This window comes from Amycolatopsis sp. lyj-90, from assembly GCF_046549035.1.
Classification (GTDB): domain Bacteria; phylum Actinomycetota; class Actinomycetes; order Mycobacteriales; family Pseudonocardiaceae; genus Amycolatopsis.
Genome location: NZ_JAJPWP010000005.1, coordinates 56,107 through 111,806 on the forward strand (window position 1 = coordinate 56,107; position 55,700 = coordinate 111,806).

Annotated in this window: 54 protein-coding genes and 1 tRNA gene (2 of these 55 only partly in view); 18 read left to right on the top strand and 37 right to left on the bottom strand. The window is 69.1% G+C overall.

Annotated elements, in window-relative coordinates; genetic code table 11:
• The 3 genes in view from ACLJPX_RS19515 to ACLJPX_RS19525 are tightly spaced (each overlapping or abutting the next) and all read right to left on the bottom strand, a layout consistent with a single transcriptional unit that may run on beyond the window.
• Positions 1–589: the 5' portion of an ATP-binding cassette domain-containing protein gene (locus tag ACLJPX_RS19515; RefSeq protein WP_410601374.1), read on the bottom strand. The gene continues 218 nt to the left of window position 1, outside the view; the window shows 589 of its 807 coding nt (coding positions 1–589); the start codon lies at positions 587–589; the stop codon falls past the left edge of the window.
• The gene (locus ACLJPX_RS19520; RefSeq protein ID WP_101611359.1) at positions 586–1,575 is read right to left on the bottom strand and encodes an ABC transporter permease; all 990 of its coding nucleotides are present in this window, start codon (positions 1,573–1,575) and stop codon (positions 586–588) included. The genes ACLJPX_RS19515 and ACLJPX_RS19520 overlap by 4 nt, the downstream gene beginning before the upstream one ends.
• Complete coding sequence (locus ACLJPX_RS19525; RefSeq protein ID WP_410601375.1) at positions 1,572–2,588, bottom strand: substrate-binding domain-containing protein; 1,017 nt, start codon at positions 2,586–2,588, stop codon at positions 1,572–1,574. The genes ACLJPX_RS19520 and ACLJPX_RS19525 overlap by 4 nt, the downstream gene beginning before the upstream one ends.
• 114 nt (positions 2,589–2,702) lie before the next feature.
• Between ACLJPX_RS19525 and ACLJPX_RS19530 the strand changes: the two genes are divergently transcribed.
• The 3 genes from ACLJPX_RS19530 (at position 2,703) to ACLJPX_RS19540 (ending at position 5,276) form a co-directional block, all read left to right on the top strand.
• On the top strand, positions 2,703–3,737 hold the full coding sequence (locus ACLJPX_RS19530; RefSeq protein WP_410601376.1) for a LacI family DNA-binding transcriptional regulator: 1,035 nt from the start codon (positions 2,703–2,705) through the stop codon (positions 3,735–3,737).
• Between the two features lie 88 nt (positions 3,738–3,825).
• Positions 3,826–4,695, top strand: coding sequence for a LacI family DNA-binding transcriptional regulator (locus ACLJPX_RS19535; RefSeq protein WP_168214444.1), 870 nt, complete (start codon positions 3,826–3,828; stop codon positions 4,693–4,695).
• Between the two features lie 47 nt (positions 4,696–4,742).
• Positions 4,743–5,276: a GNAT family N-acetyltransferase gene (locus tag ACLJPX_RS19540; protein WP_410601377.1), complete on the top strand. Its 534-nt coding sequence runs from the start codon at positions 4,743–4,745 to the stop codon at positions 5,274–5,276.
• Between the two features lie 129 nt (positions 5,277–5,405).
• On the opposite strand, the gene ACLJPX_RS19545 is transcribed toward ACLJPX_RS19540, so the two are convergent.
• The gene (locus tag ACLJPX_RS19545; RefSeq protein WP_410601379.1) at positions 5,406–6,425 is read right to left on the bottom strand and encodes a glycoside hydrolase family 76 protein; all 1,020 of its coding nucleotides are present in this window, start codon (positions 6,423–6,425) and stop codon (positions 5,406–5,408) included.
• Positions 6,426–6,498: 73 nt separating this feature from the next.
• Between ACLJPX_RS19545 and ACLJPX_RS19550 the strand changes: the two genes are divergently transcribed.
• Positions 6,499–8,634, top strand: a complete 2,136-nt coding sequence (locus ACLJPX_RS19550; protein WP_410601380.1) for a molybdopterin oxidoreductase family protein — start codon at positions 6,499–6,501, stop codon at positions 8,632–8,634.
• A 6-nt stretch (positions 8,635–8,640) separates the two neighbouring features.
• Here the strand turns inward: ACLJPX_RS19550 and ACLJPX_RS19555 are convergent, their stop codons facing one another.
• The 7 genes from ACLJPX_RS19555 to ACLJPX_RS19585 form a co-directional block, all read right to left on the bottom strand.
• Positions 8,641–9,294 carry a TrmH family RNA methyltransferase gene (locus tag ACLJPX_RS19555; RefSeq protein WP_410601382.1) on the bottom strand — a complete coding sequence of 218 codons (654 nt, stop codon included), beginning with the start codon at positions 9,292–9,294 and terminating at the stop codon, positions 8,641–8,643.
• A gap of 14 nt (positions 9,295–9,308) precedes the next feature.
• Positions 9,309–9,701, bottom strand: coding sequence for a DUF2784 domain-containing protein (locus ACLJPX_RS19560; RefSeq protein ID WP_410601383.1), 393 nt, complete (start codon positions 9,699–9,701; stop codon positions 9,309–9,311).
• Between the two features lie 119 nt (positions 9,702–9,820).
• Positions 9,821–10,384 carry an orotate phosphoribosyltransferase gene (gene pyrE, locus ACLJPX_RS19565; protein WP_101611368.1) on the bottom strand — a complete coding sequence of 188 codons (564 nt, stop codon included), beginning with the start codon at positions 10,382–10,384 and terminating at the stop codon, positions 9,821–9,823.
• A 58-nt stretch (positions 10,385–10,442) separates the two neighbouring features.
• The gene (locus ACLJPX_RS19570; protein WP_410601384.1) at positions 10,443–12,977 is read right to left on the bottom strand and encodes an FtsX-like permease family protein; all 2,535 of its coding nucleotides are present in this window, start codon (positions 12,975–12,977) and stop codon (positions 10,443–10,445) included.
• Positions 12,977–13,735, bottom strand: a complete 759-nt coding sequence (locus ACLJPX_RS19575; protein ID WP_410601385.1) for an ABC transporter ATP-binding protein — start codon at positions 13,733–13,735, stop codon at positions 12,977–12,979. Before ACLJPX_RS19575 ends, ACLJPX_RS19570 begins: the two co-directional genes overlap by 1 nt.
• A gap of 71 nt (positions 13,736–13,806) precedes the next feature.
• Positions 13,807–14,301 carry a PepSY domain-containing protein gene (locus ACLJPX_RS19580; protein WP_410601386.1) on the bottom strand — a complete coding sequence of 165 codons (495 nt, stop codon included), beginning with the start codon at positions 14,299–14,301 and terminating at the stop codon, positions 13,807–13,809.
• Between the two features lie 277 nt (positions 14,302–14,578).
• Complete coding sequence (locus ACLJPX_RS19585; protein ID WP_101611372.1) at positions 14,579–15,346, bottom strand: SDR family NAD(P)-dependent oxidoreductase; 768 nt, start codon at positions 15,344–15,346, stop codon at positions 14,579–14,581.
• Between the two features lie 105 nt (positions 15,347–15,451).
• On the opposite strand from ACLJPX_RS19585, the gene ACLJPX_RS19590 reads away from it, so the two are divergent.
• Positions 15,452–16,585, top strand: a complete 1,134-nt coding sequence (locus ACLJPX_RS19590; protein WP_410601387.1) for a hypothetical protein — start codon at positions 15,452–15,454, stop codon at positions 16,583–16,585.
• Positions 16,586–16,636: 51 nt separating this feature from the next.
• Here ACLJPX_RS19590 and ACLJPX_RS19595 read toward each other — a convergent pair whose 3' ends face one another.
• From ACLJPX_RS19595 to ACLJPX_RS19610, 4 genes are all read right to left on the bottom strand, one after another.
• Positions 16,637–17,347: a hypothetical protein gene (locus ACLJPX_RS19595; RefSeq protein WP_101611375.1), complete on the bottom strand. Its 711-nt coding sequence runs from the start codon at positions 17,345–17,347 to the stop codon at positions 16,637–16,639.
• Positions 17,348–17,534: 187 nt separating this feature from the next.
• The gene (gene clpB / locus ACLJPX_RS19600; RefSeq protein ID WP_410601388.1) at positions 17,535–20,132 is read right to left on the bottom strand and encodes an ATP-dependent chaperone ClpB; all 2,598 of its coding nucleotides are present in this window, start codon (positions 20,130–20,132) and stop codon (positions 17,535–17,537) included.
• A gap of 74 nt (positions 20,133–20,206) precedes the next feature.
• Positions 20,207–21,406, bottom strand: a complete 1,200-nt coding sequence (locus ACLJPX_RS19605; protein ID WP_410601389.1) for an MFS transporter — start codon at positions 21,404–21,406, stop codon at positions 20,207–20,209.
• A 75-nt stretch (positions 21,407–21,481) separates the two neighbouring features.
• Positions 21,482–21,946, bottom strand: coding sequence for a MarR family winged helix-turn-helix transcriptional regulator (locus ACLJPX_RS19610; RefSeq protein ID WP_101611378.1), 465 nt, complete (start codon positions 21,944–21,946; stop codon positions 21,482–21,484).
• Positions 21,947–22,215: 269 nt separating this feature from the next.
• On the opposite strand from ACLJPX_RS19610, the gene ACLJPX_RS19615 reads away from it, so the two are divergent.
• The 4 genes from ACLJPX_RS19615 to ACLJPX_RS19630 all read left to right on the top strand — a co-directional run bounded on the left by ACLJPX_RS19615 (position 22,216) and on the right by ACLJPX_RS19630 (position 26,508).
• Entirely contained in the window at positions 22,216–23,421 is a 1,206-nt protein-coding gene (locus tag ACLJPX_RS19615; protein WP_410601390.1) for a globin domain-containing protein, read from the top strand.
• Between the two features lie 459 nt (positions 23,422–23,880).
• Positions 23,881–24,981 (top strand): globin domain-containing protein, encoded by a 1,101-nt coding sequence (locus ACLJPX_RS19620; protein WP_410601903.1) that lies wholly within the window; start codon positions 23,881–23,883, stop codon positions 24,979–24,981.
• A 158-nt stretch (positions 24,982–25,139) separates the two neighbouring features.
• Positions 25,140–25,892, top strand: coding sequence for a lytic polysaccharide monooxygenase (locus ACLJPX_RS19625; protein WP_410601391.1), 753 nt, complete (start codon positions 25,140–25,142; stop codon positions 25,890–25,892).
• Between the two features lie 10 nt (positions 25,893–25,902).
• Positions 25,903–26,508 carry a DUF305 domain-containing protein gene (locus tag ACLJPX_RS19630; protein WP_101611380.1) on the top strand — a complete coding sequence of 202 codons (606 nt, stop codon included), beginning with the start codon at positions 25,903–25,905 and terminating at the stop codon, positions 26,506–26,508.
• Between the two features lie 40 nt (positions 26,509–26,548).
• On the opposite strand, the gene ACLJPX_RS19635 is transcribed toward ACLJPX_RS19630, so the two are convergent.
• From ACLJPX_RS19635 to ACLJPX_RS19665, 7 genes are read right to left on the bottom strand one after another with little or no spacing between them, the layout of a single operon-like run.
• Positions 26,549–27,739, bottom strand: a complete 1,191-nt coding sequence (locus ACLJPX_RS19635) for a cytochrome P450 family protein (protein ID WP_410601392.1) — start codon at positions 27,737–27,739, stop codon at positions 26,549–26,551.
• Complete coding sequence (locus tag ACLJPX_RS19640; protein WP_410601393.1) at positions 27,723–28,871, bottom strand: hypothetical protein; 1,149 nt, start codon at positions 28,869–28,871, stop codon at positions 27,723–27,725. Before ACLJPX_RS19640 ends, ACLJPX_RS19635 begins: the two co-directional genes overlap by 17 nt.
• The gene (locus ACLJPX_RS19645; RefSeq protein ID WP_410601394.1) at positions 28,868–29,971 is read right to left on the bottom strand and encodes a hypothetical protein; all 1,104 of its coding nucleotides are present in this window, start codon (positions 29,969–29,971) and stop codon (positions 28,868–28,870) included. The genes ACLJPX_RS19640 and ACLJPX_RS19645 overlap by 4 nt, the downstream gene beginning before the upstream one ends.
• A complete protein-coding gene (locus ACLJPX_RS19650; protein WP_410601395.1) occupies positions 29,968–31,197 on the bottom strand; it encodes an MFS transporter in 1,230 nt (409 codons plus the stop codon). Before ACLJPX_RS19650 ends, ACLJPX_RS19645 begins: the two co-directional genes overlap by 4 nt.
• The gene (locus ACLJPX_RS19655) at positions 31,194–31,889 is read right to left on the bottom strand and encodes a hypothetical protein (protein ID WP_410601396.1); all 696 of its coding nucleotides are present in this window, start codon (positions 31,887–31,889) and stop codon (positions 31,194–31,196) included. The genes ACLJPX_RS19650 and ACLJPX_RS19655 overlap by 4 nt, the downstream gene beginning before the upstream one ends.
• The gene (locus tag ACLJPX_RS19660) at positions 31,886–32,662 is read right to left on the bottom strand and encodes a hypothetical protein (RefSeq protein ID WP_410601397.1); all 777 of its coding nucleotides are present in this window, start codon (positions 32,660–32,662) and stop codon (positions 31,886–31,888) included. Before ACLJPX_RS19660 ends, ACLJPX_RS19655 begins: the two co-directional genes overlap by 4 nt.
• A 39-nt stretch (positions 32,663–32,701) precedes the next feature.
• On the bottom strand, positions 32,702–32,845 hold the full coding sequence (locus tag ACLJPX_RS19665) for a hypothetical protein (protein WP_158255745.1): 144 nt from the start codon (positions 32,843–32,845) through the stop codon (positions 32,702–32,704).
• 174 nt (positions 32,846–33,019) lie between these two features.
• Here ACLJPX_RS19665 and ACLJPX_RS19670 point away from each other — a divergent pair, with 174 nt between their 5' ends.
• Positions 33,020–33,202, top strand: coding sequence for a hypothetical protein (locus ACLJPX_RS19670; RefSeq protein ID WP_410601398.1), 183 nt, complete (start codon positions 33,020–33,022; stop codon positions 33,200–33,202).
• 4 nt (positions 33,203–33,206) lie between these two features.
• Here ACLJPX_RS19670 and ACLJPX_RS19675 read toward each other — a convergent pair whose 3' ends face one another.
• From ACLJPX_RS19675 to ACLJPX_RS19710, 8 genes are all read right to left on the bottom strand, one after another.
• Positions 33,207–36,182, bottom strand: a complete 2,976-nt coding sequence (locus ACLJPX_RS19675; protein ID WP_410601399.1) for an AfsR/SARP family transcriptional regulator — start codon at positions 36,180–36,182, stop codon at positions 33,207–33,209.
• 151 nt (positions 36,183–36,333) lie between these two features.
• Positions 36,334–36,765 carry a heat shock protein transcriptional repressor HspR gene (locus ACLJPX_RS19680; RefSeq protein ID WP_101611386.1) on the bottom strand — a complete coding sequence of 144 codons (432 nt, stop codon included), beginning with the start codon at positions 36,763–36,765 and terminating at the stop codon, positions 36,334–36,336.
• 5 nt (positions 36,766–36,770) lie between these two features.
• Entirely contained in the window at positions 36,771–37,949 is a 1,179-nt protein-coding gene (gene dnaJ, locus ACLJPX_RS19685) for a molecular chaperone DnaJ (RefSeq protein ID WP_101611387.1), read from the bottom strand.
• A gap of 33 nt (positions 37,950–37,982) precedes the next feature.
• Complete coding sequence (gene grpE / locus ACLJPX_RS19690; protein WP_410601400.1) at positions 37,983–38,762, bottom strand: nucleotide exchange factor GrpE; 780 nt, start codon at positions 38,760–38,762, stop codon at positions 37,983–37,985.
• A complete protein-coding gene (gene dnaK / locus ACLJPX_RS19695; RefSeq protein ID WP_101611389.1) occupies positions 38,759–40,636 on the bottom strand; it encodes a molecular chaperone DnaK in 1,878 nt (625 codons plus the stop codon). Before dnaK ends, grpE begins: the two co-directional genes overlap by 4 nt.
• A gap of 165 nt (positions 40,637–40,801) precedes the next feature.
• On the bottom strand, positions 40,802–42,220 hold the full coding sequence (locus tag ACLJPX_RS19700) for an alpha/beta hydrolase (protein WP_410601401.1): 1,419 nt from the start codon (positions 42,218–42,220) through the stop codon (positions 40,802–40,804).
• Positions 42,217–42,903 carry a hypothetical protein gene (locus ACLJPX_RS19705; protein ID WP_410601402.1) on the bottom strand — a complete coding sequence of 229 codons (687 nt, stop codon included), beginning with the start codon at positions 42,901–42,903 and terminating at the stop codon, positions 42,217–42,219. The genes ACLJPX_RS19700 and ACLJPX_RS19705 overlap by 4 nt, the downstream gene beginning before the upstream one ends.
• A gap of 26 nt (positions 42,904–42,929) precedes the next feature.
• Positions 42,930–43,697: a DUF4097 family beta strand repeat-containing protein gene (locus ACLJPX_RS19710; RefSeq protein WP_410601403.1), complete on the bottom strand. Its 768-nt coding sequence runs from the start codon at positions 43,695–43,697 to the stop codon at positions 42,930–42,932.
• A 161-nt stretch (positions 43,698–43,858) separates the two neighbouring features.
• Here ACLJPX_RS19710 and ACLJPX_RS19715 point away from each other — a divergent pair, with 161 nt between their 5' ends.
• Entirely contained in the window at positions 43,859–44,398 is a 540-nt protein-coding gene (locus ACLJPX_RS19715) for a YbhB/YbcL family Raf kinase inhibitor-like protein (RefSeq protein WP_101611392.1), read from the top strand.
• Positions 44,399–44,461: 63 nt separating this feature from the next.
• Positions 44,462–44,908, top strand: coding sequence for a GNAT family N-acetyltransferase (locus ACLJPX_RS19720; protein ID WP_410601404.1), 447 nt, complete (start codon positions 44,462–44,464; stop codon positions 44,906–44,908).
• On the opposite strand, the gene ACLJPX_RS19725 is transcribed toward ACLJPX_RS19720, so the two are convergent.
• Genes ACLJPX_RS19725 through ACLJPX_RS19735 form a run of 3 tightly spaced genes read right to left on the bottom strand, consistent with a single transcriptional unit; the run spans position 44,905 to position 46,249 of the window.
• The gene (locus ACLJPX_RS19725) at positions 44,905–45,339 is read right to left on the bottom strand and encodes a GNAT family N-acetyltransferase (protein ID WP_168214445.1); all 435 of its coding nucleotides are present in this window, start codon (positions 45,337–45,339) and stop codon (positions 44,905–44,907) included. The two genes, ACLJPX_RS19720 and ACLJPX_RS19725, sit on opposite strands and share 4 nt — an antisense overlap.
• A gap of 22 nt (positions 45,340–45,361) precedes the next feature.
• Entirely contained in the window at positions 45,362–45,922 is a 561-nt protein-coding gene (locus ACLJPX_RS19730) for a TetR/AcrR family transcriptional regulator (protein ID WP_020632424.1), read from the bottom strand.
• A complete protein-coding gene (locus ACLJPX_RS19735) occupies positions 45,923–46,249 on the bottom strand; it encodes a DMT family transporter (protein ID WP_410601405.1) in 327 nt (108 codons plus the stop codon).
• A gap of 169 nt (positions 46,250–46,418) precedes the next feature.
• Here ACLJPX_RS19735 and ACLJPX_RS19740 point away from each other — a divergent pair, with 169 nt between their 5' ends.
• The 3 genes from ACLJPX_RS19740 (at position 46,419) to ACLJPX_RS19750 (ending at position 50,445) form a co-directional block, all read left to right on the top strand.
• A complete protein-coding gene (locus ACLJPX_RS19740; protein ID WP_101613607.1) occupies positions 46,419–48,701 on the top strand; it encodes a (Fe-S)-binding protein in 2,283 nt (760 codons plus the stop codon).
• 205 nt (positions 48,702–48,906) lie between these two features.
• Positions 48,907–49,419, top strand: coding sequence for a DUF742 domain-containing protein (locus tag ACLJPX_RS19745; RefSeq protein ID WP_101611395.1), 513 nt, complete (start codon positions 48,907–48,909; stop codon positions 49,417–49,419).
• A 30-nt stretch (positions 49,420–49,449) separates the two neighbouring features.
• Positions 49,450–50,445, top strand: coding sequence for a cation diffusion facilitator family transporter (locus ACLJPX_RS19750; protein WP_410601406.1), 996 nt, complete (start codon positions 49,450–49,452; stop codon positions 50,443–50,445).
• Here the strand turns inward: ACLJPX_RS19750 and ACLJPX_RS19755 are convergent.
• The gene (locus ACLJPX_RS19755) at positions 50,439–51,131 is read right to left on the bottom strand and encodes a CAP domain-containing protein (RefSeq protein WP_101611397.1); all 693 of its coding nucleotides are present in this window, start codon (positions 51,129–51,131) and stop codon (positions 50,439–50,441) included. The two genes, ACLJPX_RS19750 and ACLJPX_RS19755, sit on opposite strands and share 7 nt — an antisense overlap.
• 121 nt (positions 51,132–51,252) lie before the next feature.
• On the bottom strand, positions 51,253–51,735 hold the full coding sequence (locus tag ACLJPX_RS19760) for a MarR family winged helix-turn-helix transcriptional regulator (RefSeq protein ID WP_410601407.1): 483 nt from the start codon (positions 51,733–51,735) through the stop codon (positions 51,253–51,255).
• Positions 51,736–51,808: 73 nt separating this feature from the next.
• Here ACLJPX_RS19760 and ACLJPX_RS19765 point away from each other — a divergent pair, with 73 nt between their 5' ends.
• Positions 51,809–52,993 (top strand): FAD-dependent oxidoreductase, encoded by a 1,185-nt coding sequence (locus tag ACLJPX_RS19765; RefSeq protein ID WP_410601408.1) that lies wholly within the window; start codon positions 51,809–51,811, stop codon positions 52,991–52,993.
• 45 nt (positions 52,994–53,038) lie between these two features.
• On the opposite strand, the gene dcd is transcribed toward ACLJPX_RS19765, so the two are convergent.
• Both dcd and ACLJPX_RS19775 read right to left on the bottom strand, forming a co-directional pair.
• Entirely contained in the window at positions 53,039–53,620 is a 582-nt protein-coding gene (gene dcd, locus ACLJPX_RS19770; protein ID WP_016338162.1) for a dCTP deaminase, read from the bottom strand.
• A 13-nt stretch (positions 53,621–53,633) separates the two neighbouring features.
• Positions 53,634–54,839: an oxygenase MpaB family protein gene (locus tag ACLJPX_RS19775; RefSeq protein WP_410601409.1), complete on the bottom strand. Its 1,206-nt coding sequence runs from the start codon at positions 54,837–54,839 to the stop codon at positions 53,634–53,636.
• Positions 54,840–54,950: 111 nt separating this feature from the next.
• Between ACLJPX_RS19775 and ACLJPX_RS19780 the strand changes: the two genes are divergently transcribed.
• Positions 54,951–55,021 (top strand) — tRNA-Gly (locus ACLJPX_RS19780).
• A 72-nt stretch (positions 55,022–55,093) separates the two neighbouring features.
• A protein-coding gene (locus ACLJPX_RS19785) for a YdcF family protein (protein WP_410601410.1) crosses the window boundary here: on the top strand, positions 55,094–55,700 show its 5' portion. Its footprint extends 47 nt past the window's final position; the window shows 607 of its 654 coding nt (coding positions 1–607); its start codon is at positions 55,094–55,096; the stop codon falls past the right edge of the window.

Sequence of the window (55,700 nt, forward strand, 5' to 3'; positions counted from 1 at the left end):
CACGGATCCGGTTGATCAGGTCGAGCACCTTGCCGGATTCGGCGACGCCGAGCGCGGCGGTGGGCTCGTCCATGATCACCGCCTTGGTGCCGAACGCGGCCGCCCGCGCGACCGCGACACCCTGGCGCTGCCCGCCGGACAGCGTCTCCACCGGCTGCGTGATGGATTTGATGTTGATGCCGAGTTCGTCCAGGATCCGCTGGGCGTCGGCCCGCATGGTCGCGGTGTCCAGCTTCCTGAACAGCTGTCCGAACAGATCCTTGCGCCGCTTTTCCCGGCCCAGGAACATGTTCGACGCGATGTCGAGTGCCGGGGCGACGGCGAGATCCTGGTACACCGTCTCGATCCCGTAGTGGCGGGCGTCCAAAGGGGACTTGAAGTGCACGGCCTGACCGTCCACTTTGATCTCACCGGAGTCCGGGATCACCGCGCCCGAAAGGGCTTTGATGAGGCTCGACTTCCCGGCGCCGTTGTCGCCGACCACGGCAAGCACCTCACCGGGGAACAGTTCGAAGTCGGCGCCGTCGATGGCGGTGACCCGGCCGTAGCGTTTGACGAGTCCCTGAGCGGACAACGTTGGTGTCGTCATGACTGCTGCCTCCTCGCGAAACGGTCGACGCAGACGGCGCCGATGAGCAGGGCACCGGTCGCGACGTCCTGGTAGAGCGCGTCCACCCCGAGCTGGGTCAAACCGGACCGCAGGACCGCGACGACCAGCGCGCCCATCATCGTGCCGAGAACCGAACCCCGGCCGCCGAACAGGCTCGCGCCGCCGAGCACCACCGCGGTGATCGAGTCGAGGTTGCCGAGCTGGAAGGCGTTCGGGTCGGCGTTCGGCACGCGGCCGAGCGCCTGCCAGGCCGCGATCCCGACGATCACCCCGGCGACGATGTACACCGAAAGGATCGTCCGGTTGACCTTGATCCCGGACAGCCGCGCGGATTCCGGCGCGTTGCCGACCGCGTAGACGTGCTTGCCCCACGGCGTCCGCGTGAGCGCGTACCAAAGTGCCAGGTACATCAGCAAAGCCAGCGTCATACCGTAGGTGATCGGGATGCCGCCGAACAGGTAGCGGCGGGTGCCGAGCCACTTGAGCAGCGAGTCGGCGACCGGGACGGCCTGGCCGCTCGCGAACAGTTTCGCGGCCGCGGTGAGCACCGTCAGCAGGCCGAGCGTGACGATGAACGGCGGCAGTTTGATCCGGGTGACCAGCGAACCGGTGACCATCCCGATCACCACCGTCGCCACGATTCCCAGCAGCAGCGCCCAAATCCCGGAAACGCCGCCGACGACGAGCTTCGCCATGATCAGCGTCGCGAGCACCATCGCGGCCGCGTTGGCCAGGTCGATGCCCGCGGTCAGGATGATCAGCGTCTGCCCGAGGGCGAGTGTGCCGACCACCAGGGACTGTTGCACCACAAGGGAAAGGTTGTCGAGATCGAGGAAGGTGTCCGTCGAGAGGGAGAACACCACGATCGCGACGAGCAGGGCCAGCGCGGGCCCGACCGCCGGTGCGCGCAGGAAGAACTCACCGATCGTCGGCCGCTCGTTGCCCTTGAGGGTCAAGGTGCTCATTTCGTCCCCCAGCAGTTCTCGAGGCCCCACTTGGTGTCCTGGCTTTCCACGCCGGGGATCGGCTTGTCCGTGATCACCGCGGATCCGGTGTTGACGAACCCGCTCGGCTTCTTGCCGGTCTTGGCGTATTCGACGGCGGCGAGGACGCCCTGCTCCGCCATCTTCTTGGGGAACTGCATGACCGTGGCGGCGTACTGGCCGTCGCGGACGTTCTTGACACCTTCGCAGCCGCCGTCGATCGAGCCCATCACGAGCTGGTTCACCAGGCCGCGGGCCTGGAGGGCGGCGTAGGTGCCGCGGCCCATCGGCTCGTTCATCGTGTAGACGGCGTTGATGTCGGTGGTGCGCTGCAGCAGGTTCTCCACGCCCTGCTGAGCCAGGCTCTGGTCGCCGTTCGCGGGCGTCTTGCCCTTGATCTCCGGCGAGGCGTCGGTCAGGCCGATGCCTTTGAGGAACCCGGTGTGCCGCTGGGTGTCCACTGTGGACCCGGCGGTGCCGTCCACCATGAACAGCTTCGGCGGCTTGCCCGCGAGAACGGCCTTCACGTACGCGCCCTGCTGACGTCCGGCCTCGAAGTTGTCCGTGGCGAAGGTGGCGTCGACGGCGGTGTCGGGTTCGGTCGCGGTGTCGAGCGCGATGACCAGCACCCCGGCCTTGCGGGCGCGGTCGATGGCGTCGAGGACGCCGGTCGAGGAGCTCGGCGTGATCAGGATGGTGTTCGCACCCTGCTGCATGAGGTTCTCGATGGCCCGGACCTGGCCGTCGTTGTCACCGTCGAACTGGCCGGCGAGCGCGTTGAACTCCGCGCCGTTCGCTTCGGCGGCCGCCTTGGCCGCCGCTCTCAGTTCGACGAAGTAGGGATTGGTGTCGGTCTTGGTGACCAGGCCGACCTTGGCCTTGCCGCCACCGCCGGCGTTCGATCCGCCACCCCAGTGGCGTTCGACCGTGCACCCGGCCGTGGTCGCCGTGAGCACGGCGACCAGGGTGAGCGCGACGAGACTGCGCTGTCTCATGGGGGATGCCCTCCGATTCGAGGCTGTCCTGATGGACCGGAAGGTAGACAGGGTTATGCTCACTCGCAAGCGTTTGCGCAAACGCTTGCTCGCAGACCTGATCGAGGATTGGTAATGCCGCCGTCACGCTCCTCCCGCCCCACCCAACGCGATATCGCCGAGCTGGCGGGAGTCTCGATCACGACGGTCTCACACGTGGTCAACGGGACGAGAGCGGTGGCCGAGGAGACCAAGGCCGCGGTCCTGCGCGCGATCGAGCAGACCGGCTACACCGGGGACGCCATCGCCCGTTCCCTGGTCACCGGCGGCACGCGGTCGATCGGCGTCGCGATCTCCCTGCTGGCGAACCCGTACTTCGCCCTGCTGATCCAGGCGATCGAGCGCGAAGCCGCGTCAGCCGGCTACACGGTCTTGCTCGCGGACACGCACGACACCGTCGACACCGAGCGTGAAACGGTGCGAACCCTGCGCTCACGCCGGGTGGACGGGCTGCTGATCACGCCGTCGCCCGGCGACGGTTCGGTGATCGGGGAGCTCGTCTCGCTGGACGTTCCGACGGTGCTCATCGACCGGCTCTCCACCCGGACCGACGTCGACCAGGTCGGCGCGGAGAACATCCAGTCGACGTCCGCGCTGACGGCGCATCTGGCGTCGCTCGGGCACCAGCGGATCGGCATGATCAGCGGCACGGCGGGGCTGAGCACCAGCGAGGAACGCATCCTCGGCTACCGGCTGGGGCTCGGCCGGTCGGGTTTGACCTGGTCGGAGGACCTGGTCGCGTGCGGACAGTCGTCGCGGGCCGGCGGCGCGCTGGCGCTGAGCACGCTGCTCGCGCTGCCGGAGCCGCCGACCGCGCTGGTGGTCGGCAACGACAGCATGATGGTCGGGGTGCTGCACGAGCTGCGCAAACGCGGGCTGCGCGCCGGAGTCGACCTGCCGGTGGTGGTCTACGACGACGTCGAGTGGGCCGACCTGGTCGATCCGCCACTGACCACGATGGCGCAGCCGATCGAGGAGATCGGCACACAGGCAGTGCGCCTGTTGCTGGCCAGGATCAACGATCCGGCACGCAAGGCCCAGACGATTCGGATTCCGCCTACGCTCCGCCATCGGGCGTCCTGCGGATGCGCGCATGTTCACTCACATTGATGATTGTTGGCCGACTTTCCGGTCTCGCCGCCGAGCGGGGGTCCAACAGCCGTTACCTTCATTCAAGCTCGGATGAAGGCGTGGACCGATGACCGCATTGTCGCCGGCGTTACCCCTGTGGGAGGACACCCCTGTCACCCACCGGTTCGGGGTGGCCATGGCGATGCACGCGAACCCCTATTCGGGTGAGCTCATCCGCGCCATCCGCCGCGCCGGACGACGTCACGGCTGCGAGATCACCCTCGCCGACACCGGGGACAGCGTCGCCGAAGAGGCCGCGGTCATCCGCGCGCTGCGGGCGGACCGCGTCGACGGTGTCCTGCTCGTCCCGGCGGCCGGTGACGAAGCGGTGATCAACGGCCTGGTCCGGATGGGTGTGCCGACCGTGCTCGTCGACCGGATGGCCGGGCGCAACGACGTCGACCAGGTCGGTTCCGAGAACATCCAGGCGGTGTGCGCGCTCGTGCGGCACCTCGCCGGGCTGCGGCACCGCAAGATCGGCTTCATCTCCGGCGAAGAGGACATGGCCACCTTCGAGGAGCGGGCGCTGGGATACCGCCTCGGCCTCGGCCGCTCCGGCATCCGGTGGACGTCGCAGCTGGTCGCGTGCGGGCAGTCGACGCCGGGTGGGGCGGCCGCCGCGACGGCGAAACTGCTCGACAGCTGGCCGTCGCCGACAGCGCTCGTGGTGGCGAGCGAGGCGATGATGATCGGTGTCCAGTACGAGGCGCACCGGCTCGGCATCCGAATCGGGCGCGACCTGGCGATCGTCGGGTACGGCGACATGGAGTGGGCGGGCCAGGTGACCCCGGCGGTGACCACGATGGCGCAGCCGATCGAGGAGATCGGGCGCAAGGCCGTCGAACTCCTGCTGGCCCGGATCACCGACCCTGAGCGACGACCCGAATCCGTACGGCTCGCACCGCGCTTCATACACCGTCAATCGTGCGGCTGCTGAGTCACAAGTCGCTGGTCAGAACGCCGCCGCCGGGTGAAGATGGCGGAATGACCGAGCTGTGGACCGTGCACACCGCCGACCTCGACGCCGCCGTGCTGAAAGCGGCACGCGCCCTGCTCGACGACGCCTTCGACGGTGATTTCAGCGAAGACGACTGGCAGAACGCCCTCGGCGGCATGCATACGCTGATCTGGGAGGGCGGCGAGCTGATCGGGCACGCGTCGCTGGTCCAGCGACGGCTGATGCACGACGGGCGGGCACTGCGGACGGGGTACGTCGAGGCGGTGGCTGTCCGGTCGGACCACCGGCGGCGTGGTCACGGCGCCGCGATGATGGACGCGCTGGAGCTGGTCTTGCGGAAGGCGTACGACCTCGGGGCGCTTTCGGCGTCCGAAGACGCCCTGGAGTTCTATGCGTCGCGCGGCTGGCTGGTGTGGCGCGGGCCTTCGTCGGCCATGACGCCTTCGGGCGTTGAGGCGACGAAGGAGGACGACGGCTCGATCCATGTGCTGCCGGTGGGGGTCACCATGGATCTGGACGGGGAGATCACCGCGGACTGGCGCTCGGGCGACGTCTGGTGACCCCTGACCGCAAGTAGTCCTCTAGTTGCGGTTTTGGGTGTGCGGGGCGTGACATGAAAGGCCCGTTACTTGCAAAATTTGCAAGTAACGGGCCTTTCATAGCGCGCGCGAGGGTCGTGGACAGGCGGCTCAGTGCGGGGCGTGGGTCAGGGTGGCGGCGGCTTCGAGGAGCATCCAAGCGCTGATCTGGACGGACAGGTCGCGTTCGGGAGCGTCGGGGGCGAGGGGGAGCGAAGGCGCCGGAGTCGCCCAGTCGGCGCTGAAGAGCGGCCCGTGCGGTGTCTCGGTAGCGCCGGTCCAGCAGGCGTCGGCCGACCGGATGACCAGATCGCGTGCCACCCCGCTCGGCAGCAGCGGCGCGGCGAGCGCCAGGTAGCGCGCCAGGATCCCGGCGAACAGGCCGCCGTCGCCGTCTCCCTGTCCCCGGATCACCCCGTTCGGCGCGACGTGCTCCGCGACCGCGTGGATCACGTGCTCCACTCTGTCCACTTCGGACAATTCGAGGCAGGCGCCGAGGTAAACCCCTTGGCAGTACGTGAAAATGTGCTTGACCAGTTCGCCGGAGCCGACGCGGAGGCCGTCCCACACCAGTCCGGTCTCCGGATCGACGAGCCGCTCGGTCATCCAGTCGGTCAGGCCCCGCGCGTGCTGTTCGGCCCCTTCGCGCGCGTGGAAGATCGCGGCCGGGCCGTTCGCGGGCGCGTTCTTGAAGTCGTCGCCGACGCGCCACCGGATCCCGCCGCCCGCTTCGTCGGTCCAGCCTTCGCGCAGCCGCGAACTGATCGGCTCCAGCCCGCCGCGGACGTCCAGCCCGAGGTGTCCGACGCGTTGCAGCGCGAGGCCGAGCCAGGCGATGTCGTCGTAATAGTCGTTGATCCACTTGCCGAAGTTGCGCAGTCGCACCGACGCCACGAACCGGTCGATCAGCTTCAGCCTGTCCGGCGAAGGGTCCCGCAGTTGCGCGTCGACGAGGGTGTCCAGCAGATGCGCCTGCCACCAGTAGTTCCAGTGCCAGTGGACACGCTGGCCCGCCGACGGCGGCCAGCCGCTGCGGCCGAGCACGGTCCCGGGCAGTCCCCATACCCGGCGCAGATGCCGGTCGCGGACCGCGCGTTCGGCGGCCGCGGCCCGGTCGGCGAGTGCGGTCATCGCGCCATCATCCCTTGCCCGCTGACATACCGCTCAGTATGTTAAGGCGATACCCGACCCCGCGAGGTGCTTCATGACCACGGCGCACGTGACCTGCCCGCTCTGCGAAGCCACTTGCGGCCTGGAGGTGACGATCGACGAGAAGAGCCTCGTCACCCGGGTCCAGGGCGACCGCGAGGACGTCTTCTCCCAGGGTTACATCTGCCCGAAGGGCGCCTCGCTCGGCGCGCTGCACCACGATCCCGACAGGCTCACCGGGCCGCTGGTCAAACGCGACGGCGAGTTCGTCGAGGTCGGCTGGGACGAGGCCTTCGCCGAGATCGACCGGCGGCTTCGGCCGATCATCGAGGAGCACGGCAAGAACGCCGTCGCCGTCTACTCGGGCAACCCGACGGTGCACAACGCGGCGCTGGTGCTCTACGGCCGCGTGTTCTTCAAAGCCTTGGGCACCAAGAACTTCTACACCGCGACCACGGTCGACCAGATGCCGAAGCACTTCTCGTCCGGCTATCTCTTCGGCGATCCGCAGACCATTCCCGTCGCCGACCTCGACCGCACTGAGCACCTGCTCATTCTGGGCGCGAACCCGTTGGTGTCCAACGGAAGCCTGATGACCGCGGCCGACACCCGCGGCCGGTTGCGCGGGATCCAGAAACGAGGCGGCAAGATCGTCGTCCTCGATCCTCGCCGCACCCGGACCGCCCAGCTCGCCGACGAGCACCACGCGATCCGGCCCGGCACCGACGCGTTGTTCCTGTTCGCGCTGGTCAACGTCCTCTTCGCGGAGAACCGCGTCCGTCCCGGTGAGCACGTCAACGGTGTCGACGAGGTTCGCGCGCTCGCGGAGCCGTTCACGCCGGAGGCGGTCGCGCCCGCGACCGGGATCGACGCCGCCGAGATCCGCCGCATCGCGATCGAACTCTCGGACGCCGAGCGGGCCGCGGTCTACGGCCGGATGGGGACCACGACCCAGTCGTACGGCACGATCGCGAGCTGGCTGGTCGACGTCGTCAACGCGCTCACCGGCAACCTCGATCGCGAAGGCGGCGTCATGTTCCCGCTGCCCGCCGCGTGGAAGCCGCGACGGTCTTCGCCGTTCACCAGCGGCCGCTGGAAGAGCCGGGTGCGCGGTTATCCGGAGGTGCTCGGCGAGCTGCCGGTGGCCACGCTCGCGGACGAGATCGAGACGCCCGGCGAGGGCCGGGTCCGGGCGCTGGTGACCATCAGCGGCAACCCGGCGCTGAGCACGCCCAACTCCGCGCGGCTCACGGAAGCGTTGCGGCAGCTGGACTTCATGGTCTCCCTCGACGTCTATCTCAACGAGACCACCCGGCACGCCGACGTCATCCTGCCCGGACCGTCACCGCTGGAGCGGCCGCACTACGACGTCGCGCTGTACACGCTCGCCGTGCGCAACGTCGCGAACTGGACGCCTCCGACCCTCGACACGGACCTGCCGCAGGAGTGGGTGACCCTGCTGCGGATGGCCGGGATCGCCGCCGGTCAGGGCCCGGACGTCGACGTCGCCGCCTTCGACACGATGGTCGCGGCCGAGACGGCGCGGCGCACCGGCGTCGACCTGTCGCTCGCCGAAGGCCGCACGGGACCGGCGCGGATGATCGACCTGATGCTGCGCGGCGGACCGTACGGGCTGAAACTCGCCGACCTCGAAGCCGCGCCGCACGGCATCGACCTCGGCGCGCTGAAGCCGCGGCTGCCGGAGGTGCTCAGCACCGCGAGCGGGAAGGTCGAGCTGGCCCCGGACGCGATCACGAAGGACGTCCCGCGGCTGCGCGCGGAACTCGGCAAGGCGCCCGACGGCGGCCTGCTGCTCATCGGACGGCGGCATCTGAGCTCGAACAACTCGTGGATGCACAACCTGACGCCCCTGGTGCGCGGCGGAAACCGGTGCACCGTCCAGGTTCACCCGGAAGACGCGTCCCGGCTCGGGCTGACCGACGGCGGGCTCGCGTCGGTGACGTCGAGGGCGGGGAAGCTCGAAGTGCCGGTCGAGGTCACGGCCGACGTCCGGCCCGGCGTGGTGAGCATGCCGCACGGCTGGGGTCACGACGTCGAAGGCATGCGTACGAAGGTCGCGACGGCGCACGCCGGGGTCAACTCGAACCTCGTCGCCGACGAGACCCTGCTCGACGTCCCGTCCGGGAACGCCGTGCTGAACGGGATCCCGGTGGAGGTCGCCCCGGTCTAGCCCGGGTTACCAGGCCGTGGCGAGGTCGGCGTGCTGCCGGACCCAGGCGTGCATGACGATCCCGGCGGCGACGCCGGCGTTGATGGAACGCGTCGTGCCGAACTGCGCGATCGACACGACCAGCGACGCGGTCTTCTGCGCCTCGGCCGACAACCCCGGCCCTTCCTGGCCGAACAGCAGGACACACTCACGCGGCAGTTCCGCGGTCTCGACGGGCTGCGAGCCGGGGGTGTTGTCGACGGCGACCACGGCGAGCCCCTTCTCGGCGGCGAAGGTCAGCAACCCGGAGACGTCCTCGTGGTGGAGAAGGTGCTGGTAGCGGTCGGTCACCATGGCGCCGCGCCGGTTCCAGCGCCGCCGTCCGACGATGTGCACGGCCGCGGCGGCGAACGCGTTCGCCGTCCGGACCACGGTGCCGATGTTGTGATCGTGCTGGAAGTTCTCGATCGCCACGTGGAAGGGGTGCCGCCGGGCGTCCACATCGGACACGATGGCCTCGCGCCGCCAGTAGCGGTACGGGTCGACGACGTTGCGGCGGTCGCCGTTGGCCAGCAGTTCGGGGTCGTACCGCTCGTCCGCGGGCCACTCGCCCTCCCACGGTCCGACGCCGACCTCTTCCCGCGCCACCCATTCGGTGGGGCCGGCTTCTTCCGAGTTCACCCGGTGATTGTCACTCAGCCCATGCTGACGCGGTGCGCCGGTGCGTCCCCGTCGTGGTGGCGGTGACGCCAGCGCTGGACCGTGCCGACGTAGGAGACGATCACCGTCGCCATCGCGATCAGGACCACGACCGGCAGCATCGAGCGCGGGAACACCGTGTCGTAGAGGTAGTAGGCGTTGAAGCCGCCGGGCAGGTCACCGAGGCCCTGCTGGTGGCGGAAGTAGTTCTCGGCCGCCGTCAGCGGGCAGGGCCAGGGGAAGACGTTGACGAGGATCCCCCATGCGGCGAAGAACACATGCACGAAGATCACCTTCGGCCACCGCCACGCGAGAAAACCACCGAATCCGATGAACAACAGCGCGAAAACGTGTACCGCGACTGTCACGTTCGCCAGGAAACCCGCCACCTCAAGCCCCCTTTCACTCCCCTACCTGCGACGTTACCCCTCTCGTATTGAGAATCGCTCACGAAAAAAGGGGCATCCTCCGTTCGCACACGGAGGATGCCCCCTTGGGGAAGCTTTAATCAGGACAGACCGAGATCGTCCTTGTTCAGAATGTAACGGTATTCGAGGCCTTCCTTCTCGATGGCCTCGCGCGCTCCGGTGTCCCTGTCGACGACCGTCGCGACGCCGACCACGTTCGCCCCGGCGTCGCGCAGCGCCTTGACGGCGGTGAGCACGCTGCCGCCGGTGGTCGAGGTGTCCTCGACGGCGAGCACCCGCTGCCCCAGCACCTCGACGCCTTCGATCTGGCGCTGCATGCCGTGCGCCTTCGCGCCCTTGCGGACGACGAACGCGTCGAGCACGACACCGTCGGTGGCCGCGGAGTGCAGCATCGCCAGCGCCACCGGGTCCGCGCCGAGGGTCAGGCCGCCGGCGGCGACGTAGTTCCAGTCGTGCGTGAGCTGGCGGAGCAGCTTCCCGATGAGCGGGGCGGCCGCGTGATGCAGCGTCGCCCGCCGGAGATCGATGTAGTAGTCGGCTTCCTTGCCGGACGACAAGGTCACCTTTCCGTGCACGACGGCGAGTTCGCCGACCAGTCTCGCCAGTTCGAGTTTCGCCGCTTGATCAACCCCGGGGTACGCCACGGCCGAGAGTCTTACACACGGCTCGCGGTGCACCACCGGGGTGTTTGCCGTGGTGTGGTCAATCACTGCCGGTGGTCGCGGCGTCCACGGCCTGACCGCGGGTGGCCGCCCAGGCCGGGACCAGGGTCGCCGTCAGCGCGAGCACCGCGGCGAGGCCGATGATGGACAGGTAGATCAGCGGCGAGCCCATCGGCAGCAGGGAATCGGCCGCCACCAGGCAGAACGGGACGATCGCGCCCGCCGAGACGACGGTGCCGAGCACGATCCCGATCAGCGCGACGAGCCCGCCTTCGAAGCCCGCCATCCGCAGCACCTGCGCCCTGGTCGAACCGGTGAGCCGCTGCAACCCGAACTCACGGCGACGGCGCACGGTCGCCATCACCAGCGTGTTGGCCACCGAAATCACCGTGTAGGCGATGATCATCCCGACCAGCAGGTAGTTCACCCACGCGCCGACGGCCTGGTCCTTCGCGTGCGCCGCGACGAGCGCGTCCCGGTCGCCGACGGACACCGGCAGCCCGGCCGTCACCTCGCGAAGCCGTTCGGTCAGCGCCGCGGGATCGACGTCCGGGGTGGCGCGGACCAGCAGCTGCCCGGCGAGCCCGGCGGTGGTGTGCGGGGCCAGGAGATCGGCCGGGAGCAGCAGGCTCTCGAAGCCGGGCCGCTGGCTGATCACCGCGACGACCTTGACGTCGGCAGGGGCGCCGTCGCCAAGTCTCAGGCTCATTGTGTCGCCGATGCCGCGGTTGAAGTCCTTCGCGAAGACCTCCGGGAGCGCGACGCTCCTGCCGGTCAGCGCCTTCAGGTCTCCCTGGGTCACCTTGGTGTCGGTCGTCGCGCCCGCACCGGACGCGGTGAGGCCGATCGCCGGGCGCCCGTCGTCGGAGGAGTCGTACGGATCCTCGAGGAACACGCTGCTGGTGACGTACTCGGACGCTCCGGCGACCCCGGGCACGGCCTGGATCCGCTGGACCAGGTCCGGCGACAGCCCGCCCGCGGTCGAACCGATCACGGCGTCGGCACGGACGTCCTCGGTGAACGCCTGGTCGGCCAACTCCTGCTGCGTGGTCTGCAGGTAGATGTTCGCGGTCGCGATCCCGACGGCGAGCATGATCGGGGTGACCGCACCCGCCGCCCGGACGATCCCGGCGCGGGTGTTGAGCACGGCGAGGTGCCCGTCGATCCCGCCGAGCAGGCGCATCGGCCATCGCAGGATCGCCGTCATCACCTTCGCGACGCCGGGGGTGATCATCGCGACGCCGAGCGCCCACAGGATCACCGCGGGCCCGGCGGTGCTGGCCGCGACCGGACCGGTCATCACCGCGACGGTCACGATGGCCAGCGCGAGACCGCCACCGAAGCAGAGGGCGGCGAGCACGAAACGCGTCGGGGTCAGCCAGCGGCGGGTGACCGCGGCCTCGGCGAGCGCCTCGGTCGGCCGGATCTTCCCGGCCCGGCGGCCCGCCATGAAGGCGGCGATGAACACCGCGAGGATCGCGGCACCCGCGCCGACGACCGACGGCAGCCAGCCTTGGTAGAACCGCAGAACCCCGGGCACGACACCGTTCTCGACCAGCTGGCCGAACAGCCACTCGCCGAGGAGCGGCCCGAGGGCGGCGGCGAGTGCGGTGGCGAGCAGGCCGACGGCCAACGCCTCGCCGAGGACCATCCGGCGAAGCTGGCGCGGCGTCGTGCCGATCGCCCGCATCAGGGCGAGTTCCCGCGAACGCTGCTGGGTGGACAGGCTCAGCGTGCTCGCGACGACGAACATCGCGACCATCACCGAGAGCCCGCCGGACACCGCGGCGATGACGATCAGGTTGGAACCGCTCGAATCGGCCTCGGGGAACTCCGCGACGCCGCGGTCGATGCCGCTCAGGACGGTCGCCCCGGCCGCGGCCTTGGCGACGCTCGCCTGCACCTCTTCGAGATCGGCGCCCGGCTTGGTGAAGACGCCGATGACGTCGGCCTTGCCGGGGTGCCCGGAGAGCCGGGCGGCGTCGGTGGCGGAGAAGAACACGGCGGCCTGCGTGATCGACCGCGGCGCCCCCGCCACCCCTGCGACCCGGAAAGATTCGGTCTCGCCGCGCGCGGCGACGTCGACGAGATCGCCGGGCTTCAACCCGGACGCGGACTCGACGACGACCTCACCCGCGGCGGGCGCGGCACCCGCGACCAGCGCGTACGGGGTCAGCGCGGCGGAATCCCAGGCGTGGCCCAGTGCCGGTCGCCCGCTCGCCGCGAGCGGGAAGCTCACTTCGCCGACGACGTCCGAAACGCCGGGCACGGACCGCAGCCGGGAGACCAGGCCGTTGTCGAGCCGGACGCGCTCGGGGAGCCGCGCGTCCTCGAACTTGCGCCTGTCGTCGGCGTCGAGGGAGGCCGGGTCTTCCTTGGGCAGAGCGAAGGTCTGCCCGCCGGTGACGAGGATCGGGGCGGCCGCGAGCCGCTGGGGTTCCGCGTTGCTGCGGATCCCGGTCTCCATCAGGCCACCGCAGGAGGCGACGATCAGCGCGCCGAAGAAGACTGCGATGAAGGTGCCGATGAATCCGCCCTTGCGCAGGCGCAGGGTCCGGAAGGCGAGTCGCAGCATCACGCACCCGCCCGCGCGGGGCTGCCCCAGGCACCCAGGTGGGTCATGCGCTCGGCGACGACGTCCGCGGTCGGCGCGTGCAGTTCGTCGGCGATCCGGCCGTCGGCGAGGAAGATGACGCGGTCGGCGTAGGAGGCGGCCATCGGGTCGTGGGTCACCATGATCACCGTCTGGCCGGTCGTGCGGACCGAAGAACGCAGCAGCCCGAGGACTTCGGCGGCGGTGCGGGTGTCGAGGGCGCCGGTCGGCTCGTCGGCGAAGACCACCGCGGGCCGGGTGACGAGCGCCCGCGCGATCGCGACGCGTTGTGCCTGGCCGCCGGAGAGCTCACCAGGAAGGTGCTTGCGGCGGCCGGAAAGCCCGACGCGGGTGAGGATCTCCTCGACGACACGGCGGTCCGGCTTGGCACCGGCGAGTTGCTGGGGGAGCGTGACGTTCTGCTCGACGGTCAGCGCCGGAAGCAGGTTGAATGCCTGGAAGATGAAGCCGACCCGGTCGCGGCGCAGCTTCGTCAGCTTCGTCTCGCTCATCCCGGCCAGCTCCTGCCCGTCGAGCACGACGGACCCCGACGTCGGCCGGTCCAGCCCGGCCGCACAGTGCAGGAAAGTGCTCTTGCCCGAACCCGAAGGTCCCATCACCGCGGTGAAGCCGCCGCGCGGAAACGCCAGCGTCACCCCGTCCAGAGCGATGACGCCCTTGCCGTATTCCTTGCGGACGCCGTCGAGCCGGACCGCGTCACCGTTCCACCCAGTGTTCATGGTGAAAACCCTAGGAATCCCAGGTCGGCAGCACCCTGGGGCAAGCGTGCGTCTCCTTGGTAGGGCGCGCCCTACCTCACCTCACCGGTCTTGGCGTCCACGATGACCTCGTGCTCGGTCGCCGTACTGTCGCGAAGCCCGACCTCCCAGACGACGGCGCCGTCGGCCGCGCGATCGATCTCCATCTCGTCCAGCTCACCGGGCTGACGCTGCTGCGCGGTCCGCAGCGCCTTGACCGCGTCGACAGTCGCCTGTTCGGCCTTCGCCAAGTCGTCGCTCGGTTTGGCCGTTTGCTGCTTGCCGAGGATCCGAGCACCGTCGCGGCTCACGCGCACCTTGTGTTCCTGCCCGTTCGACGCGACCTTGATCTCCCAGCCGTCGTTGGCGTGTTCCACGTCGAAGACTTTCCCGTCGGGCACGGCGCCCGCCGCCGCTTCGATCGCCTTCACCGGCTGCGCGCTCTCTCCGCCCGGCGCCGGTGGCGGCGGGCCCGCCGGCGGCTCGGTGGAACAGGCGGCCAAGGCCAGCGTCAGCACTCCGGCCGCGACAAGACGTGATGACCTCATGATCGGAGAGATACCCGCCCGGCACGGGCTCGAACCGCCATGCGGCGAGGTGCCGGTCTCACACCCCCGATCACACCGCCGCTCCCGGTGTACTCGCGGAGGCCAACGGAGTGCGGTCGATCGACCGATGCCGGATCGCGTTCCTCACCCGTGTGGTTTTGTGGCGTTAGATGACCCAAAATCCACACGGTCCCGCGCGACAGTCCCTGTGATCACCGGATCCGAGGGGGGTGTGTGGAAATAGGGACACTCAACGTCCCTATTTCCACACACCCCCTCAGGTACGGCCCTTGCCGCCGAACCCACCGCCGAGTTTGCGCAGCACCGCCCTCGGCAGCAGCCCGCCGACCGCGACGAGCGCCTTGTACTGCAGGCTCGGCACCGAGATCACCTTGCCGCGGCGCAGATCCGCGAGCGCCTCGTCCACGACCTGGTCGACGCCGAGCCAGAACGCCTTGGGACCCGGCCGGTCCAGCCCGGCCCGCTCGTGGAACTCCGTGGTGGTGAACCCGGGGCAGAGCGCCATCATGCGAATGCTCTTCGGCAGCGAGGCCGCGATGCCCTCGGTGAACGAAGTGACCCAGTTCTTGCTGGCCGTGTACGTCGAACCGCGGCCGCTGAAGAAACCGGCGACCGAGCTGACGTTGATGATCGCGCCTTCGCCGCGTTCGATCATCCCTGGCAGCGCGGCGCGGGTGAGCCGCAGGACCGCCGTGACGTTGACGTCGAGCTGACGCTGCAGCGCGTCCGGCGGAATGGTCCAGAAGTCCCCGTTGAGGCCGAAGCCCGCGTTGTTCACCAGGAGATCCACGGGCTCGTCGGCGAGCCGGGCCTCGACCAGCGCACGTCCGTCCACTTCGGACAGATCGGCGGGCAGCACGACGACGTCGACCCCGTGCGCCTCGACCAGCTCCGCGGCGAAGCTCTCCAGCCTGTCGACGTCGCGGGCGACGAGCACGAGGTCGTAAGCCTCGGCGGCGAGCCTGCGCGCGAACTGCGCGCCGATGCCGGCGGTGGCGCCGGTGATCAGGGCGGTGGATGTCATACCGGGAACCTACTCCTCAGTCGGGTCCCGCAGTCCAGCGTGAGTGTCACCCACCGTGGGGACCTGACGTGCATCGGTCCAAGTCGGGAAGTATCGTCCCGCACCATGGGGAAGCACAGCAGGCGCAAGCCGAGCTACCTGCCCAAAGTCGCGGCCGGCGCGGCGCCGCTGGCGTTGTTGTTCGCCGGGCCGGCCACCGCGCTCGCCGCCCAGACGGATCCGGCGATCCCGCTTCCTCTCGATCATCAGCGCGAAGGCACCCTCGAACGCGGGGTCGGCTTCACGAGCGAAGGGGACACGTCCGTCCTTCGCGGCTTCCTGACCAGCACCGAACGGAACGTCTACAGCAAGGACCTCGGCGACGCGAAGATCGTCGCGGACGTCCGCCGGTCGGCGAGCGAGACCATCGAGACCCGCGACGGCGTCACCGTTCGTCCCGACAAGGTCGGCGCGCTCGCCGCGGCGAAGAGCGCCGAGGTTGTCTCGCAAGGCCAGCGGGACACGGTGAAGCTCGACCGCTACGGCAGCGTCGTGGCCGGAAACGAGACCAAGCTCGAGCGATCCGGCGCGCGGCTGACCGAGGCGGCACTCGACCCGCGCACGGGCACCCCCAGCCTCGTCTCCCAGGACAGCCGTGGTGTCGGCGCTTCCGAGGGGACCTATCACTCCGTCCGCCCGCTGCCCGGCGTCGGCGTGATCAACGAGACCGAACAGCACGCCGCCGGAGGACTCGGCAGGGCCCTGCGGCTCGACGGCGGATTCTCCGGCGACCTCGGCGGAATGCTGGAGACAGGACGCTCTTCCGGGCACGCCGTCGACCTCGGCGACTTCGCGGCCGTCGGGACGACGTCGGCACAGCACGGCGGCGGCCGGTTCAAGGGTGTCCTGCCGCTGGATGTCGGCTCGGGCACCGATTTCGGCCAGGAACACGCGCTCGGCGGCACCGTCGGCCCGGCGACCGGGCTGGTGACCACCGGGCAGGACGCGGATCTGGCGCAGCGCGGAGCGGGACTCACCGGGTCGGGCTCGAACACGATCAGCGGCGACCTCGGCATCGGTGACGTGGCATCCGCCCGCGGCACCGCGACGACTTCGCTGCGCGGAGTGCTGCCCACGACCGATCCGGCACAGGCCGGGCGTCTGACGCAGTCCGGGACGCTCGACCTGACCGTGCTCGGTCAGCCGGCGCACACCGGCATGACCGCGAGCGCGCTCCCGCTGGAGCTCAAGCCGTCCTAGCCCGGACCCCGCCCCGCCGCCACCCTCAATGGACAGGCTGCGCCTGACTACTCAGCTCTTGGGCTCGATGTCATCGGCGGCCTCGGCCTGCCAGTGACGACCCGGGGCCTGGGCGTTGTCGTACTCCTCGTCGAACGGGTCCACGATGTCGGCGATCTCGCCGAGGTCGCGCAGCAGCCGCTCGAGCCGCGACGGACCGGCGTTCGGCGCGACGCTCGCGAGCACCCACTCGTTCTCCAGCCACGCCACGCCGACGTCGCCGCCGAGCGAGTCGGCCGCGTCGACGAGTTCCTGGGTGATCACCTTGCGGGCACCCTCGGAATCGTCCGCGAAGGCGTAGCGCTGGCCGATCGGGCCGAGCATCTCGGGCATGTCCTGGCGCTGGAACGGCACGCTGGACAACCACATCTCCAGCGGCGTCTCGTGCACGCGGTTGCAGCGCACGGCGACCACGACCGCCGGGATCTGGCCCTCGGTCTCGATGTCGAAGATGAAGACGGGGCGCCGCCCGTCGGAGGTGAAGGTGGACCCGGCCACGACGTTGACCGCCACCTGCGCGCCGAAGTAGCCGATCGCGCCGCCGGACCACTGCCGCGGCAACCGCTCGTCCTCCTCGACGAACTGCCAGCCGCGCAGCTCGGCCCAGCGCATTCGCTCGCGATTGCGCGAGCCCTCCTTCGCCCGGTCGGCCGCGAGCAGCGCCAGCCCCGCCACCAACGCGACGGCGGCGATGACGAACCAGATCCACGCCGGAATACCCACGACGGTCAGGGTATCCCCCTGCCCTCACCGGATGTGATCGCCGGGCGCCGTGTCGCGCCCCCCTTTCGGTGGCGGGCGCGGGAAAGTCCACGAAAGACGCGGGAAAACGTCGACAAGTCGCCGTATCGCCAAGCCTCGTGAGTGGCAAGGACGGTTAGAACCGTCCTTGCCACTCACGAGGCCGCTGTCAGTCCACCCGGGTGACCGTCAGGGCTTCCGACGCCTCCTGGGCCGGGATGTCGACCCGGACCGTGTCACCGTCCCGGACCTCACCGCCCAGCAACTGTTTCGCCAGCTTGTCGCCGATCGCCGACTGCACCAGCCGCCGCAACGGCCGCGCGCCGTAGATCGGGTCGAAGCCGTTCAGCGCGAGCCACTCGCGCGCCCCGGCGGTGACGTCCAGCGTCAGGCGGCGCCGCGCCAGCCGCGAGGCGAGCCTGTCGATCTGGATGTCCACAATGGACGTCAGCTCGTCGGTGCCGAGCGCGTGGAAGACCACGATGTCGTCCAGCCGGTTCAGGAACTCCGGTTTGAACTGCCGCTGCACCACCGACATCACCGCGTCGTTGCGCTGCCGCTCGTCGAGCGACGGGTCGGCGATGGCCTGCGAACCGAGGTTCGAGGTCAGCACCAGGATGGTGTTGCGGAAGTCCACCGTGCGGCCCTGGCCGTCGGTGAGCCGTCCGTCGTCGAGCACCTGGAGGAGCACGTCGAACACGTCCGGGTGCGCCTTCTCGACCTCGTCCAGCAGCACCACCGAGTACGGTCGCCTGCGCACGGACTCGGTCAGCTGCCCGCCCTGGTCGTAGCCGACGTACCCCGGCGGCGCCCCGACCAGGCGCGCCACCGAATGCTTCTCGGCGTACTCGCTCATGTCGATCCGCAGCATCGCGCGTTCGTCGTCGAACAGGAACTCGGCGAGGGCCTTCGCCAGCTCGGTCTTGCCGACGCCGGTCGGGCCGAGGAACAGGAACGAACCGGTCGGCCGGTCGGGGTCCGCGACGCCGGCCCGGGTGCGGCGCACCGCGTCCGAGACGACCTGCACGGCCTCCCGCTGCCCGACGACCCGCTTGCCGAGCTCCTCTTCCATGCGGAGCAGCTTGCCCGTCTCGCCCTCCAGCAGCCGTCCCGCCGGGATGCCGGTCCACGCGCTGACCACGTCGGCGACGTCGTCCGCGCTGACCTCCTCCTTCAGCATGACGTTCTGCTGGCTGACCTCGTTGGCTTCGGTCGCGGCCTGGAACTCCTTCTCCAGCGCGGGAATCCGGCCGTAGCGGAGTTCGGCGGCCTTGCCGAGGTCGCCGTCGCGTTCGGCGCGTTCGGACTCGCCGCGCAGCTGCTCCAGCTGCTCCTTGAGTTCGCGGACGCGTTCGATCGAGCCCTTCTCGTTCTGCCAGCGCGCGGTCAGCGCCGTCAGCGTCTCCCGCTTCTCGGCCAGTTCCGAACGCAACGCGGCGAGTCGTTCCTTGGAGGCGACATCGTCCTCTTTGGACAGCGCCATCTCCTCGATCTCCATCCGCCGCACCGCGCGCTCGACCTCGTCGATCTCGACCGGCCGGGAGTCGATCTCCATGCGGAGCTTCGACGCGGCCTCGTCGACCAGGTCGATCGCCTTGTCCGGCAGGAACCGGGCGGTGATGTAGCGGTCGGACAGCGTCGCGGCGGCGACCAGCGCGGCGTCGGTGATGCGCACCCCGTGGTGCACCTCGTACCGCTCCTTGAGCCCGCGCAGGATGGCGATGGTGTCCTCGGGTGACGGTTCGCCGACCAGCACCTGCTGGAAGCGCCGCTCCAGCGCGGCGTCCTTCTCGATGTGCTGGCGGTACTCGTCGAGCGTGGTCGCGCCGACCATCCGCAGCTCGCCGCGGGCGAGCATCGGCTTGATCATGTTGCCCGCGTCCATCGCGCCCTCGCCGGTCGCGCCCGCGCCGACGATGGTGTGCAGCTCGTCGATGAAGGTGACGACCTCGCCCGCGGAGTCGGTGATCTCCTTGAGCACGGCCTTCAGCCGCTCTTCGAACTCACCGCGGAACTTGGCTCCCGCGACCATCGAACCGAGGTCCAGCGCCACCACGCGCTTGCCGCGCAGCGACTCCGGCACGTCACCGGCGATGATCCGCTGGGCGAGCCCTTCGACGATGGCGGTCTTGCCGACGCCGGGCTCGCCGATGAGCACCGGGTTGTTCTTGGTCCGGCGTGAGAGCACCTGCACCACGCGGCGGATCTCGGTGTCGCGGCCGATCACCGGGTCCAGCTCGCCGGCGCGGGCGCGCTCGGTCAGGTCGACGCCGTACTTCTCCAGCGCCTTGAACGTGCTCTCCGGATCCGCGCTGGTGATCCGCGCGGAGCCGCGCACCTTGGCGAACGCCTCGCGCAGCGCGTCCGGGGTGGCGCCGTGCCGCTTGAGCAGGTCGGCCACCGGGCCGCCTTCGGTGGCGAGGCCGACGAGAAGGTGCTCCGTCGAGACGTACTCGTCGCCGAGTTCGGTCGCGAGCTTCTGCGCGTGCGTCAGCGCCTTGACCGCGTGCCCGTCGAACTGCGGGCTCGACACGGTGGCGCCGGTCGCCGACGGCAGCGCCGCGATCAGCGGCTCCAGCTCCTTGTGCACCTGCGCGGGGTCGGCCCCGACCGCGGTCAGCAGCGGCGCGGTGAGCCCCTCACCCTGCGCCAGCAGGGCGCCGAGCAGATGCGCGGCCGCGACGTGCGGATTCCCCGCCATCGTGGCCGCCTGTGCCGCCGACGAGATCGCCTGCTGGGTCTTCGTGGTCGGGTTGAAAGCGTCCATCCCTCACCTCGTACTAGGTCCTGCGAAGTTCTTCCTCGACTCGTACAACGTCAGAAAAGTTGAGTCTGTTCCGCTCAACTCTGAATTGGTCGGACTTCGGTCGGCGAGACGGCTTCCGCGGGCAACCGCGGACCCACCCGGCCGAGGCCGACGACGGCCGCGCAGGCGCACGCGGCGACGAGCACCCACGGGATCCAGACTGCCACGGAGAACAGCGCGACGACGGCCGGAGCGATCACCGCGGCGAGGGTGAACGCGTACTGAAAGGCCGCCAAGTAGCGGCCTCGCGCCTCGGGTGGCGCCGCGGCTTCGGCCAGCGCCCCGGACCGCGGGCCGAACGCGAGATCGCCGGCGGCCAGCACGAGGGTCGCGCCGAGCAGGTAAACCGGCTGGAGAACCTTCGGCACGAGCACCACCGCGAGGCACGCCAGGCACCACACCGCGAACAGCGCCGAGCCCGTGCGCATCGCGGCGATCCGGGTCAGCCTCCGGGTGAGCCGCAATCCGACGACACCACCCAGACTGGTGACGACGGTGAGCAGCGCGATGATCGCGCCGGGAAGCCAGCCGGGACCCTGCAGCGCGTTGAAGACGTACACCGGCATTCCGATGAGGAAGAAGTCCATCGTGAGCGCGAAGAGCCCGCTGAACACGATCAGCGCCAGGTAGGGGCGATTTCGCCAGACACGGGCGGGGCTCGCGAGCCGTCGCACGCGCCGCTGGACCGGCGGCACCAGCGTCGCGAGGATCGCCGCGGCGACGACGAACGTGAAGACGTCGAGGATGACCGCGACATACAGTCCCCCGCGCCCGATCCACACCAGCAACCCGGCGGCCGCGAGCCCGCCGAGTCCGAAGCCCGCGGAGCGCACCATCGCCGCTTCGGCGAACGGCCGGTCCTTCGGCCCTTCGCCCGCGACGTCCGCGATGAGCGAGAACTGCGAGCTGTAGAACAACTGTTGTCCGGCCGCGAGCATGACCGACGCCCCGACGACGCCGGTGAAACCGCCGGCCAGCAGGAACGCGCCCACCCCGGCGGCTTGGAGGAGGTGGGAGCAGATCATCACCGTCCGCGGGCCGAAAAGATCCACGAACCGCCCCGCGAACACGGGGACGAGCAGACCGGCCAAGGCACCGAGCGTGACCGCCGCCCCCGCTTGGGCGAGCGGAAGACCCACCACACGGATGACGAAGACGAGGCCCAGCGGGAGGAAGAGTCCCGAGCCGAAGTTGTCGATTCCCAAAGCGACCAGCAACGCGACCCTGCTCCGCACAACTTCGACGCTACCGGCGCCACAGCGCTACGAAAGGTCCGTTCAGTCAAGACCGACGGGTAGCAACGGCCGCCGTCAGACGTCGCAAGTCCGTACCGACAGGACAGCGCGAACGTCGGCGTTCATCTCCGCCAGGCGCGTGGTCAGTTCGAGGACCTTCTCCTCGTCCCAGTCACCGAGCGCACGCTCCATGAACTTCAGATAGCCGGCCCGGCGGCGGCCCAGTTCCTCGTGGCCCTGTTCGGAGATGCTGATGATCGACGCGCGGCCGTCCTCGGGCGCGGGTCGGCGGTCGACCATGCCCGCCGCGGACAGCTGGGAGATTTGCCTGCTCACGACGGAAAGGTCCACAAAGCGCCGTTTGGCCAGTTCCGAGGGGCGCGCCTCGCCGTGCTTCGCGAGGTCGGAAAGCAGCATCGCGGCCGCCGGATGCAGACCGGGGTCGTCCTGCCAGGCCTGCATGATCCAAGCGTGCTGCAGCTGGGAGGCGGCCTTCAGCTCACGCATCAGTTCGACCCTGGCGTCGTCGGCGGAGCTCATCGTTGCCTCCCAGCTACTTGTACAGTACAACTTTATTCGGGGACACTTGCGTAAGGCAACTATTTACCTCGTGAGATCGCCCACTGCGACCCGGATTCGAGTACACCCGTCCGGAGCAACGATGCAGGCAAAAGGTCTCTCGGCGGCTAGTCTCGCGAGCGAGCCGGAACCAGCCGACCGGCCGACAGCCACTGACCGGAGAGGTGAATGATCCGTGAATTCTTCTCCAGTGGTCCCCCGTCCGTGATCCAGCGGATTCCCCTTCCGGTATGCACTTCCCGATCAGCGACTCCCAGCCCGTGACGGCCGACGCGGTCAGCCCGGTCCCTCGATCCTCGGCGCCGAGGGAAGCCCCGCCCGCGGTCACCGCGATGGTGCGGCTCATCCGTGACACGTGGGCGAAGTCGGAACCCTTCATCCCGGAGATCTCCCAGTTCTTCTACGGGATGCTGTTCACCCTCGCGCCCGCGACCCGGGACTTCTTCCCGATCAACATGGAGGTCCAGCGCGGCAGGCTGGTGCGGGCGCTGGTCCACATCGTGCAGATGGTCGACCGGCCGGACGACCTCGTGCCGTTCCTGACGCAGCTCGGCCGCGACCACCGCAAGTTCGGCGTCATCCCGCGGCACTACGAGGCCGTCGGCACCGCGCTGCTCGCCTCGCTCAAGAACCACCTCGGTCCGGACTGGACACCGGAGGTCGAACGGGCCTGGGCGGAGGCGTTCACCATCGTCGCCCGGGCGATGCAGGAGGCCGCCGCGGCCGACGTCAACCCGGCGTCGTGGTCGGCCACCGTGCTCGAACACCGGCGGCTCACCTGGGATCTCGCCCTGGTCCGCGTCCAGCCCGAATTCCCGGTGCCGTACCAGCCGGGGCAGTACATGAGTGTCGAAGTCCCGCAGCGGCCGAGGCTCTGGCGCTATCTGTCGCCGGCGAACGCGCCACGCGAGGACGGCGGCATCGAGTTCCACGTGCGCGCCGTCGACGGTGGCTGGGTGTCCCGCGCGATCGTGAGTCACACGCAGCCGGGCGACGTCTGGCGGCTGGGTCCGCCGCTGGGCAGGCTTTCGATCGACCGCACCGACGGCCGCCCCGTCCTGATGATCGCGGGCGGCACCGGCGTCGCGCCGTTGCGCGCCATTCTGGACGACCTCGCGCAGTGGGGCGAGAATCCCAAGGTCCAGCTGTTCTACGGTGGACCGTCGCGTGAGGACCTGTACGACCTCGACGAGTTGCGCGCCCTCGCGGCCACGAACCCCTGGCTCACCGTGACCCCGGTGGTCGAACGCGGCGAGGAAGCGCCCGGTTGCGTCCAGGGCACCCTCGCGGAAGCCGTCACCCAGAACGGATCCTGGCCAGGGCACCGCATTCTCGTGTCCGGTTCGCCGACGATGATCCGCGCGACGGTGTCCCGGATGCTGGTCGCGGGCAGCGCGCTCGACCAGATCACGTACGACCCCTTCACCATCGACTAGACACCGGTGAATGCGGCTCCACAATGGAGATCAGCAAAACACCGCCTGCCGTTACGTAACCGGCTAATCGCGGAAAGAACGCCACCCGATCGGCGGATCATGTTTCGCCGCGAACTGGCGAAAAAACACTGGTGAGCAACGGAAATCGCTCGCGCATGATCACCTTTACTTAGTGCCAGATGGGGTTGACGGCGTGTATATCGTTTGGTCCGTTCGAGCGGGAAACATCCATTCGCGGATCCTTTTACGACTTTCGGGCATACAGTCGAGAACCTTCAGAGGAACAAGAGCACCATCACGACATCGGGTCTGGAGAATATGCCCGATCAAACAGGAGAACATCGTTCACCCATGACAGCAGAAACAGTGAAATACGAACATCCACCGAGTTCGTCGAGATCTTCACCGGTTCCGGTCCCGCCCCTGGTCGAAGCACCCGCCGCGGACAAGACCGTCCAGATGGCGAAGCTCATCCGGGAGAGTTTCGCCTCCGTCGAAACGAGAGCCGAAGAGCTGTCCCAATACTTCTACGGGGTACTCTTCTCCGTTTCGCCGGACGCCAGGGCATTGTTCCCGATCAACATGGCCACGCAACGAAATCGTTTACTGCGCGCCCTCGTCTACGTCGTGCAGATGGTGGACCGGCCCGACGAACTGACCACCTTCCTCGCCCAGCTCGGCCGTGACCACCGGAAGTTCGATGTCCTCGGCCGCCACTACGACGCTGTCGGCGTCGCGCTCATCGCCGCGCTGAAAAGGTTCTTGAAGGACGACTGGACGCCCGAGGTGGAAGACGCCTGGGTCACCGCGTACGGCGTCATTTCGAAGAGCATGCGCGAAGCCGCGGGCAAGGAGATCGGGCCCGCGTGGTGGAAGGCGACCGTCATCGAACACCGTCTCGCGTCCCGCGACGTCGCCGTCATCAAGGTGCGCACCGATCAGCCGCTCCCGTACCGGGCCGGCGGTTACGTCAGTGTCGAAGTCCCCCAGCGGCCCAGGATGTGGCGGTACTTCTCACCCGCCACCGCGCCGCACGACGACGGGACGATGGAGTTCCACGTGCACGCCGTGCGCGGCGGCTGGGTCTCGCGCGCGATCGTCCACCACACCCGGGTCGGCGACGTCTGGCGGCTCGGCCCCTCGCTCGGCGCGCTTTCGGTGCACCACACGGAAAGCCGTCCGCTGCTGATGGTCGGCGGGGGCACCGGGATCGCGCCGCTGCTCGCCCTGCTCGACGACATGTCACGCTGGCGGAGCAACCCGCCGGTGCACCTGTTCTTCGGCGGCCGGAAGCCGGAAGACCTCTACGCCCTCGACGAGCTCCGCGGGCTGACCGTCACCTGTCCTTGGCTGACGGTGACCCCGGTGACCGAGGAAGGCACCATCACCGGCGGTGACCGCGGCACGCTGGCCATGGCGGTCACGCAGCGCGGCGGCTGGAAGGACCGCGACGTGTACGTCGCCGGGTCACCGTCGATGATCCGCGCGACGATCGCGAAACTGCTCGCCGCCGGCACGGACCTGGCGCGGATCAAGTACGACCCCTTCACCCTGGACTGATCCAGTGGTTCGTTCGTATTAGGCCGTTCGGCTGTTCTACCTGGGCTCTACGCAGCAGTAGGTCTGTGAATCATTGACCACGGTCACCGTCGGATTTATGGTCTAGACCACATTGCTCCCCCTCACGGGAACACCGTCGTTCCACCCCAGGAGCCGGCATGACCGTCAAACGCAAACTCGTGGCAGCCGCCGCCGGTGCGATCCTCGCCCCGATCGCCATCGTGGCCATCCCGCAGGTGGCCAGCGCGCACGGCTACGTGCTGACCCCGCCCAGCCGCCAGGCGAACTGCGCCCAGGGCAAGGTTTCGGGCTGCGGCAGCATCGTCTACGAACCCCAGAGTGTCGAGGGCCCCAAGGGGCTCCGCAGCTGCAACGGCGGCGTCCCGGGGTTCGCGCAGCTCAACGACGAATCGAAGTCGTGGCCCGCCGCGTCGGTCGGCAACAGCGTGACCTTCAACTGGAAGTTCACCGCCTACCACCGGACCACGAACTACGAGTACTACATCGGCGGCACCAAGATCGCCGACATCAGCGGGAACAACTCCGCGCCGAAGGACCCGACGTCCCACACGGTGAGCTTGAACGGCTTCAGCGGCCGCCAGAAGGTGCTCGCCATCTGGAACATCGCGGACACGCCGATGGCCTTCTACAGCTGCATCGACCTGCAGATCGGCGGCGGCAACCCGCCCACCACCAGCAACCCGCCGACCACGAGCAACCCGCCGTCGACGTCGAACCCCCCGACCAGCACCAGCAACCCGCCCGCCGGCGGCACCTGGGCGACCGGGACGGCCTACGCGGTCGGCAGCACGGTGACCTACGGCGGCGCGAGCTACCGCTGCCAGCTGGCACACACGGCGATCCAGGGCTGGGAACCCCCGAACACCCCGGCGCTGTGGTCTCGGCAGTGAGGACACGGCAGTGAAGCTCGCCCTCGTTCTCGTCGCCGGTCTCGTGGCCCTCGTGGGCTGCGGGGCCGGCGATGGCTCACCCAACACCGCAGGCGCCCCGATCTCCCCGGTTCCCCAGTCGGCCACGGGCGCCCCGGCGTCCGCGGAGTACAACGACGCCGACGTGATGTTCCTGCAGATGATGCTCGCCCACAACAGCCAGGGCGTGGAGATCGTCAAGCTGGTGCCCGCCAAACAGGCACAGAAGGAGGAGCTCAAGAATCTCGCGGCCGCCATCGAGGCGACGCAGCAGACCGAGAGCACCGACATGCGGAACTGGCTGAAGGCCTGGGGCAAACCCGAGACGGGCTCGATGGATCCGCACGCGCACCACCATCACGGTGGCGACGGGCTCACCGACAAAGGCCTGCTTGAGGCATTATCCAAAAAGGACGGACAGGAGTTCACGCTCGACTTCGCCGACATCTTCGTCGCGCACCAGCACAACGGGGTCGCGCTGGCGAGGACCGAGCTGAAGGACGGCAAGAACCCGGAGTCGAAGGCACTGGCCCAGCGGATCATGGACTCGCGTACCGGCGAGGTCCAGCAGATCCGCACCCTGGTCCCCGGCCAGTGAACTCGTGAGTGGTAAGGACGGTTCTAACCGTCCTTACCACTCACGAGCCGAGTAGGACGGGAAGTTCGGTGACGCCGCGCGAGATCAGCGTGCGCCGCCAGGAGCGCTCCTGGCCGGACGCCAGGGCGAGATCCGGGAACCGGGTCAGCAGCACCCGGAGCGCGGTGCTCACCTGGATCCGGGCCAGCGGCGCGCCGAGGCAGTAGTGGATGCCGTGGCCGAACGCGAGGTGGCCGGTCGCGGCGCGGTGGATGTCGAAGCCGCCGGGCCGGGGGAAGCGCTCCGGATCGCGACCCGCCGCGGCGAGGGCGATCATCACCGTCTCCCCGGGCGGGATCACCGTTCCCGATTCGCCCACCGGCCAGTGCGTGGTCGTGAACCTGCGGGTGGAGAACGGCTGAGGTCCGTCGTAGCGCAGGATTTCCTCGACGGCACGCGGCAGCAGATCCCAGTCGGCACGCAGCGCGGCGAGCTGATCCGGGTGGTCGAGCAGCGCGAGGACTCCGTTGGCGATCAGGTTCGTGCTGGTGACGTGCCCCGCCACGAGAAGCAGGAAGGTCGTGGCCCGGAGTTCGGCCTGGCTCAACCGGTCGGCGTCCTCGTCGGTGGTCCGGATCAGCGCGCTGAGCAGGTCTTCACCCGGGTCGGCCCGTTTCCGCTCGATCAGGCCGTCGAAATACCGGTTGATCTCCTCGACGTCGATCGGGCCCGCCGAGGCGTCCCCGGCGGAGGCCATGATCCGGCCGCACAGCGCGGAGAACTCCGCCCTGTCCAGGAACGGCACTCCGAGCAGTTCGGAGATGACCGAGACAGGCAGCGGAAAGGCGAACTCGGCGATCAGGTCGCGCGGGCCACGGGCAGCGGCCATCCGGTCGGCGAGTTCGACGGCGATCGCTTCGACGCGCGGGATCAGCGCGGCGACCCGGCGGGCGGTGAACGACCGTGAGACCAGCCTGCGCAGCCGGGTGTGGTCCGGCGGGTCACTGGAGATCATGTTGGCCCCGATCGCGCCGGGCCCGATCCGGCCGGTGGCGCGCAGCCAGTTCTTGATCAGGGTCGGCTCCGCCAGCGCGTCGAAGGCCTCGTCGTAGCCGACGACCAGCCAAACCTCGCCGCCGTTCGGCCACCGGACGCGATGCACCGGTCCCCGCTCCCGGAGTCCGGCCAGCACGGCATACGGATCGCGGTAGAGATCCTCGGGCAGGTCGATGATTTCAGAACTGCTGATCACAGTGCTCCTTCGGAAGGTCTTCGGCGTGCAGTACTCCGGCGCGCAGCCGCCACAGGCGCGCCGATCCCGCCGCCCGGCGCAACTCCCCGGGCATCGTTCGCGCGCCGGGTACCGGCGACGGCGGCACCAAGGCCAGTTGAGCCCGGCCGAGCGGCGAAGCGCCCGCGAACGCCCGTTCCTGGTACTCCCGCCGGTCGGCACCGTGCCAGGCCGCGACGCTTTCGTCCTCGGCCGCGAAGGCGCTCGTCAGCGCGTCCCGCAGCCGACGGTCCGACCGTTCATCACGCCAGCACAGCACGGTGACCTCGTGTTTCTCGGCGGCGATGACGGTGGAGCCCACCAACGGGAAACCGGCACTGGCGGTCCGAGTCGCGAGCGGGCCGGAGGGTGACGTCAGGGCCCGGACAGCCGAGCGGCCCACGAGGTCGCTGACCGCGCACGGCAGGGTGAGCACCGTCAGTCCGTCCACATCGGACGGAAGGACGAGCGGAAGCCTTTCCGCATCGCCATTCGCGGGCGTCACCGGCGCGCTCGGTGACGGCAGGGCGGAGGCGATGACGTCCAGTACGCGTTCCCGGTCCGGCGAAGGCGCCGCGAGGACCAGGACCGCGTTTTCGGGCCGATAGTGCTCGGCGGTGAACCTGGCGACGTCGTCGAGGGTGATCCGGTCGAGGCTTTCCCCGTCGGCGCGGGCGGTATCGGCCGCCCGTCCTTCGGGCACGGCGGCTTCGGCGGCGGCAGGACCGAGCAGTACCAACGGATTGACCGCCCCGGCGCGCATTTCCAAGGCCACCGCGTGCCGTTCGGCTTCGAGTGCGGCGGCGCCGGTACGCGCCGGGTCGAGCAGCCGGACCAGCGTCCGGACGACCCGGTCGCCGTGTTCGGGCACCGCGGCCACGGTGAAGCGGGTCTCCGCGTTGCCCGTGTGGCCGGTGAGGTGCGACCGGGAACCGCCGTCCAGCGCGGCGGCGATCCGGAGGTGCTCGGTCAGATGGGCCGTCCCCCAGGGGAACGGGGGATCCGCGCCGGATCCGGCGGAAACCCGCAGGCAGGCGCCGACGGTATGCGCGCCGGGCACCGGGAGCAGCCGGACGCGGAGCCCGGAAACCACGGTCTCTTCGGGCACGGTCATGTCAGGGACTCCAACCGGGAAAGCTGGTCCGGGCGCACTTCGCCGGTGACCGCGACGGCGGGCGGAGCCGAGTCGGGGACGCCGAGGTCGAGACCTTCCTCCGCACGTTCCGCCACCGCTTCGGCGAGCCGTCCCAGCGGGAGTTCGCCCCTCGCCCGACGTCGCCGGTCGGCCACCGCGCCGAACGGCTCGTCGGCTTGGACGAGCAGCAACGTGCGGCAGCGCACCGCCGCATCGGCCAGTTCTGCGGAAACCGGCTGGCACAGCGCCTCGCGCACCAGGTCGAGCAGGAGCGTCGCGGTTTCGGCCACGCGCCCGGGATCCACGAGCGCGTAACCGCCCACGCTCGCCCCTCCGGCGCCTTCGTCCCAGCTCAGCGCGGCGACCCCGTAGGCGAGACCGCGCGCACCCCGCAGCAGTCGGATCAACCGGCCCTCGGCTCCCGTGCCCAGCGACTCGACCAGCAGCGGTAACGCGCCGTCCGGCAGCGTGTCCGCCCGCAGCGGCAGCCGGACCGCGACCCTGGCGCTGGTCTCCCCGGGTACCGGCGCGGTGACCAGGCCACCGCGCCAAGGGTTCGCGGCATCGCTCCGATGGACGACCGGGCCGAGGGGCGCACCACTCGCGTAGTGGACGTCGATGCCCGTCTCCCGGCAGCGATCCAGGTACTCCTTGACGTCCTTCGCCGAGACCCGCGCCATCGATTCGACGTCGCCTAATGGTCCACAGTGGACTTTTCCGGAAGCCGCCGTCTCGATCGTGTCGAGCATCCGCAGATAGAGGTTCCCCGAGCGGTTGCGCAGCAACCGCGTCTGCGCCTCGCGCAATCCGGCCAGCTGCCGGGTGGCCGGTCCGCCGAAGCGGGACTCGTAGTGACCGGCCAGCCTGCCCAGGTCACCCATCGCCGTCCAGTAGGAGAACGAGGAAACGTGCGCTTCGAGCCGGTGCCGGGTGTGCCAGCCCAGTTCCTCCCGCAGCGAACCGTCCGGAGTGGCCGCGATCCACCGCGCCGCCAGCGCGGCCAGGCCCTCGAGACCTTCGGGGTCGTCCCGGTGGCCATAAGGGAGATCGACGATGGCCGCGTCGGCTGCGGGGCTCACGCCGTCACCGCCTTCGGAAGGTTCCTGGCCAGTCGCGTCGCGAAGACGGCCGTCGGCAGGGCGATGACCGTGGCGGCGACCCCGGCGACGGCGAGCACCGGCCCCACCCCCCAGATGGGCGTCAGAAAGGTGACCAGGGCAAGGGAAACACACTGCGCGGAGACGACGAAGGACCGCCGGAACGCCAGCACCCGGCCCAGCGCCGCCGGATCCGCGTGTCGCTGGCACAGCAGCGTGTTGGGCATCGCGAACAGCAGGTTGTGCGCCCCCGCCACGAATCCGGCGAGAAAGACCCAGACCGGTGAGGCGTGCGCGCACAGGACCACGAGGCCGATCACCGGCGCGGCCAGCGCGGCCCCCACGGTCACCATCACGGCCGGGTTGAGCGCGCCCCGCCGTTTGGCCACCGACGCCGACATCGTCAGCCAGCCGACTCCCATCGCGGAGGCGAACAGCCCCGCCTGCGCGGTCCGGCCGTCCGTACCCACCAGCACCACCGCGAACTGCGGAACGGCACCGAGGCAGGCGAAAAGCGACGCCTCGGCCAGCACGGCCGTCCGAAGTAGACGGTCGCCGGTCAGGGCACGCACGCCGTCACGCAGCATGGCGAGCGGGCTGCTCCTGCCCCGTGCGGCGGGCTGTTGACGCGGTATCGGCAAGGTGAGCAGCGCGGCGAGCACGAAACTGGCCGCGTTCGCCGCCACCGCACCGGAAAAGCCGAGCCCGACCGCGACGGCCGCCCCCAGCAACGGGCCAAGAGCGAGGATCGCGCCGTTGGTCACCTCTTGCGCGGCGTCGGCGGCGGCCAGGCGCGATGCGGGCACCAAGGCGGGCGTGAGGCTGGGCAGCACCGCCGAGTTGAGCGTGCTGACCGTGCCGAGCAACACGGTCAGCACGTAGTACAGGGGGATGTTCCGCAGTTCCACCACGAGCAGCAGCACGAGGGTGACCGCACCGGCGAGGAGATTGAGCACGATGGACAGTCCGCGCCGGTCGAACCGGTCGGCCAGCACCCCGGCCCACGGCGAGAACACGATCCGGGGCAGCAGGCCGGCGACGAACGCGCCGCCGGTCAGGCTCGCGGAACCGGTCACCTGCAGTATCCACAGCGGCATGGCCAGCGACTGCGCCGTGCCGCCGAGCCCGGACAACGACTGCCCGGCCCACAGCCACCAGAACGGCCGCCCGAGCCGCTCCTTGACCTCGGCGCCGGCGACCGCCGTCATCGTGGAAGCCGCGCCGCGTCCGCCGCGGCGACCGCCAGCTGCGCTTTGGTCCGAGCTTCCCGCGGCGAGCCGAGCCATCCGTCGACGGCCGCGCAGAACTCGTCGAACGCCTCCAGGCACGGCAACGAAGACTGGTTGACCTCGGCCTCCAGGCAGGCGTACCGGCCGATCGGCGTGATCTCCCCGTCCGGCCGCCGGAACTCGACGAGATCGACACTGAACACGCACGGGTGGCCGCCGGCGAGCGTGCCGAAGCGCTTGATCCGCCGCTGGCTGGTGATCCCCACCGTCTCCAGCGGCCCTCTCACCAGTCCGAGGTTCCGGAGATGGCGCAGCGGCAGGACCTCCCCGGCGGTCAGCATCGCCGTCAGCTCGCCGGGGTCGATCCGCTCGGAGATCTCCAGCGCGTCCCGGCGGCCCTCCCAGTCGATGGTCTGCTTGATCCCGATCCAGCCGATCCCGGCCAGCGCCCCCTGGTTCGCGGCGATGCGCAACGAGTGGCCGTCGGTGGTGAGGCTGCGCTCGGCGTCGTCGAGGTACAGGATGCTCTGGGTCGCGGTCACCGTCTCGGTGAGTTCGGTGAGGTTCTCGCGGACGGCGGGGGAATCGAGCCACCGCAACGGATCCGCGCCTGCTTCGGCGTGGTCGAGTGCCCATTTGCTTTCGTGCTCGACACCCACGATCCGGGTCATCGGCCCGTCCTTTCGTCCGGCGAGGCAGGCGGGAAGAGGTGGAAGACGTCGATGTCCGGCTCAGTCAGCCCGAAGACCCGGCGGAAGGTCTCCCGCACCACCGCGACCGACTGCAGGGGCGGCTGGAAGTGCCCGGACTTGGTGTTGGCGACGACCATCGCGACCCGGTCCGCGCCGATGAGCACGATTTCGCCCGCCGCGCGGGCGAGCAGGCGGTCGGGGACCAGCATCGGATGCGCGACCGGGACACCGTCCACGCTGGCGCGGTTGCGCCCGAAGATCAGATCGACCAGTTCGAACGGCCGCGTCCAGACCAGCAGCCGCTCGTCTTCGTCGATGACGAACATGTAGGAGATGCCGGAAGTCAAGTGCCGCAACGGTTCCACCGGATCACGCAGCTCGATCGTGTCCGCGAGGACGGCGTCGCAGACGGAACGATAGCGCTCCTCGAACAGTTCGCGGTCGAACTCCAGCAACGGTGGATCCGCCGAGAGCACCCTTCGCCGGGGAGGTGGCGCGGCACCTGCGGAGGAGAGATAGGCCTGGCCGATCAGCGCACTCAGCTCGCGGATCCGGGTGGCGACCCGCTCCTCGCGCGGGTCCGCGGTCAGCACCGTCCGCAACGCGATCAGCTCCTCGTAGAGGACGAACACCCTCGCCTGCGAGTGCGGGCCGTAGGAGTCCTCGGTCCGCCTGACGACCTCGGCGAACCGCGACAACAGCAGGCCGACGGAATCGGTGGTGGGCAATCCGGCCCCCTTCCGTGCAGGCACGGGCCGGGGATCGCTCCCCGGCCCGTGCCTGCGGAGCACTTACAGGTCGTCCGGGTGGGTGAAGCCCGCCTGCGCCATGACCAGGGCCTGGTGGCCCTCGTCGGTGGCGTCGAGCTCACGGAGGCCGGTCACGATGGCCTCGACCTTCAGCAGCTGCTCCGCGGTCACCAGATTCGCGTTCATGCACTTGCTCCTTCCTGGTGCGGCTGCGCCACGACCGATGACCGGCGTGGCACGTTGGCAACACCGATCGTCGTGACGGCGGATCTGCGCCCGCTCGCAGTGGTCGTAGATCGGACGTAGATCGACCCGCGAGAAGGTGGGAGGGCCCTGGGGAGAACGCGAAGGAGCTACTGCGTGATCTTGGAAGACGGCGGCCGGGGACGATCTCGGCGCGCGACGGTCGTCGTGCTGGCCACGGCGGTTCTACTGGCGGTGTCCGGGTTCACGGCGGCGGGCGCTCAGGCGAGCACCGGCGATGCCGAACCGTCCTGGAACAACACCATCTCGGATACGCCGCCACCGTCGTCGGCGAGCTGAGAGCTCAGCGCGTGAGTTCCTCGATCGCGCGGATCGCGTCATCGGCTTCCGGGAGTTCGAGATCGACGAAGAGCAGATGCGCCTGGTCCAGCCGTGCCACGGCGTCGGCGGATCTGCCCAGCGCGGCGAGTGCCCTGCCGAGCACGAGCAGCGCGTTGGCCTGGTCGCGCCGGGTTCCGAGTTCTTCGCAGAGCCGAAGGGCCGACAGCGCCTCTGTCATGGCCTCTTCGGCCCGGCCCAGCGCCAGCAGGGTTTCGGCGAGCCGGTAGAGGGCGTGCGCCGCCCGCTCCCGGATTCCCGCCGCCAGGCAGCTCTCCACGCAGGCGGTGAACCGCTCGGCCGCGGCTTCGTAGCGCTCCAGCGCCTGGTTCGCGAGGCCGAGCACGTAAAGCGCGTACCCGATCCCCGACGCGTCGCCCATTTCCCTGGCCAGGGCGAGAGCCGACTCGCAGACGGCGAGGACGTTCGCGGGGTCTCCGCCACGCAGCATGGCGTGCGCGGAGTTCAGGCTGCTGGTCACCGCTCCCGAACCGTGGCCGAGCTGCCGCGCCAGCTCGGCGGAGCGATCGAAACACCGGACGGCGAGCAGGTAGTCGTGACGGAGCTGGGCGGCCAGCCCGAGATTGTTGAGCGCCTGCCTGAGGATCACCGGATCTTCGCCCGCCGTCGCGGCGTCGACCGCGCGCCGCGCGTGCGCCTCGACGTCGGCGTGAGTGGCCGTGCGCAACGCGACGGTGCTGGCCAGGAATTCGGCCCGGCCGACGGTGCGGTGATGCTCCCGCCGTCCCGGCCCCATCGGCTCGGGGAGCCGGGCCACCGCCTTCGTCAGGTTCGCCGCCGCGATGTCCAGTCGTCTCGCGCCCGCTTCGGCGGTGAACGGGCTCATCGCGATCAGCAGGTCGACAGCGGTGCTCAGCAAGGGCGCGGTGCCGATTTCGACGCCCCTGGCGCAGGCCGACACCACGGTGTCCCCCACCGACGACGCCCACTCCCTGGCCGCCCGCAGGTCGGCGATCGGCAGTCCCGCGCCCGCGGGCGACCGCGTGCCCAGCACGTCGCCGGTCGGATCGCCCGGTACGGCGTGCGCGAAAGCGTTGCGTGCCGTGGCCACCAGCAGCGACAGCAACCGGTCGAGAGCGGCGGCCTCGTCGGCCGGATCCCGGTCACGACTGCGGCCGAAGGCGACCAGGAGTTCGTGAACGCGGAATCTGCCGGTGAAGGTGTCGTCCAGGATGGAGGCGTCCACGAGGCCCTCCAGCCGCGCTTCGGCCTCGGCCGGGTCCACGCCCAGGACCGCCGCCGCTTCCGCCAGCGTGAACTCGGCGCCGGCGACCGTGGCGAGCAGCACGAAGTCTCCGGCGAGCGGCTCGGGAAGCTGTCGATAGGCCACCTCGAAGACCGCTTCGATGGCGAGCGGTCCCGCCCGCAGTTCGGCTATCCGGCGGCGTTCGTCCCGCAGCCTCTCGACCATGGACGCGAGGGTCCAGTGAGGACGCGCCGCGAGCCGCGACGCCACGATCCGCACGGCCAGCGGGAGCAGCCCGCACGCGGTGACGAGGTCGAGCGCGCCCGCCGGTTCGGCCGCCACGCGAGGCGCGCCGACGCACTGCCGGACCAGGCCGAGCGCCTCGTCCGGGGTGAACACCTCCAGGCTGACCTGGGTGAGCAGCGGCAGCCCGTCCAGCCGCGCGCGACTGGTGATCAGCACCGCGCATCCCGGCGTACCGGGCAGCGCGTCACGGATCTGCGCGGCGTCGAAGACGTTGTCCAGCACGATGAGCATCCGGCGGCCGTCGGCCAGCGACCGCCACAACCCGCGACGCTCGGCCAGGCGTTCGGGCAGCCGGTTCGACGGCACGCCGAGCCCGGTGAGCAGCACTTCCAGCAGCTCCGGGCCGGTCAGCGGATCGCCGACCTGGTCGAGATCGCCGAGATCGGCGTGCAGCTGACCGTCCGGGTACCGCTCGCGGAGTCCGTGGGCCAGATGCACCGCGAGGCTGGTCTTGCCGACCCCGCTCATCCCGGTGATCGCCACCACCGCGGGCGTCGCCCGGTCGGCGGCGGTCAGCACCTCCCGCAGCGCGGTGAGCTGATCGGCTCGGCCGGTGAAGTCCGGCAGATCGGGAGGAAGCTGCGCCGGGATCGGCCGCCAGGCACCGGCGGGCGGTTCGGCGGGCGACGGGACGACGACCGGTGGCTCGGCGTGCGGGGCCACGTCGTCCCCGCGGAGGATGCGTTCGTGGAGTTCGACCAGTTCCGCACCGGGGTCGATCCCGTGCGCCTCCACCAGGGTCCGGCGAGCATCGTGGAAGACGCGCAACGCGTCGACCTGGCGGCCCATCCCGTAGAGCGCGCGCATCAGCAGGACGTAAAGCCGTTCCCGCATCGGGTGTTCCGCGATCATCGCCGTCAGCCGCGGCTGGACCTCGTAGTAGTGACCGAGGCGGAGCTCCGCCTCCAGGTACTGCTCGGTGAGCGCGGTGTGCAGCTCGTCCAGCCAGCTCCGGCTGTGCTCGGCGAACAGTCCCGGCACCCCGGCGAGCGGCTCGCCGGTCCACAGTCCGAGTGCCTCGGACAGCACGCTCCTGGCACGGTGCGCGTCGCCCGAAGTCAGCGCTTCTTGAGCCACCGCACCGAGTTCTTCGGCGCGGGAGGTGTCCACGGCCGAGGAGGGGACGACCAGCCGATAACCGTCACCGGCCGTCACCAGCAGCTCGTCTTCGGCTCCGGCGGTGGCGAGCAGCCGTCTCAGCCGCCAGGCGTAGGTCCGCACGGTCGAGGCGGACCGGGCGGGAATGTCCTGGTCCCACAACGTGTCCGTCAGTCTGGCCAGGGACAGCGCCGTTCCGGGGGCCAGCGCCAACGCGGCCAGCATCGCCTGCTGTTTGGGTGTCCCGACGGGGACCATCACGCCATCGGGCCGCCGCAGCCGCATCGGGCCCAGCAGAACGAATCCCACCCCAGGCCGTGCCGCCGTCATCCGCGCCGCCCCTTTCGGTCGCGACGATACACACGGACGGTGAGCGTCGGCCCGAACTCGGAGAAGGGCTGCCCGTTAGTCCCGTTCCCCTCGACTGACCGGGCAAGAAAACGATTCGGCACCTGGTCGGAACCAGGTGCCGAATCGGGGTTCAGATCCTTCTGGGCTTGGGCTTCCAGACCACCAGCGCCGTCTGCTGCCGCAGTGGGACGAGGTCCTTGCGGTACGAGGCGTGCACGGCCGCGGCCGTCTGTTCGGCGGTGAGGTACGCGGCCGTGAGTTCCTCGGTCAGTTCGGCGATCCGGTCCCGCAGGGCGTCGACCTGGTTCTCCAGCTCGATGATCCGCTTGATGCCCGCGAGATTGACACCGTCTTCCTGGGACAGTCGCTGCACTTCACGCAGCAGCGCGATGTCCCGCATGGAGTATCGGCGTCCTCCACCGGAGGTCCGGCCCGGCGACACGAGACCCTGCCGGTCGTAGGACCGGAGGGTCTGCGCGTGCAGGCCGGAAAGCTGCGCCGCCACCGAAATGACGAACACCGGGGTGTCCTCGTCCGCGCCGTGCGGCAGCCCGCCGAACATCCTGCTCACCTGCCTTCGAGAAGTTCGGTGATCTCCGGTCGTGGATCGTGGTCGGACATGGCTTCCGCGTAGGCCTCGAGGGCCTCACGGGCCTTGTCGTCCAACTTGGCCGGGATGGCCGCCTGCAGGGTGACCAGCAGGTCGCCCTGCGCGCCGTCCCGTTTGGCGATTCCCTTGCCGCGCACGCGAAGCACGCGACCGCTCGCCGTGCCTTGCGGCACCTTCAGCGAGACCTTGCCCTCGAGCGTCGGCACGGTGATCGTGCCGCCGAGGGCCAGTTCCGCGAAGGACACCGGCACGGAGATCGTCAGGTCGAGGTCCTGCCGCCCGAACACCGCGTGCGGTGCGACGTGCACGCGGACGTACAGATCGCCCGCCTGCGCGCCACCGCGGCCCGGTTCGCCCTGGCCCGCCAGCCGGATCCGCTGGTCGTCGGCGACGCCCGGCGGGATCCGCACGGTCAGGGTGCGGGTGCGGGTGGAAACGCCCTCGCCCGCGCATTCCGGACAGGGGTCGTCGATGATCGTGCCGCGGCCGCGGCAGTCGCGGCACGGCTCGGAGAACGCGAACGCGCCCTGGCTCCGGCTGACCAGTCCGCTGCCCTGACAGGTCGAACACGTCCTCGGGGAGGTCCCCGGCTTCGCGCCGTTCCCGCCGCAGGTGGAACAGGTCGCCGGGCTCGACAGCCTCAGCGGCAGGGTCGCACCCTTGACCGCTTCGGTGAAGTCGATCCGGACGTCGGTCTCGACGTCCGCGCCGCGCTGCGGCCGGTTCGCCGTGGCACCGGCCGCGGCACCGCGGCGGCCGAAGAGACCGCCGAGGATGTCGCCGAGCCCGCCGAAACCGGCCTGCTGCTGGCCACCCGCCTGACCGAAGATGTCGCCGACGTCGAAACCGCCCGCGCCACCGCCGCCACCCGGGAAGCCGAAGCCACCGGGACCACCGGAGCCGAAGAGGCGGCGTGCCTCGTCGTACTCCTTGCGCTTGGCCGTGTCGGACAGGACGCCGTACGCCTCGGAGACCGCCTTGAACTTCTTCTCCGCCTCCGCGTTGCCCGCGTTGGCGTCGGGGTGGTTCTCCTTGGCCAGCTTGCGATAGGCCTTTTTGATCTCGTCCGCGGTGGCGTCGGAGGAGACGCCCAGCTCACGGTAGAAGTCCTTACCGATCCATTCCCGTGCACTCACCGAACGTCTCCTCCTTTCACGCCGTATCGCCGATCAGCGGTCGTTCTCATCGAAGAGCTCGCCCTCGAGCGGCAGTTCGCCGCCGACGGGCGGGTCCACCGGGGCTGCCTGCGCCGCCGGTGCTCCGGCGGCACCCGGCTCGTGGTCGGTGACCCCGACCAGCGCCGCACGCAGCACACGCTCGCCGAAGCGGTAACCGCGGCGCATGACCGTGGTGACCGTCGGGCCCGCGACGTCCGGTGACGTGCTGTGCTGCACGGCCTCGTGCACGCTCGGGTCGAAGGCTTCGCCCTCGGTACCGAACGGTTCGAGACCCGACCGCTGCAGGCTCCCGACCAGCTTCTCGCCGACCGCCTTGAAGGCACCGGTCAGATCGCCGTGCTGCTCCGCGCGCTCGAGGTCGTCGAGCAGCGGGAGCAGGTCGTTGACGACCGACGCCTTCGCGCCGGTGACGACCTGCTCGCGGTCGCGATCCACGCGCTTGCGGTAGTTGGCGTACTCCGCCTGGAGACGCTGGAGGTCGGCGGTGCGCTCCGCCAGCTCCTTCTCCAGACCGGTGGCCACCGACACCGAATCGTCCACAATGGAATCCCCGAGGCCGGGCCCCGCGTGTGTCACGGGGGGCTCCGGCGCGGACTCCAGCGGCTCCACGGTGTCTTCAGCCGGGGCGGCGTGCTTCGGACCGTCCTGGGGTTCGGCGGCCGGGGCCGCCGGACGGACTTCACCGGTCAGCGGATCGATCCGCCGACGGTCCCGCACGACCACCGGTTCCTCCGGGCCCCGGCCCTCGGTTTCGTCGTAGCGTCCCGTCACTTCTTGTCCTTCTCGTCCTCTTCGACGATCTCGGCGTCGACGACGTCGTCGGCCTTGGCCTGCGAACCGGTGCCCGCGCCTGCGGTCCCGGCCGCGCCTTCACCGGCGGCGGCACCATCGGCGGCGTTGCCCGCCGCGTTGGCGTAGAGCGCCGTGCCGAGCTCCTGCGAAGCGGTGTTCAGCTTCTCGATGGACTCGCGGATCTTCGCCGAGTCGGTGCCCTTGAGCGACTCGTTGGCCTCGTCGATCGCGGACTTCACCTTGCCCTTGAGCTCCTCGGGCAGCTTGTCCTCGTTGTCCTTGACGAACTTCTCCGTCTGGTAGACGAGGGTCTCCGCCTGGTTGCGGGTCTCCGCTTCCTCGCGGCGCTGCTTGTCCTCTTCGGCGTGCGCCTCGGCGTCCTTGACCATGCGCTCGATGTCGTCCTTCGGCAGCGCGGAGCCACCGGTGATCGTCATCGACTGCTCCTTGTTCGTGCCGAGGTCCTTCGCGAGGACGTGCACGATGCCGTTGGCGTCGATGTCGAAGGTGACCTCGATCTGCGGCACGCCACGCGGGGCGGGCGGGAGACCGGTCAGCTCGAACATGCCGAGCTTCTTGTTGTGCGCGGCGATCTCGCGCTCACCCTGGAACACCTGGATCTGCACCGACGGCTGGTTGTCGTCCGCGGTGGAGAAGATCTCCGAACGCTTGGTCGGGATCGTGGTGTTGCGCTCGATGAGCTTGGTGAACACGCCGCCCTTGGTCTCGATGCCCAGCGAAAGCGGGGTCACGTCGAGCAGCAGGACGTCCTTGACCTCACCCTTGAGCACACCGGCCTGCAGTGCGGCGCCGACGGCGACGACCTCGTCCGGGTTCACGCCCTTGTTGGGCTCGCGGCCGCCGGTCAGCTCCTTGACCAGGTCCGACACGGCGGGCATGCGGGTGGAACCACCCACGAGCACGACGTGGTCGATGTCGCCGACGGCGACACCCGCGTCACGGATGACGTTGTTGAACGGCTTGCGGGTGCGCTCGAGCAGGTCCGAGGTGATCTTCTGGAACTCGGCGCGGGAAAGCTGCTCGTCGAGGAACAGCGGGTTCTTGTCCGCGTCCACGGTGATGTACGGCAGGTTGATGCCCGCGGAGTTCGAGCTGGACAGCTCGATCTTCGCCTTCTCGGCGGCCTCACGGATGCGCTGGAGCGCCATCTTGTCCTTGGTGAGGTCGATGCCACTGGAGGCCTTGAACTTGTCGACCAGCCAGGTGACGATGCGCTCGTCCCAGTCGTCACCACCGAGGTGGTTGTCACCGGAGGTCGCGCGGACCTCGACGACACCCTCGCCGATCTCCAGCAGCGAGACGTCGAACGTACCGCCACCGAGGTCGAAGACCAGAATGGTCTGTTCCTTCTCGCCCTTGTCCAGGCCGTACGCCAGCGCCGCCGCGGTGGGCTCGTTGACGATGCGGAGCACGTTCAGGCCGGCGATCTGGCCTGCTTCCTTGGTGGCCTGCCGCTGCGCGTCCTCGAAGTAGGCGGGGACGGTGATGACCGCGTCGGTGATGGTCTCGCCCAGGTACGCCTCGGCGTCGCGCTTGAGCTTCATCAGCACCCGGGCGCTGATCTCCTGCGAGGTGTACGCCTTGCCGTCGATCTCGGTCTTCCAGTCGGTACCGACGTGCCGCTTGACCGACCGGATGGTGCGGTCGACGTTCGTCACGGCCTGGTTCTTCGCCGGCTGACCGGTCAGCACTTCGCCGTTCTTGGCGAAGGCGACGATGGACGGGGTGGTGCGTGAACCTTCCGAGTTGGCGATGACCGTCGGCTCGCCGCCCTCAAGGACAGCGACGACCGAGTTGGTCGTGCCGAGGTCGATGCCGACCGCTCGCGCCATGGTGTGTTCCTCCTGCTATTCGTGACCTGCACGTTCGCCCCCATGTTGAGTGGGCGTCACGCAAGTTCTATCGGGATCGTGGGGTTTCCGTCAAGCCGGACTTGAGCCGACTGCACTCAACCTTGTATCCGGCTCAACGAGCGGCCGGGGCGTCTTGTTCCCGGACTACCGGCAGACCTTGCCCGGAGCGGGTGTGACCCCGCTCACCAGGTATTTCACCTCTTCGGTGCGCACACAGGCCGAGTTGAGCAGCCCCGTGTGCCCGTACCCGGCGTCGACCAGCAACGTCGAGTTCTCGATGTTCTTCGCGAGCCCCCGGGCCCAGACCAGCGGCGTCGCCGGATCGTGTTCGCCGCCGACCACGAGGATCGGCGCCGCGCCCCGCACCTTCTGCGGCTGGGGCGGATAGGCCGGGGTGACGGGCCAGCCCGCGCAGCCGCTCGTGATGTCCCAGAACTCGGAGTAGCGCCAGCTGTGCGGGGCGAGGGTCTTCACCAGCCCCTGCATGACGCGCATCTCGGCGTAGGAGGTGAAGGCCGGGCCGAAGTCGTGACAGCCGATCGCGCGGTACGCGCCGTAGGAAGGGTCCAGCTGCGAGTAAGGCGCCAGCCCGGACGCGTCCGGCTTCTCCGCCGTCGCGGCCGAGATCACCTTGCTCAGCTCCGGCCAGAACGCCGGCAGGATGAGCGCGCCGTAGACACCGGACGCCATTTCCTCGGCGGTCACGTTCCGCCCGAGCTCGCTCGCCGGGACACCGCCGGGCGTCGCCATGAGCGCGTCGTAGGTGGCGAGGACGTCCTTGCCGCGAAGCGCGCACTCGTCCGAGGCCGGGCACCACTTCGCGAAGTCGCCGAGCGCGCTTTCGGTCGCGATGGCCTCGTCGAGGATCGCCTTCTTCGTCGGCAGGGAATGGTCGATGGCGCCGTCGAGCACCATCGCCCGGACTCGCTTCGGGTACTTCTCCGCGTACACGGCGCCGAGTTCGGAACCGTAGGAGACGCCGAGCCAGCTGATCTTCGGCTCACCCAAGGCGACCCGGATCGACTCGATGTCGTCGGCCGCGTGCCAAGTGTCCACTTGGGACAGTACGGGCCCTGTCCTCTTGAGACACTCCGCGCCCGAAGCGCGGTTGTGCGCGATGAACTTCTCGTAGTCCGCACGGCTCTTCGGGAACCGGCCGATCGCCGGGTCGTGCAGCGTGGGCGCGCAGGTGACCGCAGGCCTGCTATCGCCGACGCCGCGCGGGTCGAACCCGATGACGTCGAACCGCTGCCGCAGCTCGGCCGTTTCCGGCTTGTCCAGCGCGAAACCGCGGCCGCCGTACTTGAGCACGGTGACCCCGGCGCCGCCGGGACCACCCGGATTCGTCAGCAGCGAACCGATCCGGCGCGCGGGATCGGTGGCGGGCAGTTTCGCCAGCGCGATCGTGATCGTCCCGTTCACCTGGAGGTTCGCGCATTCCAGCGTCGGCGCGTACTCGGTCGCGCACGGTTTCCAGTCGAGCCGGGGCGCGGCGGACGCGGGCAGCGCGGACAGCGGCAGGAGGGTCAGCGCCGTGACGGCGGCGAGTGCCTTCGTCCTCATACGGGCCGCACCGTGACCGTGCCGGTGCCGGACTTGAGGTCCAGCACGTTCGCCGAGGCCTGGTCCTGCCGCACGCCGACGGTCTCGACCTTGCCGGTCTCCGAGCTGGCGTTGATGCGGTACGCGCCATCGGGAACGGTGACGGTGACCTGCCCGGTGTCCGCGCTCGCGGTGACCGCGCCCGGTTTGGTCAGCCCGACCTTGATGTCCCCGGTGCCGGTGACGATTTTCACCGGACCGGTCGAGTTCAGGACCTCGAGATCCCCGGTGTCACCCCGGAGGTCCACCGCGCCCGCGCGGGTGAGCGTGATCTTGCCGGTGCCGATGGACCCGGAGATCGCGAGCTCGCGCGGGACCACGACGTCGTAGTCCACGCCGCATTGGCTGCACCCGCTGAGAACCAGCGTGCCGTTCTCGACGCTGTGCGTCTTGCCGGGATTCCGTCCGGTGTAAGTGACTTCGCGGTGCAGCGAGACCGGTGCGCCGTCCTCGACCCGGAGCTTGAGCCCGCCGACCGGGACGTCGACCCGGATCGCGGTGATCTGCTCGGTGACCGGCGTCCCGTCGCTCAGCGTCTCGCGGCCTTCGCCCGTGCAGCCGACGACGCCGAAGGCCACCAGCGCGCCGAGAGCGAGCGCGCCGAGGACGCGCCGCTCTTTAGTGAACAGAGCTTTGTTGACCATGAGAAAGTGTTCCCCCGATAAGTGTGTCAGGCCGCTTTGACCGAGACGCTTCCGCTGTCCGTGGTGAGATCGAGCTTGTGCTGGGCCGAACCCGACTGGTTCACGTCGATGTCGCGACTGCCGCTGTCGGTGGTGCCGGTGACGTTGTAGTCGCCGGAGGGCACCTTGACCTCGATCGAACCGCTGTCGGTCCGCGCGGTGACGTCCGCGCCCTTGACCAGTTCGAGTTCGATACGGCCGCTGTTGGCGTCGGCCTTCACGTTCCCGCCGAGCCGCTCGCCCTTGATGGCGCCGGAACTCGCCTGGATGTCGACGTCCTGCCCGATGTTCTTCAGTTCGACGCGGCCCGAGTCGGCCTTGACCTTCACGGTGCCGGGTACGTCGCGTACCTCGACCCGTCCGGAGTCGACCTGGATGTCCACAGTGGACACTCCGGCGATGTCCACCGCGCCGGAGTCGACCCGGCCGGTGACCGGAACCCCCGCCGGGACGGTCACGTCGTAGTCGACCTCGCAGTGGTCGCCGCAGCCGGCGAGGACCAGGGTGTCGCCCTCCACGCGATACGCGTCGCCGGGCTTGTTCCAGCGGTAGGAGAAGTCCTGGCGGACCACGGCCTGGCCGCCGCCCGAGCGGATCTTGAGCGCCCCGCTGTCGTTTTCGACGCGGACGCTCTTGATCGACTGGGTCAGTTCGGTGGTCGCCGACGCGTCGGACGGCCACCACCAGCCGAGGCCGGTGAGGACGCCGACGCCGATCAGGGCGATGCCTCCGATTGCGAGGAGTGGGCGCGCCATGGTCTTGAGTCCCTCCAGAGCAGGTTTTCGTCTGTCTCGACGCTAAGGGGCGCGCGACGGGTTGGACATAGGGGTAACCCCCGGAATCGTCCCTGAGCCCGCGCCAGGGTCGCCGGGGTCATAACCTGGCGGGGTCATCGGTTCCACGATCAGGAGGACGCATGCCGCAGGCACCCGATCCGTACGATTTCCTGCCCGATCTGCCTGCCTTCACCTTGAGCAGCACCGACATCGAAGAAGGCGGCTTCCTGCCGACGCCCCAGCTCTCCGGGATCTTCGGCGCGGGCGGCGAAGATCGTTCCCCGCAGCTGTCCTGGACCGGCTTCCCCGCCGAGACCAAGAGCTTCGCCGTCACCTGCTACGACCCCGACGCCCCCACCGCGAGCGGATTCTGGCACTGGGCGGTGTTCGACATCCCCGCTTCGGTGAACGCGCTGGCGGCGAACGCGGGCGACGAGGCGGGCTCCGGCCTGCCGGCGGGTGCCGTCACCCTGAAGGGGGACGGCGGCGTGAAGCAGTTCCTCGGGGCCGCCCCGCCGCCCGGGCACGGGCCGCACCGGTACATCTTCGCGGTGCACGCTGTCGACGTCGAAAAGCTGGACGTCGGCGAAGACGCCACGCCGGCTCTTCTCGGCTTCAACCTCTTCAGTCACGCCATCGCCCGGGCGTCGCTCACGGCGCTGCACGAGAACAAGGGCTGAGGCGCTTTTCCGTGAAGGCCTCCTTACCTACCCTGAGCGTAGGGAAGGAGGCCTTCACGGACTTTGGTCACTCTTCGGACCCTCACGCCCGACGATTGGACCGACTGGCGCGACCTGCGCCTGGCGGCGCTGAGCCACGACCCCGACGTCTTCGGTGTGACGCTCTCCCATTGGGAGAACGCGCCGGAAGAGCGCTGGCGCGCGCGACTCACCGACGTCCCCTTCAACGTTCTCGCGACCCCGGCGGGCATGGTCTCGGCAACCTCCCCCGAGGACGGCGCTGTCGAGCTTCTGTCGCTCTGGGTCGCCCCGTCCGGACGTGGCCGCGGTGTCGGGGACGCGCTGGTGGCCACGGTCCTGGAGTGGGCCGATTCCGCGGGTGCCGAAAGCGTGCGACTCCGGGTCTACGACCACAACGAGAGAGCAAGGGACCTTTACTACCGCCATGGCTTCGCGGAGACCGGCGAGCCGGAGATCCTCAGGGCCAGGACGAGATGCGGGTCGCGCTAGGCCTGCCCGTTGGCCCGGGACCGCTCCATGTACTGCCCCTCCGGCGGGTCCCCGAAGCCGAACGGCCGGTACAGCTCGTGCGCGTCGGCGGTGTGCAGCATCCACCGGAACTCCGCGCCCGGACCGTTGTCGATCATCTCCCGGACCAGTTCCTTGCCGAGCCCCGCGCCGCGCGCGTCCTCGAGGACGAAGACGTCCGCCAGGTAGGCGCTGCCGATGGTGTCCGAAAACGCCCGCGCGAAGCCGACCAGGCGGCCTGTCGAAGCCTCGTACGCGCCGACGACGCGCCACGCGTTCCGAAAGACCTTCTCGATCAGCTCGCGGTCTCGCCACTTGCCCCAGTAGACGCTGGTGGACAGGCACTTCCACACCACGTCGAGGTCCACCCGAGCCGGGTCGTCGTCCAGTTCGTAAGCACCGACAGTCCTCATGATCCGCAAGTTACCCGGCAGGTCAACGAGGTTTCAGCAGGTAGTCCACCACCGGCCGCAGCTCGTCCGCGGACGGCGGCTCGTCGTCGATGAGGCCCTGGATCAGGAGGCCGTCGATACCGGCGAGGAACACCCGGAACGCGACCTCGTCGTCGTGCCGGACCATCGAGGTGAGCACGTCCAGCCAGCGCCGCGCGGCGGGCCGCAGCTCGGGTTTGCGCGCGGCCAGCAGGTACAGCTCGTATTCCGCCATCGTCCGCCCGCGCCGCGGGCCCAGCGCCTCGGCGAGCAGCCCGGCAACCTCTTCCGCGCCGCGGCTGCCGCGTGAACGGGCCCTGTCGATCATCCAGTAGACCTCGGTCGCCATATCCCTCGCGCACGAGATGAGGGTCGCGATCAGCAGGTCGTCGAGGCTGGAGAAGTGGTAGGTCGTCGAAGCCGTCGGCACGCCCGCTTCGGTGGCGACCGTCCGATGGGTGACCCCGGCGACGCCGTCCCGCTCGATCACCCGCAGAGCGGCCGCGATGATCTCCTCGCGCCGCTTCTCGCCCCTGGCCTTCCGGCCGTCGACCTGGATCTTCACTTAGTGCGCGCTCCCTACCTCGATCAACACGACACCGCCGACCACCAGCGCCAGCCCGGCGATCACGGCGAAGTTGACCGGCTCCTTGAAGAACACGATGCCGACGGCCGCCACGAGCGCGACACCGGCCGCAGCCCAGATCGCGTAGGCGACGCTCACCGGCACGCCCGCCTTCAGAACGTACGCGAGCGCGACGAACGCGAAGGCGTATCCGGCCACCACGAGGATCGACGGGCCCAGCTTGCTGAAGCCCTCCGAGAGCTTCAGCGAGACCGTGGCGGTCACCTCGGCGGCGATCGCGAAAGCGAGGAGAAGGTAAGCACCCATGTCACAAAAACTACCTGGACGATCGTCTTAAAACAAAGAGAGGCGTACACCACATCGGTGGGACTTGGGCGCGGTCAGTGGGTTACCCATCAGTAAGAAGCATTAGTCTGCCCCCACCACACTCTGCCCACCCACCACATGGCTTCACTCGGACGAAAGGCACCCGATGATGGGCGCTGTACAGCTGACGCTCGGCGGGATCGCGGTCCTGCTCGGCGTCGTCGCCTGGGGAATGTTCTTCGCGACCATCGCCCGCTTCGTGCGGGTGATCCGCCTCGGTCAGCCGGACTCGACCCGCAACGGCCCGTTCATGCCGCGCATGAAGACCTTGATCAAGGAATTCGCCGCGCACACCCGCATGAACAAGGTCAAGAGCGTCGGCCCGGCGCACTGGCTGGTCATGTGGGGCTTCCTGATCGGGTCGCTCGCCCTGTTCGAGGCGTACGGCGAAGTGTTCGTCCCGACCTGGGGCTGGCCCATCCTCGACGACTGGTCGCTGTTCCAGCTGCTCATGGAGCTGCTCGGCGTCGGCACGATCGTCGGCATCCTGGTGCTGATCTGGGTCCGCCAGAAGAACCACCCGCGCCGCGCCGACAGGCAGTCACGCTTCCAGGGCTCCAACTTCAAGTGGGCGTACTTCATCGAAGCCGTCGTGCTCATCGAGGGCATCGGCATCATCGGTGTCCGCGCCGCGAAGTCCGCGCTGAACGTCCACGAAACCCCGGTCTGGGCCGCGTTCGTCTCGCATCCGATCGGTGAACTGCTGCCCGCCAGCCCGAACCTGGTCTCGGTGTTCGCCTTCGTCAAGCTGATGAGCGCCACGATCTGGCTCATCGTCATCGCGCGCACGATGACCATGGGCATCGCCTGGCACCGGTTCAGCGCCTTCTTCAACATTTACTTCAAGCGCGAGGCCGACGGCGGTGTCGCGCTCGGCGCGCTCAAGCCGATGATGAGCAACGGCAAGGTGCTCGACCTCGAAGAGGCGGACCCCGACGAGGACACCTTCGGCGTCGGCAAGGTCGAAGACTTCAGCTGGAAGGGCTGGCTGGACTTCTCGACCTGTACCGAATGTGGCCGCTGCCAGTCGCAGTGTCCGGCTTGGAACACCGGCAAGCCGCTTTCGCCGAAGCTGCTCATCACGCAGCTTCGCGACCACGCCTACGCGAAGGCGCCGTACCTGCTCGCGGGCGGCAAGCGCGACATGGCGGGCGACGAGGTCGGCTTGTCCGGGGACGACATGTACGCGGGCATCGACGTCCTCGCGATCGCCGAGTCCCAGAAGGCGCTCATCGGTGACGACGGCGGCATCATCGACCCCGAGGTGCTGTGGTCCTGCACCTCCTGTGGCGCTTGCGTCGAGCAGTGCCCGGTGGACATCGAGCACGTCGACCACATCGTCGACATGCGCCGCTACCAGGTGATGATCGAGTCCGCGTTCCCCAGCGAGCTCAACGGGATGTTCAAGAACCTGGAGAACAAGGGCAACCCGTGGGGCCAGAACGCCAAGGACCGGCTCGCCTGGACCGAGGACCTGGAGTTCGAGGTGCCGGTGTTCGACGGCGACCTCGGCGAGGCCGAGTACCTCTTCTGGGTCGGCTGCGCCGGCGCGTTCGAGGACCGCGCGAAGAAGACCACGCGGGCCGTCGCGGAGCTGCTGCACATCGCGGGCGTCAAGTACACGGTGCTCGGCTCGGAGGAGTCCTGCACCGGTGACCCGGCCCGCCGCGCGGGCAACGAGTTCCTGTTCCAGATGCTGGCGCAGCAGAACGTCGAGATCCTGAACTCGGTCTTCGAGGGCCGCGAACGCAAGGCGCGCAAGGTGGTCGTCACCTGTGCCCACTGCTTCAACACCCTCGCGAACGAGTACCCGGAACTGGGCGGCCAGTTCGACGTCGTGCACCACACGCAGCTGCTCAACCGCCTGGTGCGGGAAAAGCACCTGACCCCGGTGGCCCCGGTCGCCGAGGACGTCACCTATCACGACCCGTGCTACCTGGGCCGCCACAACAAGGTCTACGACGCTCCCCGCGAGCTCGTCGGGGCCACCGGCGCGACACTGCGGGAGATGCCGCGGCACGGCGACCGGTCGATGTGCTGTGGCGCCGGCGGCGCGCGGATGTGGATGGAAGAGAAGATCGGCAAGCGGATCAACGTCGAGCGCGTGGACGAGGCGCTCGGCACCGCGCCGTCGAAGATCGCGACCGGCTGTCCGTTCTGCAAGGTGATGCTCAATGACGGCCTCACCGCGCGGCAGAGCGACGGTCAGGCGAGCGAAAAGGTCGAGATCGTCGACGTCGCGCAGCTGCTGCTGACCGCCGTCAAGCGCAAGCCGGAACCGCAGCTGGTCCCGGCGGGAGCGCCGTCCTTGGACGCCGTCCCAGATGCTGAACTCGACGAGAAGGCCGAAGCGCCTGCCAGCGAAACGCCGCCTTCGGAGGAAGACAAGTAGAACCTCGAGGCCGGAGGGGACATTCTCTCGCACATAATGCGAGAGAATGTTCCCTCTTGTTTTATCCCGTCCGGCCCATTCCGTCCCGTTACCCGTTCGGCGGTACACGGCAACGATAAGCTGGCGTTTCCTCGTTGCCGTTGTCGTCTGCGAGGTTTCTTTAGGCGGCACGGCTCTGGGTCTGAAAAAAGGGGCGAGGAAATCAATGGGCAACCGGCACGAACTCCGTCAGCGCAAGGAACACCGCCTCGCGACGCCGGGATCGTCGACCCTTCGCCCGATGGCCCGCCTCCCGTCGGCCGCGGCACTCGCCCGGATGGCGCAGGAAGCGACCATCCCCAGCATCCCGGCCGCCCGGCGGCCGCCGCGGCAGGAACGGCAACGCACGCGCGTCCGCCCGTACGTTCGCACGGGCGGACGCACGCAGTCCAAGCGGAACTTCGCCATCGAAGCGATGATTTCCGTCCGGAACGACGCACCTTGGAGCGCTCCGGGGTTCAGCGTCGAATTCCATTCGGTCCGATCACTGTGCCGCCGTCCGACTTCCGTCGCGGAAGTGGCCGCGTCACTAAGCGTTCCACTCGGCGTTGCAAAGGTCCTTTTGGGTGACATGGCCGAACTCGGCTTGGTTACCGTTCATGAAACGCAAGCTGAATTCGACGGTCATCCGGCACTCGCCTTGATGGAACGCGTGCTGCAGGGTTTGCGTCGTCTGTGAGATCGGCGCACTCGCACTACGCTACGCAAGGTGAGTGAAGAATCCGGCGACGAAAGCACCTTGACCGTAGTGCTGGCGGGTGGGGTGAACCTCGCCATCGCGGTGCTGAAACTGATCGCCGGGATCATCACCGGCTCCGGCGCGATGCTGTCCGAAGCCGCGCACTCGGTGGCCGACACGATCACCGAAGTACTCCTGCTGACAGCGCTGAAACGCTCGGACCGCCCCGCGGACCGCGTCCACCCCTTCGGCTACGGCAAGGAACGGTACTTCTGGTCGCTGCTCGCGGCGGTGTCGATCTTCGCCTCCGGCGCGATGTTCGCGCTCTACGAAGGCTTCTCGACGGTGTTCGGCGAAGCGACCGAGCAGACCGATCCGATCGTCGGCTACGTCGTCCTCGCGATCGCCTTCGTCCTCGAATCCGTCTCGTGGTTCCAAGCCGTGCGGCAGGTGCGGCGCGACGCCGCCGAAGCGGGCCAGAAGGTCTCGGTCTACCTGCGGATGATCGACGACCCGGCGCCGAAGACCGTCCTGTTCGAGGACTCGGCGGCGCTGATCGGCCTGCTGCTCGCGTTCGCCGGGATCGGACTGCACCAGCTCACCGGATCGCATGTCTGGGACGGCGCGGCGTCGATCGCGATCGGGGTACTGCTGGCGCTCGTCGCCTACGTGCTCGGGCGCACCAACCGCGGCCTGCTGATCGGCAGGCAGGCGGATCCGAGGCTGGTGCGCGCGGTGCGGGACCACCTGGTGGGCGCGCCCGAGATCGAGGCCGTCGTCGACCTGCAGACCATGCTGATGGGCACCGACCAAGTGCTCGTCTGCGCTCGCGTCGACTTCGACGACGCACTGGGCGCGGCGGACGTCGAACGCGCCTGCGTCCGGATGGCGGCCGAACTGACTCGGACGTTCGGTGACATCACCGAGGTGTTCATCGAACCGGTCCCGCGCACGGATCCCGAGCTGCGCGCGGCGGTTCTGGCCCGCTACGGCGACATCGCCGAACGCTGGGACAAGGGTCAGTAGCCGAAGTTCTGCGTCCAGTACATGCCCTTGGTGTTGACGCCGACGCCGATCTTCTTCAGCTTGCAGTTGAGGATGTTCGCGCGGTGGCCCTCGGAGTTCATCCAGGCGTCCATCACCTTGGCGGCGTTCGACTGTCCCTTGGCGATGTTCTCCGCGCCGGGCTTGTCGTAGCCGGCGGCCCGGATGCGCTGGTCGAACGTGGTGCCTTCCGGCGTGGTGTGCGAGAAGTAGTTCCGGGCCGACATGTCGTCACTGTGTCCCTGCGCGGCCGCGGCGAGATGCGACTCGTTGCTCACCGGCGAGCAGCCCGCGTCGGCGCGCTCGGCGTTGACGAGGTCGATGACCTGACCGGCGAGCGAACTGTCCTGCGAGCGAGGCGGCGCGGGAGCCTTGCTCGAGGTGGGCTTCGGAGCCTCGGAGGTCTGAGCGGGCGGCTCGGCCGCGGCGGAGGACGAGCTGGGCGGGGCGGAGGAGGTCGTGGGAGCCTCCGAAGACGGCGCCGGAGCGGGCTGACCGGACGCGGGGTCGCCTGGCGCCGGAGCGGTCGTCTGGCCGAAGTAAGCGGGAGGCTTCGCGAGCGCGTCGCCGGAACGGCCCTTGGTGTCGGGGACGCTCAGCGAGAGGTTGCTCAGCGCGGTGCCCTGGAACCGATCGGTCACCATCAGGTAGCTCGCACTGGCGATCACCCCGCCCAGCAGGACGCTGAGCGTGACAAGCAGTAACCGGCTTCGTGTTCTATTGGGGGACACGGGGCCGAAAACTATCACGAACTGGTTACGGCAATACCCCCGAAAGTAGTAATACCGGTCAACGGTCGCGTTGAGTGCTCTGCCTTTGAGTGATCAACCCCGTGGACTCGTTCGTGATCGTCGTGGCGTCGCTCAGGAACCGGATCACCGTCTCCAGCTCACTGTCCGTGTACTTCTCGCAGGCCTCGCGGACCGATTTCACCAGGTGATCCCACAGCGGGGCGGCACCGGCCATCATCGCCCCGTCGATCTCGATGAGCACCTTCCGCCGATCCTCGGGGTGCGGCTTCCGCGCGACGATCCCCTTGCCCTCGAGCCTGTCGATGAGCGCGGTGATCGACGCCGGCGCGAGCCCCGAGAGCTGCGAAAGCGCCTTCGGCGTCTGTGGACCGAAGCGGGCGAGGTAGTCGGCCACCTTGCTCTCCACCGCCGAAAGGCCGCTCCGCTCGGCGATCGCCGCATGGAACATGACCGTCTCGGTGGACAGCGCCCGCGACCCGTTGAGGATCCGCTCGACCAGTTCCGCCCGCTCGCTTGACACGTCGGCCAGTCTAGCGGAGTCTTTAGTTCGATAGAACGAATTAGTTTATAAGAGATTCGATGGGGTGAACGACATGGCGAAGGTACTGGTCGCCGGCGGGGGTATCGCGGGCACGATCACGGCGATCGCACTGCACGAGACGGGTCACGAGCCGGTGATCCACGAGGCGTACGACCGGACCGCCGAGGGCGTCGGCGCGTTCCTGACGCTCGCGGTGAACGGCCTCGACGCGCTGGCGCCGCTGGGCCTGAAAGAGCTGGTCAAAGACCTGGGATTCGACACGCCGCGGATCAAAATGCACCTGGGGAACGGGCGCGAGGTGGCGGATTTCGCGCTCGGCGGGCGGCTGGAAGACGGCACCATGAGCCAGACCGTGCTGCGCTCAGATCTGTACGTCGCCCTTCGCGACGAAGCGGTGAGACGCGGGATCGAAGTCCGCTACGGCAAACGTTTGGCAGACGCGCGAGAGACCGCTTCCGGTGTGCTCGCGACGTTCGAGGACGGCTCGGCGTCCGAGGGCGACCTGCTGGTCGGCGCGGACGGGCTCAGGTCGCGAGTGCGGGAAATCATCGACCCGCGGTCGCCCTCGCCGCGCTACGTGCCGCTGCTGAACACCGGCGGGCTGGCCGAGGGCCTGCGGCTGGACGACGAACCCGGCGTCATGCACATGACCTTCGGCAAACGGCTGTTCTTCGCGCACGTCGTCCATCCGGACGGCGGCGTCTGGTGGTTCGCCAACGTCCCCCGGAAGCAGGAGCCGTCCGCCGCCGACCTCGCCACGACGACCGGGTGGCGCGAGGACCTGATCCGGCAACTCGCGGTGGACCGCACCCCGGCCGTCGAGATCGTGCGCGCGACGCGGGAGATCTACCGGCCATGGGCGACCTACGACTTCCCGACCGTGCCGACCTGGCGGACGGACCGGATGGTCATCATCGGCGACGCCGCCCACGCGACCTCACCGGCGGCGGGCCAAGGCGCCGCGATGGCCATCGAGGACGCCGTCACGCTGGCGCGCTGCCTGCGTGACGTGCCCTCGATCCCGAAGGCTCTCGCCGCCTACGAAGGACTACGACGAGAGCGCGTCGAGGCCGTCGTCGAGCGCGGGAAGCGCAACGGCGACGCGAAGGCGGTCGGGCCCGTCGGACGGGTGATCCGGGACTTCTTCATCACGCGGGCGTTCAAGAACCCGCCGAAGGAGGATCCGAACGCCTTCATGTGGCGGCACCGGATCGACTGGGAAGCCCCGGTGAGCTGACTCGCGTCTCCCCTTCGGCGGGTTTCCGTCAGCGCTCGACAGAGATCACCGCCAGGTGTCCACGCGGTGGAAGTTCTTGTACGCACGGCTCGGGGTCGGTCCGCGCTGCCCCTGGTAGCGCGAGCCCGCCTCGTTCGAGCCGTACGGGAACTCCGCGGCGCTGGACAGGCGGAAGATGCAGAGCTGGCCGATCTTCATCCCCGGCCAGAGCGTGATCGGCAGGTTGGCCACGTTGGACAGCTCCAGCGTGATGTGGCCGGAGAAGCCGGGGTCGATGAAGCCCGCGGTGGAATGCGTGAGGAGGCCGAGGCGACCGAGGGAGGACTTGCCCTCCAGACGGCCGGCGAGGTCGTCGGCCAGCGTGACGGTCTCGTACGTGGAGCCGAGCACGAACTCGCCGGGGTGGAGCACGAAGGGGTCTTCGCCCTCCTTCTCGACCAGCGACGTCAGCTCGTCCTGCTGGAGCTGCGGGTCGATATGCGTGTACTTGCTGTTGTCGAACACGCGGAAGAAGCGGTCGAGGCGCACGTCGATGCTCGACGGCTGGACCATCGTCGGGTCGAACGGGTCGACGCCGAGACGGCCGGCGTCGAGCTCTTTACGGAGGTCACGGTCGCTGAGGAGCACGTGATCAGCGTAGTCAAGCGGCCTTCATGTGCCTGCCGTAGGTGGGGTCGAGCCGGAAGACCTTGGTGACCTGCCGGAGGTAATGGCGCCGCCCGGCCGCTCCGATCAGTTCCTGGAGCGCCGTCGCCCCGGGCACCACCCGCCGGACCGTCTCGGCGGCGAAGTTCACTCCCGCCACCGCGACCACGGCCGCCTGCGCGATCGGATCGTCGGGCAGCTCCAGGAAGTCGGCGTTGGACTTGCCGAGGAGAAGCCTGCTGATCGCCCCGTGCCCCGCGACCGACACGTGGGCGAGGACCTTGCCGAGCGCGCCCCGGCCCTCACCGATCCCGGCGTGGGACTTCATGAGCGCCGCGGCGAGCCGCTTGGAGTCGTCGTCGGGGATGAACTCGGTGGTGGCGAGCAGCCACAGCAGACGCCAGGCGTCTTCCTCGCCGGCGGGCAGGAGTTCCTCGTCGACCCCCATCAGCCAACCGACGTAACGCCAAAGGTGCAGGATGTCGGCGCGCTCGCGGTCGCTGTAGCGGAGCCCGAGCAGTTGCGTGCCGAAGACGTAGACGAGAGAGAAGAGCAGGAGCGTGCCCGCGGTCTGGACCTGATTGACCGGCCTGTCCCAGGCGGCGTAATCCCAGTCCTTGCGGCGGTTCATGGCCGCGCGGACGTGCGCGTGCACCACCCGCACCCGCAACGCGGACTCGTACCCGCGCCCGCCGGACACCAGCGCGCCCGGCGTGGTCACGTGAATCCACCAGGTCGCCGTCTCGACGAGCCGCTGCGCCGCCTTGTACTCGATCTCACCGGTGCCGACGAGCGACTTCGTCGCGCGCGACGCGAGATACCCGCCCATCAGCGAAACATCGCCGAGCGGGAAGAGGCCGAGCAACCCGGCACGCGTGATCGCCCGCGCCCCGCGGTCGAGGCGATCCTGGTCGACCCAGTACGGCGTCGCCTCGACGTCGCGGAAGAAGGCTTCGAGCTCCTCCGGCGGCTCCTCGACACTGTCGATGCCGTGCTTCAGTGCTTGCTCGAACTGTCCTTGGGCGCCGTTTCGCAGCAACGGCACCAACACGTCGGCCGCCGGGTCCTCCCGCTGCGCGAACTTCCGCAACCGGGCCACCTGGCGCTCGTCGCCCCGGATGTCGCCCTCGATGAACAACTTCGACGCGACCCGGAACCCACCTTGCCGGAACAGCTCGGGGTCAGGCAGCCTCTCGCCCATCCGGATCACCTCCGATGTAGACAACAAGTGTTGTCACTTTAAGGTGGCAGCGTCAAGGTGGGCGGGGGCTTGGCAGGGAGAGATCCGGACCATGTATGCTGGCCGAGCACTGCGGATGTAGTTCAATGGTAGAACATCAGCTTCCCAAGCTGAATACGCGGGTTCGATTCCCGTCATCCGCTCTCATGCGAAAGCCCCAGGTCAGTGGATGTCCACTTAGGACCTGGGGCTTTCGCTTTGGCCGGAGAGTCCTGATGACCGAGACCCTGCCGGATGATCTCCGCGCCGACGTCCAGACGCTCTGGGACTACCACGACATGCGCCACGAACTCCGGCCCGCCGACATCGGGATCGGGCTCGGCAGCCACGACCTCGGCGTCGCGACCTATACCGCGGAACTGTTCCACGCCGGGATGTTCCCGCTCATCGTCTTCACCGGAGCCAACGCGCCGACCACCGTCGAACGCTTCCCGCGCGGTGAAGCGGTGCACTACCGCGAACATGCGCTTGAGTTGGGCGTGCCGGACGACGCGATCCTGGTCGAGCCCGAGGCGCGAAACACCGGGGACAACATCACGCGCACGCGGCGGCTACTGGAGTCGCGCGGCATCGAGGCCGGGTCGATTGTTCTCATTTCCCGGCCATATCAACAACGGCGCGCTTATGCGACTTGCAAGAAGCTCTGGCCCGAGGTCGACGTTATCTGCGCTTCCCGGCCATTGCCGCTGGATGACTACATCGAGAGCATCGGCGACGTGGACCGGGTCATCAACATGCTCGTCGGTGATACCCAACGGATCACCGTCTACGCCGAACGCGGCTTCGCCGTCCAGCAGGAAGTTCCGGTCAACGTCGAAGAAG

Excerpts from the sequence above, each read along its gene's own strand:
- dnaK (WP_101611389.1), bottom strand. The coding sequence starts at position 40,636 with ATGGCGCGAGCGGTCGGCATCGACCTCGGCACGACCAACTCGGTCGTC.
- ACLJPX_RS19585 (WP_101611372.1), bottom strand. The coding sequence starts at position 15,346 with ATGACATCCACCGCCCTGATCACCGGCGCCACCGCCGGCATCGGCGCG.
- ACLJPX_RS19705 (WP_410601402.1), bottom strand. The coding sequence starts at position 42,903 with ATGGTCAACAAAGCTCTGTTCACTAAAGAGCGGCGCGTCCTCGGCGCG.
- ACLJPX_RS19725 (WP_168214445.1), bottom strand. The coding sequence starts at position 45,339 with ATGAGGACTGTCGGTGCTTACGAACTGGACGACGACCCGGCTCGGGTG.
- ACLJPX_RS19640 (WP_410601393.1), bottom strand. The coding sequence starts at position 28,871 with ATGACCGTGCCCGAAGAGACCGTGGTTTCCGGGCTCCGCGTCCGGCTG.
- ACLJPX_RS19520 (WP_101611359.1), bottom strand. The coding sequence starts at position 1,575 with ATGAGCACCTTGACCCTCAAGGGCAACGAGCGGCCGACGATCGGTGAG.
- ACLJPX_RS19775 (WP_410601409.1), bottom strand. The coding sequence starts at position 54,839 with ATGGGCGAGAGGCTGCCTGACCCCGAGCTGTTCCGGCAAGGTGGGTTC.
- ACLJPX_RS19700 (WP_410601401.1), bottom strand. The coding sequence starts at position 42,220 with ATGAGGACGAAGGCACTCGCCGCCGTCACGGCGCTGACCCTCCTGCCG.
- ACLJPX_RS19580 (WP_410601386.1), bottom strand. The coding sequence starts at position 14,301 with ATGAGGTCATCACGTCTTGTCGCGGCCGGAGTGCTGACGCTGGCCTTG.
- ACLJPX_RS19540 (WP_410601377.1), top strand. The coding sequence starts at position 4,743 with ATGACCGAGCTGTGGACCGTGCACACCGCCGACCTCGACGCCGCCGTG.
- ACLJPX_RS19545 (WP_410601379.1), bottom strand. The coding sequence starts at position 6,425 with ATGACCGCACTCGCCGACCGGGCCGCGGCCGCCGAACGCGCGGTCCGC.
- ACLJPX_RS19655 (WP_410601396.1), bottom strand. The coding sequence starts at position 31,889 with ATGACCCGGATCGTGGGTGTCGAGCACGAAAGCAAATGGGCACTCGAC.
- ACLJPX_RS19570 (WP_410601384.1), bottom strand. The coding sequence starts at position 12,977 with ATGCTGCGACTCGCCTTCCGGACCCTGCGCCTGCGCAAGGGCGGATTC.
- ACLJPX_RS19665 (WP_158255745.1), bottom strand. The coding sequence starts at position 32,845 with ATGAACGCGAATCTGGTGACCGCGGAGCAGCTGCTGAAGGTCGAGGCC.
- ACLJPX_RS19715 (WP_101611392.1), top strand. The coding sequence starts at position 43,859 with ATGCCGCAGGCACCCGATCCGTACGATTTCCTGCCCGATCTGCCTGCC.
- ACLJPX_RS19675 (WP_410601399.1), bottom strand. The coding sequence starts at position 36,182 with ATGACGGCGGCACGGCCTGGGGTGGGATTCGTTCTGCTGGGCCCGATG.
- ACLJPX_RS19615 (WP_410601390.1), top strand. The coding sequence starts at position 22,216 with ATGCACTTCCCGATCAGCGACTCCCAGCCCGTGACGGCCGACGCGGTC.
- ACLJPX_RS19710 (WP_410601403.1), bottom strand. The coding sequence starts at position 43,697 with ATGGCGCGCCCACTCCTCGCAATCGGAGGCATCGCCCTGATCGGCGTC.
- ACLJPX_RS19740 (WP_101613607.1), top strand. The coding sequence starts at position 46,419 with ATGGGCGCTGTACAGCTGACGCTCGGCGGGATCGCGGTCCTGCTCGGC.
- ACLJPX_RS19735 (WP_410601405.1), bottom strand. The coding sequence starts at position 46,249 with ATGGGTGCTTACCTTCTCCTCGCTTTCGCGATCGCCGCCGAGGTGACC.
- ACLJPX_RS19525 (WP_410601375.1), bottom strand. The coding sequence starts at position 2,588 with ATGAGACAGCGCAGTCTCGTCGCGCTCACCCTGGTCGCCGTGCTCACG.
- ACLJPX_RS19535 (WP_168214444.1), top strand. The coding sequence starts at position 3,826 with ATGACCGCATTGTCGCCGGCGTTACCCCTGTGGGAGGACACCCCTGTC.
- ACLJPX_RS19765 (WP_410601408.1), top strand. The coding sequence starts at position 51,809 with ATGGCGAAGGTACTGGTCGCCGGCGGGGGTATCGCGGGCACGATCACG.
- ACLJPX_RS19575 (WP_410601385.1), bottom strand. The coding sequence starts at position 13,735 with ATGAACACTGGGTGGAACGGTGACGCGGTCCGGCTCGACGGCGTCCGC.
- ACLJPX_RS19650 (WP_410601395.1), bottom strand. The coding sequence starts at position 31,197 with ATGACGGCGGTCGCCGGCGCCGAGGTCAAGGAGCGGCTCGGGCGGCCG.
- ACLJPX_RS19745 (WP_101611395.1), top strand. The coding sequence starts at position 48,907 with ATGGGCAACCGGCACGAACTCCGTCAGCGCAAGGAACACCGCCTCGCG.
- ACLJPX_RS19625 (WP_410601391.1), top strand. The coding sequence starts at position 25,140 with ATGACCGTCAAACGCAAACTCGTGGCAGCCGCCGCCGGTGCGATCCTC.
- ACLJPX_RS19530 (WP_410601376.1), top strand. The coding sequence starts at position 2,703 with ATGCCGCCGTCACGCTCCTCCCGCCCCACCCAACGCGATATCGCCGAG.
- ACLJPX_RS19550 (WP_410601380.1), top strand. The coding sequence starts at position 6,499 with ATGACCACGGCGCACGTGACCTGCCCGCTCTGCGAAGCCACTTGCGGC.
- ACLJPX_RS19680 (WP_101611386.1), bottom strand. The coding sequence starts at position 36,765 with ATGTTCGGCGGGCTGCCGCACGGCGCGGACGAGGACACCCCGGTGTTC.
- ACLJPX_RS19610 (WP_101611378.1), bottom strand. The coding sequence starts at position 21,946 with ATGAGCTCCGCCGACGACGCCAGGGTCGAACTGATGCGTGAGCTGAAG.
- ACLJPX_RS19620 (WP_410601903.1), top strand. The coding sequence starts at position 23,881 with ATGGCGAAGCTCATCCGGGAGAGTTTCGCCTCCGTCGAAACGAGAGCC.
- ACLJPX_RS19590 (WP_410601387.1), top strand. The coding sequence starts at position 15,452 with ATGGGGAAGCACAGCAGGCGCAAGCCGAGCTACCTGCCCAAAGTCGCG.
- clpB (WP_410601388.1), bottom strand. The coding sequence starts at position 20,132 with ATGGACGCTTTCAACCCGACCACGAAGACCCAGCAGGCGATCTCGTCG.